The 54,479-nt window shown below is 66.2% G+C and carries 57 protein-coding genes (2 of these 57 running past the window's edge); 12 read left to right on the forward strand and 45 right to left on the reverse strand.

The annotated features are described in order from the left end of the window. The 8 genes from ACEVQ6_RS00725 to ACEVQ6_RS00760 form a co-directional block, all read right to left on the reverse strand. Positions 1–1,798, reverse strand: partial view of a cellulose biosynthesis cyclic di-GMP-binding regulatory protein BcsB gene (locus ACEVQ6_RS00725; protein ID WP_374886969.1) — the 5' portion only. 542 nt of this gene lie to the left of the window's left edge; 1,798 of the gene's 2,340 nt are visible here — the first part of the coding sequence; it begins with the start codon at positions 1,796–1,798; its stop codon lies beyond the left edge, outside the window. Continuing rightward, on the reverse strand, positions 1,795–3,963 hold the full coding sequence (bcsA, locus tag ACEVQ6_RS00730; RefSeq protein ID WP_374886970.1) for a UDP-forming cellulose synthase catalytic subunit: 2,169 nt from the start codon (positions 3,961–3,963) through the stop codon (positions 1,795–1,797). Before bcsA ends, ACEVQ6_RS00725 begins: the two co-directional genes overlap by 4 nt. A gap of 182 nt (positions 3,964–4,145) precedes the next feature. Then, positions 4,146–5,075, reverse strand: coding sequence for a cellulose biosynthesis protein BcsN (gene bcsN, locus ACEVQ6_RS00735; protein WP_374886971.1), 930 nt, complete (start codon positions 5,073–5,075; stop codon positions 4,146–4,148). Between the two features lie 133 nt (positions 5,076–5,208). Then, positions 5,209–6,366 carry a fumarylacetoacetate hydrolase family protein gene (locus ACEVQ6_RS00740; protein WP_374886972.1) on the reverse strand — a complete coding sequence of 386 codons (1,158 nt, stop codon included), beginning with the start codon at positions 6,364–6,366 and terminating at the stop codon, positions 5,209–5,211. 91 nt (positions 6,367–6,457) lie between these two features. Further along, the gene (locus tag ACEVQ6_RS00745) at positions 6,458–7,591 is read right to left on the reverse strand and encodes a 2OG-Fe(II) oxygenase family protein (protein ID WP_374886973.1); all 1,134 of its coding nucleotides are present in this window, start codon (positions 7,589–7,591) and stop codon (positions 6,458–6,460) included. 124 nt (positions 7,592–7,715) lie between these two features. Continuing rightward, a complete protein-coding gene (locus ACEVQ6_RS00750; RefSeq protein WP_374887347.1) occupies positions 7,716–8,969 on the reverse strand; it encodes an NAD(P)/FAD-dependent oxidoreductase in 1,254 nt (417 codons plus the stop codon). A gap of 4 nt (positions 8,970–8,973) precedes the next feature. Beyond that, complete coding sequence (locus ACEVQ6_RS00755) at positions 8,974–9,495, reverse strand: TIGR00645 family protein (protein WP_374886974.1); 522 nt, start codon at positions 9,493–9,495, stop codon at positions 8,974–8,976. A 156-nt stretch (positions 9,496–9,651) separates the two neighbouring features. Further along, positions 9,652–9,816, reverse strand: a complete 165-nt coding sequence (locus ACEVQ6_RS00760) for a DUF1328 domain-containing protein (protein WP_374886975.1) — start codon at positions 9,814–9,816, stop codon at positions 9,652–9,654. Positions 9,817–10,032: 216 nt separating this feature from the next. Between ACEVQ6_RS00760 and ACEVQ6_RS00765 the strand changes: the two genes are divergently transcribed. After that, positions 10,033–10,227, forward strand: a complete 195-nt coding sequence (locus tag ACEVQ6_RS00765; protein WP_374886976.1) for a hypothetical protein — start codon at positions 10,033–10,035, stop codon at positions 10,225–10,227. Positions 10,228–10,555: 328 nt separating this feature from the next. Here the strand turns inward: ACEVQ6_RS00765 and ACEVQ6_RS00770 are convergent, their stop codons facing one another. Together ACEVQ6_RS00770 and ACEVQ6_RS00775 are read right to left on the reverse strand one after the other, a co-directional pair. Next, positions 10,556–10,873 carry a hypothetical protein gene (locus ACEVQ6_RS00770; RefSeq protein ID WP_374886977.1) on the reverse strand — a complete coding sequence of 106 codons (318 nt, stop codon included), beginning with the start codon at positions 10,871–10,873 and terminating at the stop codon, positions 10,556–10,558. A 91-nt stretch (positions 10,874–10,964) separates the two neighbouring features. Then, positions 10,965–11,168 (reverse strand): NepR family anti-sigma factor, encoded by a 204-nt coding sequence (locus tag ACEVQ6_RS00775; protein WP_374886978.1) that lies wholly within the window; start codon positions 11,166–11,168, stop codon positions 10,965–10,967. 148 nt (positions 11,169–11,316) lie between these two features. On the opposite strand from ACEVQ6_RS00775, the gene ACEVQ6_RS00780 reads away from it, so the two are divergent. Continuing rightward, positions 11,317–12,105, forward strand: coding sequence for a response regulator (locus ACEVQ6_RS00780; protein ID WP_374886979.1), 789 nt, complete (start codon positions 11,317–11,319; stop codon positions 12,103–12,105). Positions 12,106–12,166: 61 nt separating this feature from the next. Here ACEVQ6_RS00780 and ACEVQ6_RS00785 read toward each other — a convergent pair whose 3' ends face one another. The 5 genes from ACEVQ6_RS00785 to ACEVQ6_RS00805 form a co-directional block, all read right to left on the reverse strand. Further along, positions 12,167–13,285 (reverse strand): AI-2E family transporter, encoded by a 1,119-nt coding sequence (locus tag ACEVQ6_RS00785; protein ID WP_374886980.1) that lies wholly within the window; start codon positions 13,283–13,285, stop codon positions 12,167–12,169. Positions 13,286–13,392: 107 nt separating this feature from the next. Further along, positions 13,393–13,827, reverse strand: a complete 435-nt coding sequence (locus tag ACEVQ6_RS00790; RefSeq protein WP_374886981.1) for a response regulator — start codon at positions 13,825–13,827, stop codon at positions 13,393–13,395. Continuing rightward, positions 13,827–14,270, reverse strand: a complete 444-nt coding sequence (locus tag ACEVQ6_RS00795) for a response regulator (RefSeq protein ID WP_374886982.1) — start codon at positions 14,268–14,270, stop codon at positions 13,827–13,829. The genes ACEVQ6_RS00790 and ACEVQ6_RS00795 overlap by 1 nt, the downstream gene beginning before the upstream one ends. Then, the gene (locus tag ACEVQ6_RS00800) at positions 14,227–15,777 is read right to left on the reverse strand and encodes a sensor histidine kinase (protein WP_374886983.1); all 1,551 of its coding nucleotides are present in this window, start codon (positions 15,775–15,777) and stop codon (positions 14,227–14,229) included. The genes ACEVQ6_RS00795 and ACEVQ6_RS00800 overlap by 44 nt, the downstream gene beginning before the upstream one ends. A gap of 158 nt (positions 15,778–15,935) precedes the next feature. Beyond that, positions 15,936–16,106: a hypothetical protein gene (locus tag ACEVQ6_RS00805; RefSeq protein WP_374886984.1), complete on the reverse strand. Its 171-nt coding sequence runs from the start codon at positions 16,104–16,106 to the stop codon at positions 15,936–15,938. A 194-nt stretch (positions 16,107–16,300) separates the two neighbouring features. Between ACEVQ6_RS00805 and ACEVQ6_RS00810 the strand changes: the two genes are divergently transcribed. Continuing rightward, positions 16,301–16,702 carry a hypothetical protein gene (locus ACEVQ6_RS00810; RefSeq protein ID WP_374886985.1) on the forward strand — a complete coding sequence of 134 codons (402 nt, stop codon included), beginning with the start codon at positions 16,301–16,303 and terminating at the stop codon, positions 16,700–16,702. Positions 16,703–16,766: 64 nt separating this feature from the next. Here the strand turns inward: ACEVQ6_RS00810 and ACEVQ6_RS00815 are convergent, their stop codons facing one another. From ACEVQ6_RS00815 to ACEVQ6_RS00840, 6 genes are all read right to left on the reverse strand, one after another. Then, positions 16,767–17,111, reverse strand: a complete 345-nt coding sequence (locus ACEVQ6_RS00815) for a RidA family protein (RefSeq protein WP_374886986.1) — start codon at positions 17,109–17,111, stop codon at positions 16,767–16,769. Positions 17,112–17,278: 167 nt separating this feature from the next. Beyond that, positions 17,279–18,247: a dipeptide ABC transporter ATP-binding protein gene (locus ACEVQ6_RS00820; protein ID WP_374886987.1), complete on the reverse strand. Its 969-nt coding sequence runs from the start codon at positions 18,245–18,247 to the stop codon at positions 17,279–17,281. Next, complete coding sequence (locus tag ACEVQ6_RS00825) at positions 18,244–19,251, reverse strand: ABC transporter ATP-binding protein (protein ID WP_374886988.1); 1,008 nt, start codon at positions 19,249–19,251, stop codon at positions 18,244–18,246. The genes ACEVQ6_RS00820 and ACEVQ6_RS00825 overlap by 4 nt, the downstream gene beginning before the upstream one ends. Next, positions 19,251–20,141, reverse strand: coding sequence for an ABC transporter permease subunit (locus ACEVQ6_RS00830; protein ID WP_374886989.1), 891 nt, complete (start codon positions 20,139–20,141; stop codon positions 19,251–19,253). The genes ACEVQ6_RS00825 and ACEVQ6_RS00830 overlap by 1 nt, the downstream gene beginning before the upstream one ends. Before the next feature lie 9 nt (positions 20,142–20,150). Beyond that, complete coding sequence (locus ACEVQ6_RS00835) at positions 20,151–21,155, reverse strand: ABC transporter permease subunit (protein WP_374886990.1); 1,005 nt, start codon at positions 21,153–21,155, stop codon at positions 20,151–20,153. Between the two features lie 66 nt (positions 21,156–21,221). Continuing rightward, positions 21,222–22,820 carry an ABC transporter substrate-binding protein gene (locus ACEVQ6_RS00840; RefSeq protein ID WP_374886991.1) on the reverse strand — a complete coding sequence of 533 codons (1,599 nt, stop codon included), beginning with the start codon at positions 22,818–22,820 and terminating at the stop codon, positions 21,222–21,224. 484 nt (positions 22,821–23,304) lie between these two features. Between ACEVQ6_RS00840 and ACEVQ6_RS00845 the strand changes: the two genes are divergently transcribed. Further along, a complete protein-coding gene (locus ACEVQ6_RS00845) occupies positions 23,305–24,015 on the forward strand; it encodes a helix-turn-helix domain-containing protein (RefSeq protein WP_374886992.1) in 711 nt (236 codons plus the stop codon). 220 nt (positions 24,016–24,235) lie between these two features. Further along, complete coding sequence (locus ACEVQ6_RS00850) at positions 24,236–24,631, forward strand: response regulator (protein WP_374886993.1); 396 nt, start codon at positions 24,236–24,238, stop codon at positions 24,629–24,631. A gap of 133 nt (positions 24,632–24,764) precedes the next feature. Here the strand turns inward: ACEVQ6_RS00850 and rirA are convergent, their stop codons facing one another. Then, entirely contained in the window at positions 24,765–25,220 is a 456-nt protein-coding gene (rirA, locus tag ACEVQ6_RS00855; RefSeq protein WP_374886994.1) for an iron-responsive transcriptional regulator RirA, read from the reverse strand. A 209-nt stretch (positions 25,221–25,429) separates the two neighbouring features. On the opposite strand from rirA, the gene ACEVQ6_RS00860 reads away from it, so the two are divergent. Beyond that, positions 25,430–26,476, forward strand: coding sequence for a Fe(3+) ABC transporter substrate-binding protein (locus tag ACEVQ6_RS00860; RefSeq protein WP_374886995.1), 1,047 nt, complete (start codon positions 25,430–25,432; stop codon positions 26,474–26,476). Between the two features lie 77 nt (positions 26,477–26,553). On the opposite strand, the gene ACEVQ6_RS00865 is transcribed toward ACEVQ6_RS00860, so the two are convergent. From ACEVQ6_RS00865 to ACEVQ6_RS00895, 7 genes are all read right to left on the reverse strand, one after another. Beyond that, positions 26,554–26,964 carry a hypothetical protein gene (locus ACEVQ6_RS00865; protein ID WP_374886996.1) on the reverse strand — a complete coding sequence of 137 codons (411 nt, stop codon included), beginning with the start codon at positions 26,962–26,964 and terminating at the stop codon, positions 26,554–26,556. 197 nt (positions 26,965–27,161) lie between these two features. Further along, positions 27,162–28,250, reverse strand: a complete 1,089-nt coding sequence (locus ACEVQ6_RS00870) for an ABC transporter ATP-binding protein (RefSeq protein WP_374886997.1) — start codon at positions 28,248–28,250, stop codon at positions 27,162–27,164. Between the two features lie 17 nt (positions 28,251–28,267). Continuing rightward, entirely contained in the window at positions 28,268–29,917 is a 1,650-nt protein-coding gene (gene bglA / locus ACEVQ6_RS00875; RefSeq protein WP_374886998.1) for a beta-galactosidase BglA, read from the reverse strand. Between the two features lie 39 nt (positions 29,918–29,956). Further along, complete coding sequence (locus ACEVQ6_RS00880; protein ID WP_374886999.1) at positions 29,957–31,102, reverse strand: carbohydrate ABC transporter permease; 1,146 nt, start codon at positions 31,100–31,102, stop codon at positions 29,957–29,959. Position 31,103: 1 nt separating this feature from the next. Next, positions 31,104–32,114, reverse strand: coding sequence for a carbohydrate ABC transporter permease (locus ACEVQ6_RS00885; protein ID WP_374887000.1), 1,011 nt, complete (start codon positions 32,112–32,114; stop codon positions 31,104–31,106). A gap of 148 nt (positions 32,115–32,262) precedes the next feature. After that, positions 32,263–33,603 carry an ABC transporter substrate-binding protein gene (locus ACEVQ6_RS00890; protein WP_374887348.1) on the reverse strand — a complete coding sequence of 447 codons (1,341 nt, stop codon included), beginning with the start codon at positions 33,601–33,603 and terminating at the stop codon, positions 32,263–32,265. Between the two features lie 156 nt (positions 33,604–33,759). Then, complete coding sequence (locus tag ACEVQ6_RS00895; RefSeq protein WP_374887001.1) at positions 33,760–33,906, reverse strand: hypothetical protein; 147 nt, start codon at positions 33,904–33,906, stop codon at positions 33,760–33,762. On the opposite strand from ACEVQ6_RS00895, the gene ACEVQ6_RS00900 reads away from it, so the two are divergent. After that, a complete protein-coding gene (locus tag ACEVQ6_RS00900) occupies positions 33,905–34,933 on the forward strand; it encodes a LacI family DNA-binding transcriptional regulator (protein WP_374887002.1) in 1,029 nt (342 codons plus the stop codon). The genes ACEVQ6_RS00895 and ACEVQ6_RS00900 overlap by 2 nt on opposite strands. 13 nt (positions 34,934–34,946) lie before the next feature. On the opposite strand, the gene ACEVQ6_RS00905 is transcribed toward ACEVQ6_RS00900, so the two are convergent. Further along, positions 34,947–35,936 carry a glycosyltransferase family 2 protein gene (locus ACEVQ6_RS00905; protein ID WP_374887003.1) on the reverse strand — a complete coding sequence of 330 codons (990 nt, stop codon included), beginning with the start codon at positions 35,934–35,936 and terminating at the stop codon, positions 34,947–34,949. A 158-nt stretch (positions 35,937–36,094) separates the two neighbouring features. On the opposite strand from ACEVQ6_RS00905, the gene ACEVQ6_RS00910 reads away from it, so the two are divergent. Genes ACEVQ6_RS00910 through ACEVQ6_RS00920 form a run of 3 tightly spaced genes read left to right on the forward strand, consistent with a single transcriptional unit; the run spans position 36,095 to position 39,048 of the window. Beyond that, complete coding sequence (locus ACEVQ6_RS00910; RefSeq protein ID WP_374887004.1) at positions 36,095–37,342, forward strand: glycosyltransferase; 1,248 nt, start codon at positions 36,095–36,097, stop codon at positions 37,340–37,342. After that, complete coding sequence (locus ACEVQ6_RS00915) at positions 37,339–38,154, forward strand: WecB/TagA/CpsF family glycosyltransferase (protein WP_374887005.1); 816 nt, start codon at positions 37,339–37,341, stop codon at positions 38,152–38,154. Before ACEVQ6_RS00910 ends, ACEVQ6_RS00915 begins: the two co-directional genes overlap by 4 nt. A 15-nt stretch (positions 38,155–38,169) precedes the next feature. Continuing rightward, positions 38,170–39,048, forward strand: a complete 879-nt coding sequence (locus tag ACEVQ6_RS00920; RefSeq protein WP_374887006.1) for a DUF6492 family protein — start codon at positions 38,170–38,172, stop codon at positions 39,046–39,048. Between the two features lie 155 nt (positions 39,049–39,203). Here ACEVQ6_RS00920 and ACEVQ6_RS00925 read toward each other — a convergent pair whose 3' ends face one another. Beyond that, a complete protein-coding gene (locus tag ACEVQ6_RS00925; protein WP_374887007.1) occupies positions 39,204–40,469 on the reverse strand; it encodes a lipopolysaccharide biosynthesis protein in 1,266 nt (421 codons plus the stop codon). A 247-nt stretch (positions 40,470–40,716) separates the two neighbouring features. On the opposite strand from ACEVQ6_RS00925, the gene ACEVQ6_RS00930 reads away from it, so the two are divergent. Beyond that, positions 40,717–42,711, forward strand: a complete 1,995-nt coding sequence (locus ACEVQ6_RS00930) for a GumC family protein (RefSeq protein WP_374887008.1) — start codon at positions 40,717–40,719, stop codon at positions 42,709–42,711. A 162-nt stretch (positions 42,712–42,873) separates the two neighbouring features. Next, the gene (gene folD, locus ACEVQ6_RS00935) at positions 42,874–43,773 is read left to right on the forward strand and encodes a bifunctional methylenetetrahydrofolate dehydrogenase/methenyltetrahydrofolate cyclohydrolase FolD (protein WP_374887009.1); all 900 of its coding nucleotides are present in this window, start codon (positions 42,874–42,876) and stop codon (positions 43,771–43,773) included. A gap of 56 nt (positions 43,774–43,829) precedes the next feature. Here folD and ACEVQ6_RS00940 read toward each other — a convergent pair whose 3' ends face one another. From ACEVQ6_RS00940 to ACEVQ6_RS01005, 14 genes are all read right to left on the reverse strand, one after another. Further along, positions 43,830–44,024 carry a hypothetical protein gene (locus tag ACEVQ6_RS00940; protein ID WP_374887010.1) on the reverse strand — a complete coding sequence of 65 codons (195 nt, stop codon included), beginning with the start codon at positions 44,022–44,024 and terminating at the stop codon, positions 43,830–43,832. Between the two features lie 61 nt (positions 44,025–44,085). Then, complete coding sequence (locus ACEVQ6_RS00945) at positions 44,086–44,649, reverse strand: hypothetical protein (protein ID WP_374887011.1); 564 nt, start codon at positions 44,647–44,649, stop codon at positions 44,086–44,088. Then, the gene (locus ACEVQ6_RS00950) at positions 44,649–45,017 is read right to left on the reverse strand and encodes a hypothetical protein (protein WP_374887012.1); all 369 of its coding nucleotides are present in this window, start codon (positions 45,015–45,017) and stop codon (positions 44,649–44,651) included. Before ACEVQ6_RS00950 ends, ACEVQ6_RS00945 begins: the two co-directional genes overlap by 1 nt. Before the next feature lie 190 nt (positions 45,018–45,207). After that, entirely contained in the window at positions 45,208–45,789 is a 582-nt protein-coding gene (locus ACEVQ6_RS00955) for a rod-binding protein (protein WP_374887013.1), read from the reverse strand. A gap of 122 nt (positions 45,790–45,911) precedes the next feature. Continuing rightward, positions 45,912–46,325 carry a hypothetical protein gene (locus ACEVQ6_RS00960; protein ID WP_374887014.1) on the reverse strand — a complete coding sequence of 138 codons (414 nt, stop codon included), beginning with the start codon at positions 46,323–46,325 and terminating at the stop codon, positions 45,912–45,914. A 3-nt stretch (positions 46,326–46,328) separates the two neighbouring features. Further along, positions 46,329–47,081 (reverse strand): flagellar biosynthetic protein FliR, encoded by a 753-nt coding sequence (gene fliR, locus ACEVQ6_RS00965; RefSeq protein WP_374887015.1) that lies wholly within the window; start codon positions 47,079–47,081, stop codon positions 46,329–46,331. Then, positions 47,078–49,168, reverse strand: a complete 2,091-nt coding sequence (gene flhA / locus ACEVQ6_RS00970; RefSeq protein ID WP_374887016.1) for a flagellar biosynthesis protein FlhA — start codon at positions 49,166–49,168, stop codon at positions 47,078–47,080. Before flhA ends, fliR begins: the two co-directional genes overlap by 4 nt. 149 nt (positions 49,169–49,317) lie before the next feature. Continuing rightward, positions 49,318–49,584, reverse strand: coding sequence for a flagellar biosynthesis protein FliQ (gene fliQ / locus ACEVQ6_RS00975; RefSeq protein WP_374887017.1), 267 nt, complete (start codon positions 49,582–49,584; stop codon positions 49,318–49,320). 49 nt (positions 49,585–49,633) lie between these two features. Then, entirely contained in the window at positions 49,634–50,038 is a 405-nt protein-coding gene (gene flgD / locus ACEVQ6_RS00980; protein ID WP_374887018.1) for a flagellar hook assembly protein FlgD, read from the reverse strand. Further along, a complete protein-coding gene (flbT, locus tag ACEVQ6_RS00985; protein WP_374887019.1) occupies positions 50,029–50,478 on the reverse strand; it encodes a flagellar biosynthesis repressor FlbT in 450 nt (149 codons plus the stop codon). The genes flgD and flbT overlap by 10 nt, the downstream gene beginning before the upstream one ends. Beyond that, on the reverse strand, positions 50,475–50,822 hold the full coding sequence (flaF, locus tag ACEVQ6_RS00990; RefSeq protein WP_374887020.1) for a flagellar biosynthesis regulator FlaF: 348 nt from the start codon (positions 50,820–50,822) through the stop codon (positions 50,475–50,477). The genes flbT and flaF overlap by 4 nt, the downstream gene beginning before the upstream one ends. A gap of 35 nt (positions 50,823–50,857) precedes the next feature. Beyond that, a complete protein-coding gene (locus ACEVQ6_RS00995; RefSeq protein WP_374887021.1) occupies positions 50,858–51,919 on the reverse strand; it encodes a flagellar hook-associated family protein in 1,062 nt (353 codons plus the stop codon). 8 nt (positions 51,920–51,927) lie between these two features. After that, entirely contained in the window at positions 51,928–53,343 is a 1,416-nt protein-coding gene (gene flgK, locus ACEVQ6_RS01000; RefSeq protein WP_374887022.1) for a flagellar hook-associated protein FlgK, read from the reverse strand. A gap of 22 nt (positions 53,344–53,365) precedes the next feature. Continuing rightward, positions 53,366–54,479: the 3' portion of a flagellar hook protein FlgE gene (locus ACEVQ6_RS01005; protein WP_374887023.1), read on the reverse strand. Its footprint extends 110 nt past the window's final position; 1,114 of the gene's 1,224 nt are visible here — the last part of the coding sequence; its start codon lies off the right edge, out of view — the gene reads right to left on this strand; it ends in the stop codon at positions 53,366–53,368.

The following is a 54,479-nucleotide window of genomic DNA, read 5'->3' on the forward strand; positions in this document are numbered from 1 at the left end:
TCGTCACCTGTGGGCTGCCCCAGCCCGTCGCGCTTTCCGCCGCGACATGCACCTGTTCCAGCACCGGTGCCGGGATCTGCGAGACGGCCCCGATCAGGATTGCCGGCTCCTCGCCGATCGAGAGCGCGGAGGCCTCCGGGCGCAGCGCCACGGGCCGCTGCCCGGCGAAGGCGAGCTTGCCGAGGAAGGTGGCGCCGGCCGAAAGCCGGTCCGGGTCGAGCCGGTCGAGATAGAGGGCCACCGGAGCCTGCTGGCGGGCATAGGGGAAGCCGCGCCCCGCGAGCGCGGCGAGATCGGGAAGCTGGCCGATGCGCGCGAAGCGCGGCATGCGGAACGCCGACGTGTCGAAAAGCGCGAAGCGTGCATCGTTGCGCGCCGGGGCGCCCGGGGCGCAGACGGCGTCGGCTTCCGTCATCAGCACCGCCTCGATGTCGATGCGGTTGGCCCCGGGGCGGAAATGGCGCATCGTCACGCGGATCGGCAGCTGGCGGAAAAGGCCGCCCTTGCGGGTGGTGATCGGTACGGTGGTGGCGATGTTGCCGTTGACATAGACGTCGATATGGCTGCCGGGCTGGACCTCGGCGGAATAGGCCGCGTCGAGCAAAAGCGTCGCCTCGCCATAGGCATCGGCATAGAAATCGGAGGGAATGCCGATGTCGAAGCCGGTGCGGAAACGGCGGCCGCCGAATTCGCCGGTGCTGACGCCGAGGCTGGAGAAGGACAGCGACGTCTGGTCGAGGAGCAGCGGAATGTCGACGACGCCGCCGCGCACCGTGGTCTGGGCGACGCCGGGCACGATCGGCCGTTCGAGCGGCGTCACCAGCCGTTCGACCGCCTCGTCGATCGCCGCCCAGCCCGGCCCGGTGACGACGAAGACGTGGCCGCCGCCGGCACGCGGAACGAAGCCGGTGAAGGCGGAGCCGCCGGCCGCGGCCGGCAGGCCCGGCAGCCGCTCGGCAAGATCGGCGGAGGTTCCGAGGACGGCGACGAAGGTGTTCGCCGCGACCTGCGACGGCAGGTCGCGCACGACCTCGAAGGACTGGTTCGGCATGTTGGCCGTCAGCGCCAGGGCCTGGGCAAGACGCAGGAGGGAGGCGGTGGAGGCACGCTGGTCGAGTTCGGGCGCGACGAGGACGAAGCGCGTCAGCCCGGCCGCATCGACGCCGATCGCGGCGAGATCGTCCAGCGTCGGCACCTCGTCGCCCGCATCGCCTTCGATGTCGAGATAGACATGGGCGGCATCGAGATCGGTCCAGAGATCGTAGGTCGACTGAATGGTGCAGTCGGTGCGGTGGCGCTGGCTCGTCGAGAACGTCACCTGGTTGGCGCCGGCGCGCAGGAGGCCCCTCGGCATGTCGAAGCGCACGTCCTCGACGCCGGCGGCCGAGCGGATCGGCAGCGACCCGACCGTGACGCCGTTGACCGTGACCGTCAGCGCCGAGGCTTCCGGCGCGATCACCACCGCGTTGGTGTAGCCGACATGGATGGCGCGGACGGCCTGTGCCTGACGTTCCGTCAGGAAGACCGGCAGGGTGCGGCTCGCCACCTCGCCGTCGAGCCGCAGCGTCGGCGCCGGCAGGATGAAGCGGCGCCCCTGATCGGCGGTCGCAGGGGCCGCCTCGGGCAAGGTGGCCGGGCGGGCGGGCTCGGCCTCGGCAGGCGGCGTCGCGACGCTCCCGCCGGCCGGGCGCTCGGGCGTCATGTCGAAGGGCCGCTCCTCGACCGGTTGCGCGGCGGCCGGGGAGAGGAGCGCGAGGACGAGCGCGGCGCATGCGGGGAGAAGACGCCGTCCCATCATGCCGTCTCCCGCCCGCGCGTGCCCGTGACGGTGCGCAGAAGATAGACCAGCCCGCGCGCCGTCTGGAACAGGGCGATGCCGAGGAACCAGAACGAGCCGCGCAGCAGACCCGGATTGAAGCGGCGCGACACCTGGAAATCGCTCCATTGCCGCGAATTGGCGAAGATCAGGTCGGCGACCAGCGTGTGGTGGCGCGCCTCGGCCGGCATGAAGCGGCAGCCGAGCGTGGCGAGGTTGCCCGCCTGCTCGACACTGCGGATCTCGACCGGCAGCCCCTCCTCCCGCTCGCCGCCATGCGGCGTGATCCGGAGGATGCCCTGCGTCGCCGGCTGCGGCTCAGGTCCTGGATTGAGCACCTGGATGCGGGCGCCGCCGGCGGAAACGTCCTCGACCGTCGCCGGATAGGTCATGTCGCCGATCGAGAAGCTGCAGCGGCGCGAGACGCGCACCCGGCGCGACGAGGCCTTCTCGCCGCGTTCGGAGACGACGCCGAGGGCGCAGCCGGCGATGATCAGGTTGAGCAGGTTCCACGCGCCGACGACGAGGGTGACATCCGCCTTGTAGGGTTCGGAATAGACCCGGTAGACCGTCATCAGAAGGGCGATGAACAGCACCCCGAAGATGATGAAGAAGGGCCGGCTGATCTCCGACAGGCGGCTGACGCGGATCGATTCGTCCTTGGCGGTGACCTTGAACACCGGCCGCCGCGGATTGAGCATCACCGAGACGACGGCCGGCAGCAGGTGCACCGTCTGCACATATTCGTAGAGTTCCGAGATCCATGGCCAGCGGAACGATCCGTAGAGATAGTTCTGCATCATCAGGTTCACCGCCATGTAGGCGAGCGTGTAGCCGAGGAACTCCCCGCCGGAGGCGGTGAAGATCTCGAGATCGAAGAAGAGGTAGCAGAGGGGCGCAAGCAGGAAGATCGTGCGCGGGAACGGAAACAGCCAGAACAGCGTCGAGGACATGTAGCAGAGCCGCTGCGGCAGGGAGAGGCCGCGCTTGAACAGCGGAAAGCGGAACCTCAGGATCTGCATCATACCCTGCGCCCAGCGGCTGCGCTGGCCGATGAAACTGGCGAAGGTGGCCGGCTGCAGTCCGGCGATCAAGGGCTTGTCAACATAGACGCTGTTCCAGCCGCCGGCATGCAGCGCCAGCGCCGTCTCGCAATCCTCCGTGATCGACAGGCCGGAAAAGCCGCCCGCCTCCTTCAGCGCCGCGCGCCGGAGCACGGCCGCCGAGCCGCAGAAGAAGGATGCGTTCCACTTGTCGAGGCCGCGCTGGATGATGCCGTAGAACATCTCGTTCTCGCTCGGCATCTTCTCGAAGGTCTTCAAATTGCGCTCGACCGGATCGGGATTGAGGAAGAAATGCGGCGTCTGCACGAGGAAGAGCTTCGGATCCTCGGAGAAATAGCCGACCGTCTCGCGCAGGAAATCGCGCGCCGGCGCATGGTCGGCGTCGAAGATGGCGATCAGGTCGCCGGTCGATTGCTCCATGCCGTTGTTGAGGTTGCCGGCCTTGGCATGTTCGTTGCGGGCGCGCGTCAGGTAGTTGACGCCGAGGTCGCGGCAGAGCGCCTGCAGGTCCTGATGTCGGGCGCGGGCGCCCTCCGCCGCGACGACACCGGTCGAATTGCGCTTCTGCTCGGTGCCGCCGTCGTCGAGCAGCCAGACGGTCATCTTCTCCGCCGGGTAGTCCATCGCCCGCGCGGCGGCGAGCGTGTTGGCGAGAAGCGCGGTGTCCTCGTTGTAGCTCGGCACGAAGACGTCGACGCTCGGCAGGCGACTCTCGTCCGGCTTGCGGGCGCTGCGCGAGGGCAGCGGCATCGAAACGACGAAGAGGCTGAGGCCGAGCATCATCACGCTGTACATTTCCGCCAGATAGACGAGGAGCGCGGGGATGAAATTCTCGATCTGGTTCAGCGGCGGCAGCGTGCTGGTCGTGCGCCAGTAGACGTAGCGCAGCACGATCGCCGTGCCGAAGGCGAGCGCCACCAGCCGCCAGGTTCCCTCGATGCGCAGGATCTTGATCACGGCCATCATCGTCACGACGGCGATGCTGGCGACGAGCTGCGTCTGCAGGCTGATCGGCAGGGTGATGAGAAGCAGGACCGCCAGCGACACGAGGGCCCAGATCAGGATTACGCTGAGGTGTTTCATCGATCGTCTCTCGCCCTTGCCGAATGCGGACATAGGGCACCGGCACCGAACCGGCGACCCCTGCCGCATGCGCGCGACGGGCTTTTGCCCGCTGCCTCGACCGGCCTTCGGGAAAGGCCGGCCAGGGGTTCAGCATAGACATCGTGACCTTAACAAATCCCTAGATGTCACTCTCTGGAATTTCACCTGCAGATTGTATCGCTTAACGGATCGGCAACACATCGGGGTGACGGAACCACCACATCCGGCGTTGCCTCGGCCGGCTGGGCGGTGCCGGTCGGCGAGGGAACGACGACTGCTCCGGCTGCGACCGGCGTCATGGACGCAGACCCGGCCTCGTCGATCGTCGCGGCGGAGGCGACGCGGCGCGGCGCCGGCCGGGCCATGACCGGCCGGACCTCGGCGGGGGCCATGGCGCGGGTATCGAAGGGCACGCGCAGCGGCACCTCGCCGCCGATGCGCCCGTCGACCGGCGCCGGAGTGCCGTAAGGGTTCCAGGTCGCGCCGGAAAAGCCGCCGACGATCGTGTAGCCGTACATCAGCTCGACCAGATCCGCCTCGCTCGCGCCCGCCCTGCAGACGCGCAGGCGCACCTGGATCATCCCCTGGCTGTTGGCGGCGCTGCGCTCGCTGGAATTCGAGCGGATCTGCTGCCAGCCATAAAGGCAGGCATCGCCGCCGGCGCCGCGCCCGAAGGCGTATCCGAACGGCCCGTAATGGTTGCGCACGAAATGGTCCGAGACCGCAAGTGCTGCACCCGGCAGGACGCTGCGCATTTCCGCCCGGACCATCGCGTGGGTCACCGGCCGGTAGGCGAGCGCCCCGCCCGGACGCGCGACCGGCTCGGCGGGCCCGTGGACCTGGATGCTGAGGAAATTCTGCCCCGGCGTCGCCGCCGACGTCGACAGCGCCACCTGCTGCTCGATCCCGTTGGTGTACTGGCGCTGGACGACGCTGACGATGGCGAGGGTCCCCGGCGCGGGCAGGATCAGCGCGCTTTCCGCCGGCACGGTCGAGGACAGGGTCGCCACGCCCGCGCCGGGACGGGCGGCACATCCGGCAAGGGCGACCGCTGAGGCGATCGCCAGGGTACGGAACATCGTCAAGACCATCGCGTCTCTGCAACCCATGGAGGCATCATGTTTCGAATCGGCACAACTGACCTTAGTCGGATTGCATCCGATTCGAAATGCCCGAAGCTGACCATGGCCGTCTTGACCGGCGGAGGCGGGGCGGCGCCTGACGTCAGATCAGGCCGCGCGCGGCGAGATTGCGCATCAGCGCCGCCACGCCGAAGGTCCAGGGCGGGCATTCGGTCGCAAGCCGCATCGTGTTGACGAGACTGCCGAGCTCGGCGTTGGAAATCGTCACGACGTCGCCGAGCTTGTGGGTAAAACCCTGTCCCGCCACGTCCCGGTCCTCGACGGGCGCGAAGAGCGTGCCCATGAACAGGAAGAAGCCGTCCGGATACTGGTGATGGGCGCCGATGGTCTGGGCGACCAGATCGAGCGGGTCGCGGCTGATCTCGCGCATGGTGCTGCGCCCCTCGAGGCGGAAGCCGTCCGTTCCCTCGACCGTCAGGGCGAGATCGGCGCGGCGGACGTCGTCGATGCCGTAGCCGTCGTCGAAAAGCCGCACGAAGGGGCCGATCGCGGCCGAGGCATTGTTGTCCTTGGCCTTGCCGAGGAGCAGCGCCGAGCGGCCCTCGACGTCGCGCAGGTTGACGTCGTTGCCGAGCGTCGCGCCCTTGACGCGGCCGCGGCTGTCGACGGCGAGGACGATCTCCGGCTCGGGATTGTTCCATCTGGAGATCGGGTGCAGGCCGGCCGGCGCCCCCCAGCCGACGGCGGAGAGGACCGGGGCCTTGGTGAAGACCTCCGCGTCCGGCCCGATGCCGACCTCCAGATATTGCGACCAGACGCCGGTCTCGATCAGCGCCGCCTTGACCTTCGCCGCCTCCGGCGACCCCGCCTTGAGGTCGCGGAGGCTGTTGCCGATGATCGCCGTCACCTTTTCGCGGATCGCCACCGCCAGCGCCGGATTGCCGGCGGCCTTCTCCTCGATGACGCGCTCGATCATCGATCGGGCGAAGGTGACGCCGCAGGCCTTGACCGCCTGCAGGTCGCACGGCGCGAGGAGATGCAGCCGCTCGGGATCGCCGGACGCTCCAAGGGATGCGGAAAAGACCGCCTCGATCGTGCCGAGCGGTTCGCCTTCGGCCGCGCGCGCATGGGCGACGGGATCGTCGAGCTCCAGGAGGTCGCGGAGCGTCGGCGTGGCGCGGCTGGTGATGTCGACGAGCATGCCGTCGCGCGGCGTGACGAGCGCCGGGCCGGCGACGTCCGGCCGCCAGACGCGGCCGACGAAGGTGCCGCCCTGCGAAAACACCGACAGGTCGTTCATGATGCTGTTCCTCCCGAGATCTGCCGGGGCTTTCTCGCAGGTCACGCGCCAGTCTGTAAAGCGACGATCGGCCCGGCCGGGCCGTCTTTTCTCAGCCCGCCTTGTAGCGGGCGGCGTCGCCTTCGAGGAATTTCGCGTTCTGCTCGCGCAGCCGCGCCGCCTCCTCGTCATAGACGAAGGGCAGGAAGGCGTAGCGGCGGCCGCGCGTCACCGGTGAGACGGCATGCAGGAGCGCGCCGGAGAAGACCACGGCACCGCCCGGCGGCGCCTTGTAGCGACGCGGCCCGTATTCGGGAAAGGAAAGTTCGCCGCCGTCGAAATCACCGTTGAGATTGATCGAGACGGCGAAGCGGCGATGGGCCGTGCCTTTCGTCGTGTTGTCGCGATGGGCGCGGAAATGCCCGCCGTCCTCGGCCGCATAGCAGGACACGATGTAGCGTTCCATCCGCGTCGCCTTGAAGGAATGCACCTTGGCGATCTCCGGGTTGACGCGCCGGACGATGCGGTTCTGGATGCGGCCGATCAGCTTCTGGTCGTCGATCGTGTGGTCGCGCCGCCGCTTGTGGGCATTGTCGTGCAAGAGCACCGTCTTGCCGTCCACTTCGCGCATGAAGCCCGATTCGCGCCCGCCGTTTTCCTCGTAGAGCGCGATCATCTCCTCGCAAAGTTCCGGCTCGAAGACGTTCGGCAGCACCAGGACGGGGGCGAAGATCTCGAAGCCGGCGAAACGGTCCGGCCGCGGCAGGTTGCCGATCAGCGAGAACAGGGCCGCGTTCGTCTCCTCGCCGAAGGGCATGACGGCGATGACCCGGAGCGTCGGGTCGAGCAGCACCCAGATCTGGCGCATCGGCACCTGGCCCGAATCGGCCTCCTTCGGCACCGCGCCGTAGAGGCGGCCGATCGTCGCGTCGAAATCCCAGAAATGGCGGATGCCGGGAATGCTCTCGCGCACGCGGCCCTCGGTTTCGTCTGAGGGGTCGACGCTGACGCCGAAGAAGCAGAGCGTCTCGTCGTCGAACATGCCACGATGGCGGGCGACGAGGTCGAGGGCCGCGCGCCCGCGCGGATCGGCGGCGGACCCGAAGAAGCCGATCAGGATGTAGCGTCCGGCGGCGGTATCGAAGGCATAGCGCGGATTGGCCGTCGAGCGCTGGTGGAACCAGGGCGCCGGATCCCCCGGAAGAAGGGCGGCATAGGCATGGGGCTGCGCGGATGGCTGCGTCATGAAATATCCTCTGCAGTATCGACGGCAGCCGGCACTCCGGCCCCGTCGCGCGCCCATGATGGAAGGCCGCACGGCGAAGTCAATCGCCTGACGCGGGCCGTTACCGTAAGCGAGGCCGCCGCCCTCAGGCGAGGAAGCGGCCGGGCCGGTAGGGCTTGATGTCGATGACGGTGCGTTCACCCGTCATCGCCTCGGCCAGCGCACGGCCGGTGACGGGTCCGAGCGTCATGCCGTGATGGGCGTGGCCGAAGGCGAACCACAGGCCCTCGTGGCGCGGCGCCTTGCCGATGATCGGCATCATGTCCGGCGTGCAGGGCCGGGCGCCCATCCACGGTTCCGGATCGCGCCGTTCGGCGAGCGGGAAGAAATCGCGCGCGACGCGCTCGGCCCGGTCGAGCTGCACCGGCGTCTTCGGCGCGTCACGGTGCGCGAATTCGGCGCCCGTCGTCAGGCGGATGCCGCGCATCATCGGCGCGAGGAAATAGCCCTTCTCGGCATCGAGCACCCAGTTGTTGAGCTCTGCGCCCTCGGCCGCGCCGTAATGCATGTGATAGCCGCGCTTGACGGCGAGCGGGAAGCGGTAACCGAGCTTGCGCGTCACCGTGTCCGCCCAGGGGCCGAGGGCGACGACGGCCTGGCCGGCCTCGAGCGGGCCTTCCGGGGTCGCGACCCGCCATCCCGCGCCTTCGAGCACATGCTCGATGGTCGCGGCGTCGCCGGCCATCAGGCGGCCGCCGAGCGACTGGAAATAGTTGAGATAGGAGGTGACGAGGCTGTGCGGATCGTAGATCGACCAGGGATCGCTCCAGCGCAGGCCGCCGGCCAGCTCGATGCGGATCGACGGCTCGATCGTCTTCAGCTCGCTCGACGAGAGCTTCTGGTGGCGGACGCCGAAGCCGGACGACAGGCGCTCGGCCTCGCGATAGGCCTCGTCGCGCGCCTTGTCGGTGCGGAACACCTTCATCCAGCCGTTCTTGCGGATCAGGTTGCCGGCGCCCGAGGCAAGGATCAGGTCCTCGTGCTCGCTGACCGAATGCTCGATCAGCGGCGCGTAGAGGCTCGCGATCGTCTGGTGCTGGGTGAAGCCGGAATTCCACCAGTAGCGCGCGAGGAACGGCACCAGCCCGGGCAGTGCGCGCAGGTGGTAGTGCGCGTCGATCGTGTTGTTCAGCGCATAGCGGAACAGCGCGCCGAAATCATGCGGGAAGCCGTAGGGAAAGACGCCCTCGCGCTGGATCAGGCCGGCATTGCCGTAGGAAGTCTCCTCCCCCGCGCCGCGCCGGTCGAGCAGGACGACGGAGCGCCCGCGCCGTGCCAGATGGATCGCCGTCGACAGGCCGACGATCCCAGCGCCCAGAACAACGACATCCGTCTTGATCACGTCACAGCCCCTTTTCGCCCGCGCCCTTCTTCATGCGGCTCATGATCTGCTCGAGGAAGCCGAGCAGCAGCGCGGACACCACGAAGGCGAGATGGATGAAGGTGAGCCACATCAGCTTGCCGTTGTCATACTGATGCACGTTCAGGAAGACCTGCAACAGGTGGATCGACGATATCGCCACGATCGAGGAGGCGACCTTGATCTTCAGGCTGCCGGCATCGAGCTTGCCGAGGAAGGACACCTCGCCGTTGCCCTCGTCGAAGCGGCTGACGAAATTCTCGTAGCCGGAGATCATCACCATGACGATCAGGCTCGCGACCAGCGCGGCGTCGATCAGGCCGAGCATGGCGAGGATCATCTCGGCCTCGTCGAAGACGAAGACCATCGTCGCGACCTTGTAGAATTTGTAGAGGAAGGAAAGACCGTAAAGCGCGAGGGCGGCGACGAGGCCGAGATAGAAGATCACGAGGATCCAGCGGCTCGACAGGATGATGCGTTCGACGAGGAGTTCCAGGGATTTCATCGGAGGGCCGTGGGCGTTCTTTTGCAGATGCGAAATGGCTCATGCATAGCCAAGCCGCAGGCCTTCGGCAAGGGATGTCGCGGAGGATGCGCGACACGCGAAAAAGGCGGCATCCGCAAATGCCGCCTTTAAAGGGCGTCTCCGGCGGGCGGGAGCCTATGCCCTCCGGATGAGGCCCGCAACCAGCGAAATGACGAGGAAGGCAAGGAAGAGGAAGAAGAGGATCTGCGCGATACCTGCAGAGGCGCCGGCAATACCGCCGAACCCGAGAACACCCGCGACAATCGCGACAACGAGGAAGACAAGAGCGTAGTAAAGCATCGGTTTTCTCCTTCGACTGAACGTCTGGCAAAGAAACGACGGATCGCGTGCTTTGTTCCCTGCTTTTCGCCACATTCCTTTCCGCTGGAAGAGCAACACGGGTAACGCTTGGCGCGCCCGTGCCTGCGCGAAACCGCATGGCAGCCATTCCCCAGGAACCATCATCAGCGAGAGGCGTTGTGCAGCAGACGCTGAAAGACATGAAGGCCTGAGATCATGACCAGGGAATCGCTGACCATCTTCAACTCCGCCGCGCGGATGCTCCGCGCGAGGGAGAAGGACACCCGCGACAACCTGCACATCGGCCAGACCTTGCGCGACCTCTATCGCGACGGCGCGGCCGGCGAGACGAGCACGGATTTCTCCTTCCTCCTCGACCGCCTGGATCGGGCCGAGCAGGGCCGGCAGTAAGGAGTGTCGCCGGAGTAGAACGTCCGTTTCACGGGGGGCCGCCCCCACGGCTTACTACGGTTGACCAAAGGCGGTGCTCGGGTGAAGCTGATCGACATTTGGCGCCTCACTCAGTGGTCGACAGAATAACGCTGCTATGGTCGAATACGCCGCTCCGAACGCGCTGACAGGCGATATGCGTGCGCTCGCGATCCGCCATCACGCGGGAGATCACAGACAAAAGCCGGATGAGAAAAGCCGACCGTCGCGGTCGGTGATGCGCGATGTGGGTCTCGATCCGGCGCGGCAAGATTTTTCAAACACCCATTCGTCGCAAGGGACGTGGTCGCTAGGGTCGGACGGCGCCGGTGGTCACGTGATCAATCGTGGCGATGGCGTAGGGCTGGTCGAAGGCAATGGTGATGTCGAGCTGATCGTCGGGGGTGATGCGCCAGCGGACCGACATGTCGGCGAATTCCAGCGCCGGATCGACGGAGGCGCATTTTCCGTAAGTGATGGAATAGTCGTCGCTTGCCTTCGACACTGCGGGCCGAAGCATCTCCTGGCAGTCCTGTGCGCTTTCGAAAGCATCGACCGGGGTCTGGACCTGCGCGCACTGGCCGTTTACGCAACCGACCAGCACCATGATGGCGGCAATATGTTCCATGACACGTCATCCCCCGTTTCCTTGCGAGATACGGTGACAACGGACGAAGGCGGAGCGCGGTTCCGCGCATAGATGAACTTATCGTTAAGACTTAACCTTGCTCGGGCGCGCCCGGAAAGCGATGGCCGTCTTCCACGGCGTCGAGCCGTTCGAGGAGATCGAGAAACAGGGACGGCAGCGGCTCCGCCTCGACGGAATCGTAGAGCGCTTTCAGCTGCCTTGCGACATCCTCGCCGATATCGGCCTGCGCGTCGGACGCGCGCTGCGCGCCTGTGTCTTCGGGTTGCCTAGCCATCCTGCGTGCCGAACCGGCACATCGATCGCCGGCTCCCTCCCCTCGTCAAAACTTCCATTGCGCCTGAAAACATGATCAAAGCATAAGGACAAGACTTTAATTCCGGCTTACGCAGGCCGGCGACCGATCATAGCGAAGGAATGCGCGCATGTCACTTTCCACGAGAATCGCGGCGCATCTGCCCTATCTCCGGCGCTTCTCCCGGGCGATCACCGGATCGCAGACCTCCGGCGATGCCTATGTCGCGGCGGTTCTCGAGGCGCTGATCGACGATCTTTCGCTGTTTCCACAGGAGACATCCGACCGGGTGGCGCTTTTCAAGCTCTTCTGCGGGCTGATCGACGGTCTCGACGTGCGGCTGCCGGAGACGTCCTCGCCTTTCGGCTGGGAACAGCGCGCCGCCGCCAACCTCGCCCTCGTCCGGCCGATGGCGCGGCGCGCCTTCCTGCTCGTCTCCGTCGAGGGTTTTACTGCAGCGGAGACCGCCCGCATCCTCGATCTCGACGCGGAAGTGATCGGCCGGCTGCTCGGCGAGGCGTCGAACACGATCTCGCGCGAGGTCGCGACCGACATCATGATCATCGAGGACGAACCGCTGATCGCCATGGACATCGAGGACATGGTCAAAAGCCTCGGCCATTGTGTCACCGGCATCGCGCGAACCCATGCGGAAGCAGTCGAGCTTTACCGTGCCACCCGGCCGAAGATGGTGCTCGCCGACATCCAGCTCGCCGACGGCAGTTCGGGGATCGACGCGGTCAACGAGATCCTCAAGGACGCGACCCTGCCGGTGATCTTCATCACCGCCTTCCCGGAGCGGCTGCTGACCGGCGAAAAGCCGGAGCCGGCCTTCCTGGTGACCAAGCCGTTCAGCCCGGACATGGTCAAGGCGCTGATCAGCCAGGCCCTGTTCTTCGACGAGAACGCGCGGGACTGACGCCGCGCCTGTCGAAGCAAGGCGAAGCGAAGCCGGCAGCGGCGCGACCGGCGGGGATCGCCTATCCCGGCAGCTGGCGCTCCGGCGGGTGCGTGCGCAATTCGTCGACCAGCGTCATGGCGATCAGCGAGAGCGGCAGCGCCAGCATGGCGCCGACCGCGCCCCACATCCATGTCCAGAAGATGATGGCGACGAAGATCAGGAACGGATTGACCTCGAGCCTGCGCCCAAGGATCGAGGGGGTGACGAGGTTCTCCATGACTAGGTGCAGGAGGAAGAAGCCGGTCGCCGGGGCGAGCGCCAGCACCAGCCCGTCATGGGTCAGAAGCCCGGCGGCGGCCAGGGCCAGCGTCATCAGGGTCACGCCGAGAAACGGCACGAAACTCGAGATGAAGGCAAAGAAGCCCCAGAGCGGCGCCATCGACAGGCCGCCGGCGAAGGCGATCACCATGGTGACGACGCCGAGGCAGAGATAGATCAGCGAGGCCATCGAGAAATAGAAGGCGAGGCTGTGCTCGATGGCGTTCATCACCCGGATCGCCGTCAGCCGTCTCTCCCGGATCGTGAACGCCATGATGATCGTCTTGCGCAGCTCGGCGCGGCCGACGAGGAACAGGCCGAGGGCGGCGATGAACACCGCCGTCTGGACCAGGGCGGGGGTGAGGCCGGCCGCGACGATGCCGAGCACGACGCCGCTGTTTTCCATGACCATGCCGCGGATCGCCTCGCCCTGGTCGCCATTGCCGGCGGAGACGCGCAGGAACTCGAAGCGCTCGAGGAAGGGCATGATGCGGGAGAGCACGTCCTCGATCATGCGCGGCGCGGCGGCGGCAAGCTGGGACAAGGGCTCGGCGAGCGTGTTGGCGAGCCAGAACAGGCCGGCGACGAAAATGGCCGCGACGATCAGCCCGCCGAGCATCGGCGGCACGCCGAGCTTGCCGAGCGTGTCGGCCGCCTCGCCGAGCACGATGCCGACGACGATCGCCAGCGTGATCGGCATGAGGATCGGCTCCATCAGCGACACCACCGCCGCGGCGGCGATGATGAACAGTCCGATGATGCTGACGGCGCAGACGAGGGTCAGCGGCTCGTAGACGCGGGGCGTGGCCGGCGTCGCCGGATCGGTCGCAGGCGGTTCCGTGCGTGCTCCCCGGGAGCGTGTCAGATTGATTTCCAGCAAGATGGCCCCCAAAGGCAGGGCGGGCGCGCGGTCTACTCCGGCGCAGGCGCCTGCGATCACGCTTAACGTACAAGCTGCGCTCCGGTTCCGCCCCGACCGGGGAGATCCTATCGCGCGTCCGATCCGCCGTCCGGCCGCAAACGGAAACGCGCGGTCGTCTCGCCGATCACGGCTGCCAGCGTGTCGAAGAATTCGATCGCCGCCGACTTTGTAACGAATTCCTCGGCGCCGCGACGCTTCGCCTCCTCGGCGATGGCGGGATCGGGCGCGCCGGTGACGTAGACGACCGGCGGATGGTGCGGCACCGCGATCAGCCTCGGCAGGATGTCGAGCCCGGTCTCCCCGATCAGATAATGGTCGAGCACGACGACGTCGAACCGTCCGCTTGCAAGACGCGCGAGCCCGCCCTCCCCGTCGCTGGCGCAGACGACGCCGATGCCGCGCCGCGCCAGGCTTTTGCGCAGCAGGAAGCAGAGCGCCTCGTCGTCGTCGATGTAGAGCACGGAGGTCTGGCCGCCGGGCGGACGCGCCGTCGCCTGCATCACCCGACCTCCGGCAGCGCCATGACCGACATGAACAGGCCGAGCTGGCGGATCGCCTCGACGAAACGGTCGTACTGCATCGGCTTCGGCACGTAGACATTGGCGCCGAGGGAGAAGCAGTGCTGCACCTCGCGGGGATCGTCGGTGGTCGTCAGGACGATGACCATCACCCGCGCGATGCACTTACTCGAACGGATGCGGCTCAGGATGTCGATGCCGGACATGTCCGGCAGGTTGAGATCGAGAAGCACGAGCAGCGTCCGGCCGTTCTGCACGGCGCCCGTGCCGTCCGGGCCGAGCAGATAGTCGAGCGCCGGCAGGCCGCCGGAAAACGCCATGATCTCGTTGGTCACGCCGGCGCGCCGGATGTTCTTCTCGATCAGGCGCGCATGTCCCTCGTCATCCTCGATCATCACGATCGTGACCGGCTTCGATCCCGACATCGCTCTCTCCCCTTTCGGCGACCGACCTCAGATCGGCCGCGATCGTCCATGTGAAGACCGATCCCTCTCCCTGCGTCGACCCGGCGACGACGTCGCCGCCCAAGCGGCGGCACAGGGTGCGCACATGGGCAAGCCCTATGCCTTCTCCCGGCCGCGTCTGCGGTCCCGAACGCCGGAACAGGTCGAAAACACGCTCGAGGTCGTGGGCGGCGATGCCACGGCCGGTGTCGGCGATCGAGACGGTCACCGTCTGGCCGCGCCTCTCGGCCGACACGCTGACGAACAGCGCGCGCTGAGGATCGGCGTATTTGAGGCAGTTGTCCAGAAGATTGGCGAAGATCTGCTGCAGCGCCAGCCGGTCGCTGACGACGGCGGGAAGCGAGGCCGGAATGGTGACCGTGGCTCCGGCCTCGTCGATCTGCCGCTGCACCGCGGAGGCGCAGGCCCGAAAGAGGTCCGAAAGCGAGACCTGTTCGGGCTGCAGCGGACGCGTGCCGGCCCGCGACAGGCGCAAGATCGCCGCGATGAGGTCGTCCATGCGCGTGATGGAACTGCGGATGAAGCGCAGCGCCTCCGGCACGTCCTCGCGCACGGCCTCGGAGGCGGCGCGGGCAAGCGGATCGTCCGGCGGCCCGCCGTCCTTCAGCCTCTGGTCCATGTAGCGGCCGATGACCTCGGCCGCCCGCTCCAGCTCGGAGGCGAAGCCGCTGATGTTGACCAGCGGCGCCTTCAGGTCGTGGCTGACGATATAGGCAAAGTTCTGGATCTCCTTGTTCGCGCGTTCGAGGAAGGCGGTGCGGGCGCGCACGCGCGCCTCAAGCACGTCGTTCTGCGCCGCAAGGGCGAGGCGAGCCCGTTCGATCTGGCGGAAGACGATGACGGCGAGCACCGTGCCGCCGCCGATCAAGAGGATGAGGAGGCCGGCGCCGCCGACGATCGAGAGGATCAGGTTGAAGGAAATGCTGCGCAGCGTCCTGATTTCTGTCAGTGCGGTGTTCTGCGACAGGGCTTCGAGCCGATCGAAGATCTGGCGCAGTTCGTCCATCAGCCGCAGCCCCCTGCCCTCGCGAATGAGGGCGATCGCCTGCGCTTCGCGGCCGCTGCGCTTGAGGTCGATCGTCTCGCGCAGTTCGTCGAGCTTCTGCATCACCAGTTCGTTCAGCCGCTCGATGGTCGGCTGGTCGGCGCCGATCGTGCCGAGATCGCGCCGCAACCGGCCGAGATGGGCGACGATCGACTGTTCGGCCGTGTCAAAGGGTGCGAGGTAGTGCGTGTCGGAGGTGATGAAATAGCCGCGCTGGCTGGTCTCGGCGTCCTGGATCAGCGCCAGGAGGCGAACGACGCGGCCGCTGATGCGCGAGGCCTCGAGAACCCGCCGTCCTTCTTCCTGCGCATCGCGGGCGAATTCGAGCGCGGCCAGGACGAGCGCGAGCAAAAGCAGCGAGCCTGCAAGCAGGATCGCCGCGATGCCGTCACGCAGGCTGCCGGATTTGCGTCTGATCAACATCTCTGGTGCCGCCCCACCACCAGAACTCCATAGTCGACATTTCACCCATCGTTCGCGCGCCATGCAACCGCGCGTCGGGGTAAAAATCAACCCGGAAGATATGGCCTTTCGCGAGGACGGCGGCCGCCGGCAGCCGGCTGGGCTTCACGAAGCGGTGATCAGAGTTCGCTCGGCGGAAAGATCTTCAGCGTGACGGACAGCAATGCCAGGCCGCAGACGACGACGATCAATGCCGCGGCCATCCCGGCCATCGTCAGCGGCGCCAGGATGCCGGAGGCCAGCACGAGGCCGAAGAGGGCGGCAGCGATCCGGGGAAGCCAGTACAGCATGTCATCTCTCCTCTTGCCCGGCCGCGACGGGTGTCGCGGCGGCGTGGTCCACGGGGCAGGAATGTTTCACGGGCATGTGCGTTCCCGCCGCCCGCAAAAAAATACCGCGGGACGCTGCAACCGCAGCCGATCCGCCCACGTTTTCGCAGCGTAGGAACGCGGGTTACCCACCGGCTATATGGCGAGGATCATGGATGATGCGGGAACGGTCGATCAGGAAAACGGGTCTGGTGCTTGCGGCCTGCGCCCTGCCCTACGTGGCGGTGGCCGACAATGGCCGGTTGACGGGCGAGGACATTCGCGAGGCCGTGGTCGGACGCACGGTCTATCTCGCCGCGCCGCTCGGGGGCGAGTTTCCGCTGAATTACCGGCCGTCCGGCGTGGTCGACGGCAATGGCACGGCGCTGGGCCTCGGAAAATTCATCCAGCCCACCGACAAGGGCAAATGGTGGATCGCCGGCGACCGGCTCTGCCAGCAGTTCAAGGTCTGGTACAAGGGATCGAAGATGTGCTTCACGCTGCAATCGGCCGGCCCGAACCGGGTGAAGTGGGTGCGGGACAATGGCGAGACGGGCGTGGCCCGCATCTCGGACTGATCGCACACCCAAGGGGGCGCGCATGGCCGTCCGGAAGACGGCCATGCGCGGGAAAGCGGGAAAGTCAGAGCGCCGCGACGACGATGACCTCGAAGAGGTATTCCGGCGAGGCGAGCTTCGATTCGCCGGTGGCGCGGGCAGGCGCATGGCCGGCGGGCACCCAGGCATCCCAGACTTCGTTCATCTTGGAAAAATCGGCGATGTCGGCGAGCCAGATCGTGGCCGAGAGAATCTTGGTCTTGTCGGAGCCTGCGAGCGCCAGCAGGCGATCGACCTCGGACAGCGCGTGGCGAGCCTGATCGGCGACGCTTTCTCCCGGCTTGCCGACCTGGCCTGCGAGATAGACGGTGCCGTTGTGGATGACGGCCTGGCTCATGCGCGGACCGGTCTCGAAGCGGGTGATGGACATGATGGTCTTCCCTGACACTCTTGCGGGCGGCGCGATGCCGGACGGCGGGATCGCGGCGCGTTTGGAAGGTATGCCGCCAGCCTTTCCCGCCCGGGAGAACCCGGTCCGAAGGGCATGGCGGCGTGCGGCAGCGTTATAGCCCGCCCGGCGGAAAATGCGAGCGCTTTTCAGGCCGCGGCGTCGGTGCCGAGCGGATGATGGCAGGCGAAGCGGTGGTCCGGCGCCCCGGTCAGCGCCGGTGCCTCGGCGCGGCAGACATCGGTGGCGCGCCAGCAGCGCGGATGGAAATGACAGCCGGACGGCGGTTTCAGCGGCGAGGGCAGTTCGCCCTGGAGCCGGATCCGCTGTCGCGCGCGGGCGGGATCGGCGACCGGCGTCGCCGACAGCAGCGCCGCCGTATAGGGATGCTGCGGAGCGGCGAAAACCGTGCGCGCCACCCCCGTTTCGACCGGCCGTCCGAGATACATCACCATCACCTCGTCGGCGATGTGGCGCACGACCGAGAGCCCGTGCGAGATGAAGAGATAGGCGAGACCCATCTCCTTCTGCAGGTCCATCAGCAGGTTCAGCACCTGCGCCTGGATCGACAGGTCCAGCGCCGAGACAGGCTCGTCCAGCACGAGGACCTTGGGTTTCAGCATCAGCGCGCGGGCAATCGCGATGCGCTGGCGCTGGCCGCCGGAGAACATGTGCGGATAGCGCCCGTAATGCTCCGGCCTCAGGCCGACGCGGGTCATCATGTCCTCGACCTTGCGCCGCCGCGTCGGCGCGTCGTCCCCGCTGTTGATCTTCAGCGGCTCCTCCAGCAGCGTGCCGACCTTCTGGCGCGGATTGAGCGAGCCGTAAGGGTTCTGGAAAACGATCTGCACGAGGCTTCTCAGCGACCGGTCGCCGACGCGGGCGGGCCTGCCGTCGATCGCAAGCGCGCCGCCGGTCGGCTCCTCGATCATCGTCGCCAGCCGCGCGAGCGTCGACTTGCCGCAGCCGCTTTCGCCGACGACCGCCAGCGTGCGGCCGGCATGAAGCTCGAAGGAGGCGCCGTTCAGCGCCCGGACGACGGCGTCCGGTTTGAAGAGGCCGCGCGAGACGGAGTAAAAGCGCTGCAGATCCGTCCCCTGCATCACCGGCGCGCTCATCGCACAGCCTCCGCCGCAGCCGCCGGATGCCCGGTCGGCACGCCGCCGGCAAGGGGATAGTTGCACAGGACCATGCCGTCCGGCATCGTCCGCGCCGCGACGCCGCGGCGACAGAGATCGGTGGCGAAATCGCAGCGCGGCGAGAACAGGCAGCCCTCCGGCCGGTCGAACGCCCCCGGCACCATGCCGGCGATCGACGGCAGCCGCCCGCCGACATGCGCGCGTTCGGGCAGCGAGGCGAGCAGCGCGGCGGAGTAGGGATGGCGCGGATCGGAGAAGAGTGCTGCGACCGGCCGCTCCTCCACCTTCTGCCCGGCATATTGCACCTGAACGCGCTCGGCCGTCTCGGCGACCACACCCATGTCATGGGTGATGAGGATCAGCGCCATGCCGTTCTCCTTTTGCAACCGCACCAGCAGGTCGAGGATCTGCGCCTGGATCGTCACGTCGAGGGCGGTCGTCGGTTCGTCGGCGATCAGGAGCTTCGGATTGCAGGCGAGCGCCATGGCGATCATCACCCGCTGGCTCATGCCGCCCGACATCTGGTGCGGAAAATTCGACAGGCGGTCCTCCGGCGACGGGATGCCGACGAGGCTCAACAGTTCGACCGAGCGCCTGCGCCGCGCCGCCCGGTCGAGCCCCATATGGAGGCGCAGCGTCTCGCCGAGCTGGAAGCCGACCGTGAAGCACGGATTGAGGCTCGACATCGGTTCCTGGAAGATCATCGCCATGTCGCGGCCGATGATCTTCCGGCGCTCGCGCGACGACATGGTCCGCAAATCCCTGCCGTCGAAGGACAGCCGGTCGGCAGTGATCTTCGCCGTCCAGGGCAGCAGCCCCATCAGCGCCAGCATGGAGACCGACTTGCCCGAGCCGGATTCGCCGACGATCGACAGGATCTCGCCCCGGTCGCAGTCAAGCGACACGCCGTCGACGGCGCGGAACGGACCGGTCGAGGTCTGGAATTCGACGGTGAGGTTGGCGATGTCGAGGAGCGGCGCCATCACGACCTCTTCAGCTTCGGATCGAGCGCGTCGCGCAGGCCGTCGCCCATCAGGTTGATCGCGAGCACGGTGATCAGGATGGCGAGGCCGGGGAAGGTGACCACCCACCAGGCGCGCTGGATGAATTCGCGCGCCTCGGCCAGCATCGTTCCCCATTCCGGCGTCGGCGGCTGGGCGCCCATGCCAAGAAAGCCGAGCGCCGCCGCATCGAGGATCGCGGCCGAGAAGGCGAGCGTCGCCTGCACGATCAGCGGCGCCAGACAGTTCGGCAGGATCGTCAGGAACATCAGCCTGAGCGTGCCGGCGCCCGCGACCTGCGATCCGATGACATAATCCTTGTTGCGCTCCGTCATGACCGAAGCGCGCGTCAGGCGGACGAAATGCGGCAGGTTGACCAGCGCGATGGCGATCATCGCGTTCATCAGTCCCGGCCCGAGCACGGCGACCAGCACCAGCGCGAGCAGCAGCGACGGGAAGGCGAGGATGATGTCCATCACCCGCATGATCGCCGTGTCGATCCGGCCGCGGAAATAGCCGGCGACGAGCCCGACGAGCACGCCGGAAACGACCGAGATGCTGACGACGATGACGCCGATGAAGAGGGAAAACCGGGCACCGAAGATCAGGCGGGAGAGGATGTCGCGACCGACGGCATCGGTGCCGAGCGGATGGCCCGCCATGCCGTTCTCCATCCAGGCGGGCGGCAACAGCAGGATCTGCCGGTTCTGGATGCTCGGATCATGCGGCGCGACCAGCGGCGCGAGGATCGCGACCACCAGAATGGCGGCAAAGACCGCGAGGCCGAGCACGGCGCCCTTGTTGCGCGAGAAGTAATACCAGAATTCCGAGAGCCCCGAGGGCGGCACGGTTCTCGTCTCGACGGCGGCCATCCCGGCCTCCTACTTGCGGATGCGCGGATTGATCAGCCCGTAGAGCAGATCGACCGCGAGGTTGACGAGCATGATGACGCCGGCGATCAGCATCAGGCCGCCCTGCACCACGGCGTAGTCGCGCTTGAACACCGAATCGACCATCCACTTGCCGATGCCCGGCCAGGAGAAGATCGTTTCCGTCAGGATCGCGCCGGCGAGCAGCACGCCGACCTGAAGGCCGATCGTGGTGACGACCGGGATCATGGCGTTGCGCAGCGCATGGATGCCGACGACGCGGAAGGCGGAGAGGCCCTTGGAACGCGCGGTGCGGACGTAGTCCTCGCCGAGCACCTCGAGCATGGCCGAGCGCGTCTGCCGGGCGATGACGGCGAGCGGGATGGTGGCGAGCACGATCGTCGGCAGGATCAGGTAGGTGACGGCGGAGCGGAACGCGCCCGCCTGGCCCGAGAGCAGGCTGTCGACCAGCATGAAGCCGGTGACCGAAGGGAAGAAATAGATCAGCGAGATGCGCCCCGACACCGGCGTCCATTGCAGGTAGCCGGAGAAGAAGATGATCAGCAGCAGGCCCCACCAGAAGATCGGCATCGAATAGCCGACGAGCGCCGTGCCCATGATCGTCTGGTCGAGCCAGGTGCCGCGCTTGACGGCCGCGAGCATGCCGGCCGGGATGCCGAGACAGACCGCGACGAGGATCGCGCAGAGCGACAGTTCGAGCGTCGCCGGAAAGAGATTGACGAAATCGTCGAGCACCGGCCGCTTGGTGACGATCGAACTGCCGAAATCGCCGGTGAGCAGCGAGCCGAGATAGTCGAGATACTGCACGTAGATCGGCCGGTCGAGGCCGAGCTGGTGCATGATCTCGGCGTGGCGCTCCGGCGCCATGACACGCTCTCCCGACATCAGCATGACCGGGTCTCCGGGCAGCAGCCGGATGAAGGAGAAGGCGATGATCGAGACGCCGATGAAGGTCGGCACCAGAATGGCGAGACGCCCGAGAATGAAGCGCAACATGACGCCGGTCCACCCCTCAGTTGAGACGGCGGCCCGGGAGTGCGGGCCGCCGCAGGACGGGTGGGGTTACTCGGAGATGTCGACGCCGTCGAAGCGGTGGTAGCCGAGCGGATCCATGACGAAGTTCGTCACCTTCTTGCTCATCGGGATGGAGACGATCGAATGGTCGAGGGTCGCCCAGGGCGCCTCCCGCTTGAAGACGAGCTGCGCCTCTTCATAGAGCTTGGTGCGCTCGGCGACATCGGCCGTCGCCTTCGCCTTGGTGACGAGATCGTCGAACTCCTTGTTGCACCATTGCGCGCGGTTGTTGCCGCCGACCGCGTCGCAGCCGAGCAGCGTGTCGAGGAAGTTGTCCGGGTCGCCGTTGTCGCCGGTCCAGCCGAGGATGACGGCGCCGTCGCGGTCCTTGGCCGAGGAGAGCTTCAGGTATTCGGCCCATTCGTGGCTGACGATCTCGGCCTCGACGCCGACGGCGGCAAGGTCGGCCTGCATCAGCTCGGCGGCGCGGCGCGCGTTCAGCATGTAGGGGCGCGACACCGGCATCGCCCAGATCTTCATCTTGAGGCCCGAGACGCCGGCATCGGCGAGCGCCTTCTTGGCGGCCTCGGGATCGTAGGCGTCATCCTCGACGGCGTTGTTGTAGGACCACATGGTCGGCGGGATCGGGTTCTTCGCGACCGTCGCCGCGCCCTGGAAGACGGCGTCGACGATCGCCTGCTTGTTGATCGCCGTGTTCAGCGCCTTGCGCACCTCGGCCTTGTCGAAGGGGGCGACGAGCGTGTTGTAGGCGAGGTAGGAGACGTTCAGCCCTTCCTGCTCGACGACCGTCAGGTTCGGATCGGTCTTGAGTTCGGCGACGTCGGCGGCGTTCGGATAGGGCATGATGTGGCATTCGCCGGCTTTGAGCTTCTGCGCGCGCACGGCGGCATCGGTCGTGATGGCAAAGACGAGGTCGTCGATCGGCTGCTTGCCGCCCCAGTAGTCGGGATGCGCCTTGTAGCGGATCGCGGCATCCGTCTGGTAGGCGACGAAGGCGAAGGGACCGGTGCCGAGCGGCTGCTGGTTCATCAGCTCCATCTTGCCGTCGGCGGCAAGCTTGTCGGCATATTCCTTCGACAGGATCGAGGCAAAATCCATGCCGAGATTGGCGAGGAAGGGCGCCTCGGGGCTCTTCAGCGTGAACTTGACCGTCAGGTCATCGACCTTCTCGATCGCGGTGATCAGCTCGGGGAAACCCATGCCGGCGAAATATTCCCAGGACGCCCCGGCGACGTATTTGTTCCAGGGATTGTCCTCCTTGTACTGGCGCTCGAAGGAGAAGATGACGTCGTCGGCGGTGAGGTCGCGCGTCGGCGTGAAGAACTCGGTCGTCTGGAACTTGACGCCCGGACGTAGCTTGAACGTGTAGGTCAGGCCATCGTCCGACACGGTCCAGCTTTCCGCCAGGCCCGGCTCCAGCTCCGTCGACCCGTGCTTGAACTCGACGAGGCGGTTATAGACCGTGCGCGAGGACGCATCGAAGGTGGTGCCGGCGGTGTAGAGCGCCGAATCGAAGCCCTCCGGCGAGCCTTCCGAACAGTAGACCAGCGTCTTCGACCAGGCGGAGCCGGCGAGGAGAACCGTGGCGAGCGCCGTCGCCGCGCAGAGCGTTCTGAACGTCTTCATCTGATATCTTCCCAGTTTTGTTCTTGTTCACCGATCTTCAACCGGGAGACTTTCGCTCCCGTCTGGCCGCGATGGAACGACATTTGCCGTACCAATGCAACAGAGCCCCGAAAAAATTTGTCCAGTTGGAAAAACATGGCAACACGGGAACCGCGCGCCCGCCGGCCGGGCAGCGTCACAGACACCTTACGAATCACGCAGCCGGAGCGCGCAATGTCAATCCCAAATTGCACCGATACCGCGATCGCAGCACCCGTGCGATAGGCGGTCCCGCGGGGGCAAGGAGGACTGTCGTGATGCCGGAATTCCGGGCGGGGACCTTTCCGGGGACACCATGACGACGGCCAGCCATGTTTGCGGACTTGCGGGAAGGCGTGCGGCGGCGCACCTTCCCGCAGGCGCAACCCTTGCGGGACCAAGAAGGCGGTTGCATCTTCGGCACCGCGCGCTACATTGGTCGACACGTCTTTCGCGAAGGCATGTGGTGGGGAAGCTCTTGGATATCCACAGGCGCTACGATCTTCAGCCCGAGCTGGAGAAAGCGCTCAATCGTGTCGATTTCTTCCGTCTGTTCCATACGCTTGCCCTGAAGTTCGGCCTCGACCATTTCGGCGTGCTGCAGATCGGCGTGGAGACGGTGCCCTGCATGCTGGCGAACCGGCTGATGCTGCACGATCTTCCCTCGGGTCTCGCGGAGGAATACGACAAGCGCCACCGCTTCGGCGATTCCGCCCTGTTCCGCAGCCTGCATCAGTCCGCCATCCCCTCGGTGTGGCGCGGCGACGAGACGGGCATCGAGAAGATCGACAATCTCGTCGCCCAGCTCGGCTTCGACCTCCTGGTCTGCGTGCCGACCCAAGCGCCGACGGGGATGCGCTATGCGGTTCTCTTCCTCGGCGACGAGGAGGATATCGGCAGGCCCGAGCACATGGAGCTCTGCTATGCCGCAACCTGCATCTTCGACTATTTCTACAGGCTCGTCCTGTCAAACAAGGTGGGCATGGGCCTGACGCCGCGGGAACGGGAAATCCTCAAATGGATTTCCCACGGCAAGACGGCGAGCGAAATCGCCCTCATCGTCTCGGTCTCGGAGCATACGATCAATTCCCATACGGCGACGATCCTGAAGAAGCTCGACGTGGTCAACCGAACGCAAATGGTCGCAAAGGCGATACGGGAGCAGATTATTCAATGAAGCGGAACACCTCGTCCCCGCGGGTCCGGAGAGCAACGGGCGGGATGACGGCATCGCCTGAAGCGTGTCGCGATCTTTCAGATTCGCTCGTACGTTTTCGGTCTTTGTTTTTACGCGTATCTTTTCGCAAAACCGCCGCACGCCTTTGCGAGACACGCTTCAAGGCCGCCTGCGCGCCGCCGCGGCTGCCGGAAGACGACACGCGATCCGGAGGCGGCCCATGGTGACCGGCATGCGCGACAAGATCCACATCCTGCTCGTCGATGACGATCCGGCGGAAAACCTGATCCTGCGGCGGCTGATCCGCAAGGTGGCCAGCACGGAGATCGAACTGCATTACGCCGAGACGATCGAGGCGGCGCTGGCGCTCCTGCAGTCCGGCGCGCCGATCAACATGATCCTGATGGACAACCGGCTGCAGCCGCAATGCGATTTCCGCGAGACGGTGCCGGCCATGCGCCAGCAGGGCTTCATCGGCCCGATCGGCGTCATCTCGTCGTCGCTCGCCGATCCCTACTTCCAGTCGTTCGAGGAATACGGCGCCGATTTCCGCATCGACAAGGCCGAGCTCGATCCGACGGCGATCGAGTTCATCCTGCGGGAATACCTGTCCTGAGCCAAAGCGTGTCGCGATCCTTCGGGTTCGCTCGCAGGCTTGAGGCTTTTGCTTTCAGGCATGTCTCGTCGCAGAACCGCTGCACATTTTTGCGAGACAGGCTTCAAGGTACCGGCGACCGGCCGGAGACGCGTCAGGCGGCCGGCTTTTCGACGGTTTCGAGGCCGAGCAGGAAGTTGATCTGCGGCCGCGCCTTGACGAGGTCGTCGATCGAATACTCCGCCAGCACTTCGAAGAAGGCATTGAGCGCCTTGCGCAGCGCCGCGTTCAGTCCGCAGCTGTCGACGAGCGGACAGTCGATCTCGCCGGCCTCGAAGCACTCGGCCATGGCGAAACTGTCTTCCGTCACCTTCACCACCTGGAACAGGCTGATCTCGGCCGCCGGCCGCGGCAGGCGAACACCGCCGTTGCGCCCGCGCACCGTCTCCACCAGGCCGGCCTTGGTCAGCGGCTGGAGGATCTTGAAGAGGAACAGTTCGGAGACGCCATAGGCCCGGGCGATCTCCGGGATGCGGCTGAGATGGCCGTCATTGGCGGCGCAGTACATCAGCATGCGAATGGCGTAATTTGTCTGCTTGGTCAGCCGCATTCCGGTGCTCCACGATTCCGCAGTCCTCTACCCAGCATATAGGATGGATCAAAGATTGGAACAATTCCAAAATAACGAAAACGTTATCGTCCGGCCGCTTCGATCACCGCGAACTAAAACTTGACCGGCGCGCACCACTCCTCCAAAACATGACCATTCCGGTTAACTTATCAAAGCCGGGAGATCCGAATTTAAGAGGGAGACATCCGATGACCATCAAGACGCATGCCCTGCGCGCATTCCTGCTCGCGGGCGCGGCTTCCGCCCTTGTGGCGGGTGCCGCCCGGGCCGACGGAGAGGTCAACATCTATTCCTACCGCCAGCCGGACCTGATCGCCCCGCTGCTCGACGAATTTACCAAGGAAACGGGGATTTCCACCAACGTCCTGTTCCTCGACAAGGGCCTGGTCGAGCGCATCACCGCCGAGGGCGCGAATTCGCCTGCCGACGTGATCCTGACCGTCGACATCAGCCGCCTGACGGAAGCGAAGGACGGCGGCGTGACCCAGGCCGTGACCGACGAGACGGTCAACAAGGAAATTCCCGCCCAGTACCGCGACCCGGACGGCAACTGGTTCGGGCTGACCACGCGCGGCCGAGTCGTCTATGCCTCGAAAGAGCGCGTCAGCGACACCGACATCACCTATGAGGAACTCGCCGACCCGAAGTGGAAGGGCAAGATCTGCATCCGCGACGGCCAGCATTCCTACAATATCGGCCTCTTCGCCTCGATGATCGCGCATCACGGCGCGGACTATACCGAGACATGGCTGAAGGGCCTGAAGAACAACCTCGCCAAGAAGCCCGACGGCGGCGACCGCGACCAGGCCAAGGCGATTCTTGCCGGCGAATGCGACATCGCGCTCGGCAACAGCTACTATGTCGGCCTGATGATGACCAACGAGAAGGAACCGGAGCAGAAGGAGTGGGCGGCGGCGATCAAGGTGCTGTTCCCGAACGCCAAGGATCGCGGCACCCATGTCAACATCTCCGGCATGGCGCTCGCCAAGAACGCGCCGAACAGGGACAATGCCCTGAAGCTGATGCAGTTCCTCGGTTCGGCGGACGCGCAGAAGATCTATGCGGAAAAGGTCTATGAATATCCGGTGGCCCCCGGCGCGGAACCCTCCGACGTGGTCAAGGGCTTCGGCGCGCTGAAGGCCGACCCCCTGCCCCTCGCCGACATCGCCGCCAACCGCAAGACCGCATCCGAACTCGTCGACAAGGTCGGCCTCAACGAAGGTCCGGAGATGTAAGCAGCGCAAACAGGGCGCAACACATGAGGGCCCTCGCGCCGCCGCGCGGGGGCTTTTTTATTCGCGACCGCGGCGGATCAGCCGTAGATGTCGAGCGTCCGGTTGCGATGGTTCGGATGGGTGGAATAGACGAAGATGCGGTTGATGTCGCGCTCCGACATCAGCCTCAGAAAGCGCGCCTCGAGCATGTTGTTGGCATGGATGCGCTTGACGACGCAGCCGACCATGCCGATGCGGGCGCTCGGCACGTCGAGATAGAAATTCGGCGGCAGCTTGAACTGTGTCGGGATCGCCAGCACCGCACTGCTGCGCGAGATCTTGATCAGTTCGCATCGACGGGAGGACAGGTTCTGCACACCGTTTTCGGTGTATTCGATGCGGGCGTCGTTGCGGGTATCCTCCATCGGGAAATTCGCTTCCCGGTCGTACATGAAGGATTCTTCCTTGCTCAGATAGTTCGGTCTGGAACCGGCCGCACCCGTGCTCATCACTCGCACACCCCGTAAACCACCACGTTGCCGCAATGCTGCCACAGGATCTTTAACAGGGCGTGAGCAAGACCGGCCAGATCATCGGGTGATCGCCGTCTTCCGGCGATGTTTCGGACGCGAGTGGCGGGAAACGACGTCGAGGCGTGCCGTTCCGGCACGCCTCGCAAGAGGGGCAGAACCTGTGCCCCGCGCCGTCAGGTGCGGTAGCTGCGGCCGTTCTCGTCGAAGAGGTGCAGTTTCGCCGCGTCCGCGGTGAAGCGGATCCTCTCGCCGCGCGCCACCGGCAGGATGCCGGGCAGCTTGGCGATGATCGGCTCGTCGGCGACGAGCCCGTCGATATAGAGCAGCGTGACCTCGCCCAGCGCCTCGACGATCGAGACGGTGCCCTCGAACAGGAAATCCTCGCCGGTGGCAACCACCAGGTCCTCCGGGCGCACGCCGAAGCTCGCCGCCTTGCCGACCGCGCCGGCATCGCTGGGGACCGCAAGCGTCACCGACTTGCCGCCGGCGAGCCGGACCGTCGTCTGCGGCCCCGCCGCCGTCACCGTCGCGGGGATGATGTTCATCGCCGGCGAGCCGATGAAGCGGGCGACGAACAGGTTGTCGGGGCGCTCGTAGAGGGCAAGCGGCGCGCCGACCTGCTCGATGTGGCCCCCCGACAGCACGACGATCCGGTCGGCGAGCGTCATCGCCTCGACCTGGTCATGGGTGACGTAGATCATCGTCGTGTCGGCCATCGCCTCGTTGAGCTTGGCGATCTCGATGCGGGTGGCGACGCGCAGCGCCGCGTCGAGGTTCGACAGGGGCTCGTCGAAGAGGAACACCTTGGGATTGCGGCAGATCGCCCGGCCGATCGCCACGCGCTGGCGCTGGCCGCCCGACAGCGCCTTCGGCAACCGGTCGAGATACTTGGTCAGTTGCAGGATCTCGGCGGCGTTGCGCACCCGCCGGTCGATCTCCTCCTTCGATTCCTTGGCGATGCGCATGCCGAAGGCCATGTTGTCGTAGACGGTCATATGCGGGTAGAGCGCATAGGACTGGAAGACCATGGCGATGCCGCGCTTCGAGGGCGGCACCTCGTTGACGAGCTCGTTGTCGATATACATCTGACCGCCGGAAATCTCCTCGAGGCCGGCGATCATGCGCAGCAGCGTCGACTTTCCGCAGCCCGAAGGGCCGACGAAGACGATGAACTCGCCCTGCTTGATGTCGAGATCGATGCCATGGATGACGTCGACCGCGCCATAGGACTTGCGGATTTGCTTCAGTTGCAGGCCAGCCATCGTTGTCTCCCCCTCGGTCAGTTCTGTCGGGCAAAAAACCCGCTCCATGCCGGCAATTCGACCCCGGTCGCCGTCAGCGCCGAGCCGAAGCCATGGCCTTCGAGCACCTCAAGCGACCCCTCCGGCCGCGGCGCCGTGATCGGCCGCTCGCCCATGTTGAACAGGCAGACGATCGTCTCGTTGCCATGGACGCGGGCAAAGCTCAGCAGTGGCGCGAGGCCGCTTTCCTCGAAGACGATCTCGCCCTTGGCAAAGGCGGGATGCTCGCGGCGAAAGGCCAGGAAGCGGCGGTAATGGGCAAGCACGGACCTGTCGTCGGCCGCCTGGACGGAGACCGCGCGGTCGAGATGGGCGCCCGGCACCGGCAGCCAGGGCCGCGCGGCGGAGAAGCCGCCATTGACCATGTTGCGGTCCCAGACCATCGGCGTGCGGCAGCCGTCGCGGCCCTTGTAGTCGGGCCAGAACTGGATGCCATAGGGGTCCTGAAGGTCGGCGAAGGCGATGTCGGCCTCCGGCAGCGCCAGTTCCTCGCCCTCGTAGAGGCAGACGGAACCGCGCAGCGTCAGCAGGATGCTCGCCATCATCTTGGCATAGGCGTCGGTGTCTGCGACCGCCTGCCCCCAGCGGCTGATGTGGCGCGTGACGTCGTGATTGGAGAAGGCCCAGCAGACCCAGCCGTCGGGCGCGGCGGCGGCGAAGGCGGCGAGCGTGCGCTCGACGGAGGCCGGGTCCGGCACGTCGGGGGCGAGGAACTCGAAGGCGTAGCACATATGCATCTTGTCGCCGCCGGACGTGTACTCGCCGACGATCTCCAGCCCGCGCTGGCTGTCGCCGACCTCGCCGACGGCGGCGATCGCCGGATAGACGTCCATGACCGCGCGGAAACGCTTGAGGAATTCCAGGTTTTCCGGCTGGTTCTTGTCGTAGAGATGTTCCTGGTAGTTGTACGGGTTGACGGCCGGCGCCGTCTGGGCGTTGCGGCGCGCCGGCGGCAGCGGCGGGTTGTCGCGCAGCAGCCGGTCGTGGAAATAGAAGTTGATCGTATCGAGGCGGAAACCGTCGACGCCGCGGTCGAGCCAGAAGCGCTCGACGGCGAGAAGCGCGTCCTGGACGTCCGGATTGTGCAGGTTCAGGTCCGGCTGCGAGGTCAGGAAGTTGTGCAGGTAGTACTGCAGGCGTCCGGCGTCCCAGGCCCAGGCGGAGCCGCCGAAGATCGACAGCCAGTTGTTCGGCGGCGTGCCGTCCGGCTTCGGATCGGACCAGACATACCAGTCCGCCTTCGGATTGTCGTGGCTCGACCGGCTTTCGGCGAACCAGGGATGCTGGTCGGAGGTGTGCGACAGGACGAGGTCGATCATCACCTTGAGGTTCAGCCGGTGCGCCTCGGCGATCAGCGCGTCGAAATCGGCAAGCGTGCCGAAGATCGGGTCGACATCGGTGTAGTTCGACACGTCATAGCCGAAATCCTTCATCGGCGAGGTGAAGAAGGGCGAGATCCAGATGCCGTCCACGCCGAGGGAGGCGACGTAGGACAGGCGATCGGTGATCCCCTTCAGGTCGCCGATGCCGTCGTCGTTGCTGTCCTGGAAGGAGCGCGGATAGATCTGGTAGATCACCGCGCCCCGCCACCAGTCGCGGTCGGCCGCACTTACGCTTGACTCGTTCATGTCATTCAGGTTCCGGAAACGTCAGGGTCTTGTTTCGTGTCAGCCGCCCTTGACCGAGCCCGCCAGCAGGCCGCGCACGAGGTAGCGCTGCAGGCTGAAGAACACGATCAGGGGCACGATGATGGTGATGAAGGCCGAGGCCGTCAGGATCTCCCAGTTGCCGCCGCGCGAGCCGAGCAGGTTGACGAGCCGCCCCGTCAGCACCAGCTCGTCATTGCCGGTGCCGAGGAAAACCATGGCGACGAGCAGGTCGTTCCAGGTCCAAAGGAACTGGAAGATGGCGAAGGAGGCGAGCGCCGGAAACGAGAGCGGCAGGATGATCTTGACGAAGATGTCGAAGTCGCTGGCGCCGTCGACACGGGCCGATTCCATGATCTCGCGCGGCAGGCCGGCCATGTAGTTGCGCAGCAGGTAGATGGCGAGCGGCAGGCCGAAGCCCATATGGGCGAGCCAGATGCCGAGATAGGTCTTGGCCGGGACGCCGAAGAAGGCGCCGACGCCGTTGTAGAGCTTCAGAAGCGGGATCAGCGACATCTGCAGCGGTACGACGAGCAGGCCGACGACGACGGCGACGAGGATGGCGCGGCCGGGAAATTTCATCCAGGCCAGCGCATAGGCGGCAAAGGCCGCGACGAGGATCGGGATGATCGTCGCCGGGATCGCCACCGTCAGCGAGTTGATGAAGGAGGCGCCGATGCCTTCGGCCGCCAGCACCTCGCGGTAGTTGTCGAAGGTGAAGCGCGGCGGCGAGGCGGCGGTGAAGAAGATGCGCTGGCCGCGCGACCCCTCCATCTTCACATCGGAAACGATCTCGAAGCTGCCATCGGCTTGGACCGTCAGCTTTTCGCCGTCGCCGAGGTCGGCGCTGTCGCCGGGCAGGTAGGCGGCGGGCTCGCGGCTGTTGAAGCCGAAGGCCTGCACCTCGCCGTCCCCGCCCGACAGGACATTGCCGGAGATGACGAATGTCCCGTCGCGCTCGACCTGCTGGTCGGCGCCCGGCGCACGGAAGACGCTGTTCTGCGTCGAGGTGGAGAGCGCGGTCCACCAGCCGGAGACGGCGAGCTGGTCCTTGTCGCGCAAAGACGAGATCAGCAGGCCGAGCGTCGGCGTCGTCCAGAGCAGCACGAGCAGGATGACGGAGAGATGGACGGCCCAGACGAGCGGCGAACGTTTCGAGGCGATCATCTCAATGTCCTTCCATCTCGCGGGCGGCGTTGCGGATGTTCCAGATCATGATCGGCACGACCAGAATCATGATGACGACCGCGATCGCGGCACCCCGGCCGAAATCGCCGCCGCCGCGGAACATCCAGTCGAACATCAGGTTGGCGAGCACCTGGCTCTGCCACTGGCCGTTGGTCATGGCGAGCACGATGTCGAAGACTTTCAATACGAGGATGGTGATCGTCGTCCAGACGACGGCGATCGTGCCCCAGATCTGCGGCACCATAATCTTGAAGAAGATCTGCAACCCGTTGGCGCCGTCGATGACGGCGGCCTCGATCGTCTCCTCGGAAATGCCGCGCAGCGCCGCCGAGAGGATGACCATGGCAAAGCCGGTCTGGATCCAGACGAGGATCGCCATCAGGAAGAAATTGTTCCAGAAGGGCAGCGTGATCCAGGCCTCGGGCGAGCCGCCGAAGGCGGTGACGATGGCGTTCAGGAGGCCGATCTGCTCCTGCCCCTCGGCGCGGTAGTCGTAGATGAACTTCCAGATGACGGCGGCGCCGACGAAAGAGATCGCCATCGGCATGAAGATCAGCGTCTTGGCGATGTTGCCCCACCAGATGCGGTCAGTGAGCGCGGCGATGATCAGGCCGAAGAAGGTGGCAAGCGCCGGCACGACGAGCAGCCAGAGGAAATTGTTGAACATCGACTGGCGGAATTCGCCGTCATTGACCATCCAGACATAGTTGCTGAAGCCGACGAAATTCGTCCCCGACTTGTCGTGGAAGGAGAGCCAGACGGACGAGAGGACCGGATAGATCAGGTAGACGGTCAGCGCGAAGAGCGCCGGCCCGAGGAACAGCCAGGGCCGGATGGCATTGCTGGTGCGCAGGTTCTGCGAGGCCTTGGCGCCGCTCAGGCCCTTCGACGGAAAGATCCGGTCGAGGATCCAGTTGGTTCCGAAAAAATAGGCACAGCAGGCGAGAACGCCCGCAGCCATCGTCACGATGGCAGCCAGTAATTGCTGCATGACGCGTTCCCCCCACGAGACGGCATTCTTGATTATGGCAGCGAGATCGGCCCCGGCCGCGCGGCGCGATCGAAAGAACGCCGGCCGGAGCGTGCGGCGCGCGCGCAGCATCGTTTGCGCGCGCGCCCCTTATTGGTTTTCGACGGCGTTACTTGAGGCCGTCCCAGGCGGCCTGGATGCCCGCCGTCACGTCCGCCGCAGACTTGCCACCGACATAGTCGACCATCGCCGTCCAGAAGGCGCCTGCGCCGATCTTGCCCGGCATCAGGTCGGAGCCATCGAAACGGAAGGTGGTGGCGTTGAGCAGGATCTCGCCCTGCTTCTTCATCGGGCCGTTGGCATAGGCATCCTGGTTGACGCCCTTGTACGGCGTCAGGAAGCTCGACTGCGCCATCCAGACCTCGTGCGCGATCGGCGTCTTCAGGAACTCGATGAAGGCGCGCGAGGCGGGCGTATCCCGGGTGATCATCGCCAGCGTGCCGGCGCCGAGCACCGGATTGCCGAGATCCGGCTTTGCGGCATAGGGCGGCATGTAGAAGAAGTCCGCATCCTCGCCGACCACCGTCCCTTCCGGGAAGAAGGAAGGCACGAAGGAGGCCTGATGGTGCAGATAGCACTTCGGCGGCGAGGAGAAGAGGCCCTTCGGGCTGTCGCGGAAGTCGGTGGAGGCGACGGCCGCCGCACCACCGTCGACGAACTTGTCGTTCTTGGCGAACCAGCCAAACTCGTCGATCGCGCCGATGACGGCCGGATCGTTGAACTTCACCTCGTTCGTCACCCATTTGTCATAGACGTCGGCGGGCTGCGTGCGCAGCATCAGGTCCTCGACCCAGTCGGTCGCCGGCCAGCCGGTGGCGCCGCCGGAGCCGAGACCGATGCACCAGGGCGTGCCGCCGTCGGCGACGATCTTCTCGGTCAGGCTCTTCAATTCCTCCATCGTCTTCGGGACCTCGTAGCCGGCGTCCTCGAAGTTCTCGGGCACGTACCAGACCAGCGACTTCACGTCGATCTTGTAGGGGAAGGCGTAGAGGGCGGCCGTGCCGTCCTTGCCCTTGTAGGTGGAGAGGTCCACCCAGGACTGCCCGGCGGCGTAGTTGTCGAGCAGCCACTTCTGCGTCTCGTCGCCGAGCGGGGTGAGGTAGCCCTTGGAGGCGAGATCGGCGATCAGGCCCGGCTGCGGCAGCACGGCGACGTCCGGCGGGCTGCCGGCCTGCGTGTCGATGACGATCTGCTGCTCGTAGTTTTCCGACGAGGAATACTTCACCGTCGCGCCGGTCGCCTCGCGGAAATAGTCGAGCACGGACTCGACCAGCGTCTGGTCCTCGCCGCGCCAGGGGCCGAAGATCGTCAGCGTCTGGCCGCTGAGGTCGTGCCCCTTCTTGAAGTCGTCGTAGCTCGCCCAGTTGAACTTCGAATCCTCGCCCGGAGCGAACTTCAGTTCGGCGGCCCCTGCCCCGCCGGCAAACAGCGCCAGCAGCGCCACGCCCATCATCAGTCTGGTTCTCACGTGCATCCTCCCCATGCTTCCGGCACCCGCCGGGACAAGTCTTCACCGCAGCTTTCAAAGCGCTTTGAGATAACGATAGAAATCACCGGCCGCAGGCAGAAGTCAAGCACCCTCTGAAAAATTGCGCGAAGCTGAAATTTATTGCCGCGCAAGATAAATTTGCACCGCAACATCCGGCATTTTTCCTTCATGCGGCACGGTGCCGGTGCTAAAGGGACGGGAGCGCCAGAGGCAACCGGCAAAGGATTGACGGAAAAGCCAAAGCGCTTTGAGGAGCATGCCCATGGCGATCAACCTGAAGCAGCTTTCGGAACTGCTCGGCCTGTCGCAGACGACCGTCAGCCGGGCGCTGAACGGCTATCCGGAGGTGAATGCGGAAACGCGCAAGCGCGTGCTGACCGCCGTCAGGGAAACGGGGTACCGGCCGAACCGGGCGGCGCAGCGGCTGGCCACGGGGCGGGCCGGGTCGATCGGCCTCGTCATGCCGATCGCCGCCGGCATCGAGAGCGACGTGCATTTCGGCGAGTTCCTCGCCGGGCTCGCCGAGGAGGCCGTGCGCCACGATTTCCATCTCGTCATCAATCCGAGCGCGCCCCAGGACGAGGAGCAGACGTTTCGCCGGCTGGTTGCCAGCGGCAATGTCGACGCGCTGTTCCTCGCCTATATGCGCGACCGCGACCAGCGCATCGAGATGCTCCGCTCGCTGTCGATCCCCTTCGTCGTGCACGGCCGGGCGATCGGGGTCGAGACCGACTATCCCTTCGTCGACGTCGACAATACCGGCGCCTTCTACGATGCGGCGCGACTTCTGGTGCATCTCGGCCATCGCCGCATCGCCCTCATCAACGGGCCGGCCTATCTCACCTTTTCGATGCGGCGGAAAAAGGGAACGATCCGGGCGCTCGCCGAACACGGGCTGACGCTCGACGAGACGCTGGTCGACCATGCCTTCATGACCGACGAGCACGGCTTTCGCAGCATGGAACGCTTCCTCGCCAGCGCCGATCCGCCGACCGCCGTCCTTTGTTCCAGCACGGTGCTGGCGCTCGGCGCCGTGCGGGCGATCAACCAGGCGGGGCTGAGGCTCGGCAGCGACATCTCCCTGATCGCCCATGACGACGTGCTGCCGATGCTGAAGCCCGAAAATTTCTCCGTGCCGCTGACGACGACGCGCTCCTCACTACGGGCGGCCGGCGCGCGCGTCGCCGGACGGCTGATCGGCCGCGTCGTGCGCGGCGAGGATCTGAGCCAGCAGGAATTGTGGCGCGCGGAGCTGATCGTGCGCGCCTCGACCGGTCCGGCGCCCGGCTGAGCGGAAGGTGCCCTCAGTTCTTCTCGGGATTGCGGTACTGTTCGTTGACGCGGCCGATCTCCGCCATCAGCCGGCCGAGGGCGACATAGAAATGATAGGGGGCGGCGGCGGCAAGGCCGGTCCTGCGCCAGAGCGCCAGTCCGCGCAGCGGCGAGGCCGCCAGCAGCGCGACCGATTTGCCAAGCGTCTTCAGCCGGCCGGCGGCGCTCGGATCGGCCTTGTGCTGCAGCATCGCGGAAATCGAACCGTTGCGCAGGCTGCGTGCGCGGATCCAGGACGGCTCGGTGCGCCGCGCCGGGACCGTTTCCGCCACCCAGGCCTCGGCCGCCCAGGCAAAGGTGAAGCCGCGCTCCCGCGCCCGGCGGTAGAAATCGCTGTCGCCGCCGCCGATGAAATTGAAGGCCACGTCGAGAAACGGCCGCGGCATCGCGTCGAGCACGCGCCGCGTGATCAGCACGTTTCCGGACGAATAGAGGATCGGAACGGGCCCGGTCGTGCCGTAATGGGGCATGAACACGGGATGGGCCTTCCATTTTTCCCGGGAGGGGTCGTCGAGGACGGGCAGCTGCGGCCCGCCGACCATGTCCGCGCCGGTCCGTTCCTGTACCAGAACGAGACTTTCGAGCCAGGCCGGCGCCGCGATCTCGTCGTCGTCGATCACGGCGATCGCCTGCAGGGCGGGATAGGTGGCGAGCGCTGCGGTGAAGCCGGCATTGTAGGCGTGGCAGTTGCCGCGGTTGTGGGCGATGATGACCAACGCATCCCTGCCGTGCTCGGCGAGAAAGGCGCGGGCGGCCCGCGCACCTTCCCGCGCCTCGTCGTCATTCTCCATGACGAGGATGGCAAAGGGCAGGCCCGGCGCCTGGGACACCAGCGTTTTCAGGGTCTTCACCAGATGGTCGGGACGGCGGAAGGTCGGCAGCGTCACCACGAGCCGCACCTCGCCGGCGCGCTCCTCGCCGATCTGGAAGTCCACGGAAATGGTCTCGCCGCCTGAGGTCATCGAAAGCCCTGTCCGCCCCTTTTGCCGCCCGTCACTAGACCAAATCTTCCTAAACAGATGCTGAACAGGTGAAATCGCTTTTGAATGAAGAGGTTAAACGGGCTTTCACGCCGCCTTGATACTGTCGCCTTCAAGAAACGCTGAAGCGCGGTGGTCGCATGCATCTCGTCATGGTCTCATCCCTGGTCCCGGTCGACACTCCCGCCTCGGGGTTCGACATCGCCAACCGTGCGGTCCTCGACGGCCTGACGGCGCTCGGCCACCGCGTCACCGTCGTCGGCTATCTCCAGCCCGGCCAGCGCCCGGCGCCCGGCGCCGACATGCGCCTGCTCGGCGAACGGGAGGTGACGAATGCCCGTGTCGGCGCCGCAACCAAGCTCGCCTGGCTCGCCCGCGCCTTTGCCCGTCGCACGACGCTGTCCTCCGCCAAGCTGATCGACCTGCCGGCCGCGCGCATTGCGGCGATCCTCGACAGTCTCGCTCCCTTCGACGGGCTGGTCCTCAACTCGATCCAGCTGCCCGCCGCCTATCAGGAGGTGTTCCGGCGCTACCCTTCCGTCTATGTGGCCCACAATATCGAGGCGCGCTCCGCCCTCGAAAACGCGGCGCGGGCCGAAAATCCGCTGACGCGCGCCCTCTTCCGCCGCGAAGCCCGCCATCTCGACCGTCTCGAACGGCTGATATCCGGCGAGGCGCGGCATGTCTTCACCTTCGCCGAGGACGACCGGCAGGGTTTCGGCAAGACGGTGGCGCGCCGCGCCTCGGTGCTGCCGCTCGTCACCCGCTGGACGCCGCCGGCGGAAAACCCCGCGACCGCCCCCGCCCGTGACCTCGGACTGATCGGCACCTGGAGCTGGGAGCCGAACCGCATCGGGCTCGACTGGTTCGTCGAAAAGGTCGTGCCGCTCCTTCCCGCCGACATGACGATCGCGGTCGCCGGCGGCCTCTCCGCGCCGCCCGCGACCGCCCATCCGGGCCTGCGCTTCGTTGGCCGCGTCGCCGATGCCCGCGCCTTCATCGCGCAAAGCGCCGTCGTGCCGCTCGTCGCGCGCGGCGGCACCGGCGTGCAGTTGAAGAGCATCGAGGCCTTCGAGATGGGCATGCCCTGCGTCGCCACCCGCCCGTCGCTGCGCGGCATCGCGGCGGTGCCGGCCGACTGCCGCATCGTCGACGATCCGGAAGGCTTCGCCGCCGCCCTCGTCGAGAGCGTGGCGACGGCCCGCGGCACCGGCTTCCGGCGCGACAGCGGCGCCGCCTTCCATGCGGCGCAGAAGGCGGAACTGCTCGCGGCGCTGGAGGCCGGCATCGCGCCGCTCGGGCGCAGCGTCCCGGCCGCCGCACGCCGCGCCGGCGACAGGCCGCGGCTTGCCGCCGCACGCCTTTCCGGGGAAGGAGCCGGCCGATGAACGGACTGACGAGCGAGGCCGCCCCGGCGGCGCGGCGCGACATCCTCGGCGTCGACGTCTGCCATTTCGGCTGGGCCGACGCGCTTGCCTATGCCGAGGACGCCCTGGCCCGCCCGGACGGCGGCCAGACCGTGATCGCCTTCCTCAACGCCAACAACGCCAACCTGATGATGCGCGACACGGTCTATCGCGACATTCTCCGGCGCCAGACGGTGCTGCCCGACGGCCACGGCGTCGACATCGCCTCCCTCGTCTTCCACGGCACCATGTTTCCGGCCAACCTCAACGGCACCGACTTCGTGCCGGCGCTGATGACCTATCTCGCCAGGCCGCGGCGGATCGCGATGATCGGCGCGCGCCCGGAGGTTCTCTTCCGCGCCGCCGCGGGCTTTCGCCGCCACGCCCCCTGGCACGAGTTCGTTCCGGTTGCCGACGGTTTCTTCCAGCAGGGACGCGCCGACACGGTGATGGAGGAGGTGCGGCAGCTTCATCCGGACATCCTGCTGATCGCCATGGGCAGTCCGCGCCAGGAAAAATGGATCGACCGCCATGTCGGCCCCGGCCATGGGCGCCTCGTCATCAGCGTCGGCGCGCTCTTCGACTTCATGGCGGGGGAAGTGCCCCGCGCGCCGCGACTGGTGCGCCGGCTGCGCTTCGAATGGCTGTTCCGGCTGATGATCGAGCCCGGGCGGCTGTGGCGGCGTTATATCTTGGGAAATCCTCTGTTCCTATACTACGTCCTGCGGCACAGGCTGGCGGGGGGCGAAAAGGTCCGGCCGGCCGCCGGCCGCGCCGGCTCGAGACCCGTTTGAGACAGGACGTCCTCCATGCGCACCGCCGTCATCACCGCTTCCTACGACAAGGATTTCAGCCGGTGCCGCCTTTTGTGCGAAACCATGGACGAGCGGCTGAAGGGCGACTGGATGCATTACATCCTGGTCGCCTCCCATGACGTCGCCCTGTTCCGCACGCTCCAGGGGCCGCGCCGGCAGGTGGTCGACGAGCGCGACCTTCTGCCCGTCTGGCTCCGGCCGATCCCGGACCTGATGTCCTGCGGCCGGCGCAAGATGTGGATCAGTCCCTACAGCCTGCCGCTGCGCGGCTGGCACATCCAGCAGCTGCGCCGGTTCGGCATCGCCCGGCAGCTCTCCGAGGCGGCGATGTTCGCGATCGACAGCGACGTGGTGCTGCTCAAGGATTTCGACGTCGCCCGGCTCTGGCACGGCGACCGGCTGCGCTTCTACCGGCGCGACCGGGAAATCGGCAACAACCCGCTGTCGAACCACCTTGCCTGGCTCGCCCATTCCGACCGCCTGCTCGGCATCGGCCCCTACCGGCTGCCGGCGCATGACTACATCAACACGCTGATCGCCTGGCGAACCGACACGACGCGGGCGCTGCTCGACCATGTCGAGGAGTTGCATGCGCGTCACTGGGTGCGGGCGATCATCCGTACCTCCGCCTTCTCCGAATGCCTGATCTACGGCCGCTACGCCGACGAGGTCGAGATGGGACGGGGGCACTACGCCTCGCCCGATCCGCTCTGCCAGACGCTCTGGTTCGAGGATCACGAAATCCAGGGCGCCGATGGGCTCCGACGCTTCATCGACCGGATGCAGCCCTACCAGATCGGCATCGGCCTCCAGTCCTTCATCGGCCACGATGTCGCCGACATCCGCAAGGTGGTGCTCAGCGCCGCGGCCTGAGAGGGCGACAGCGCCGGTCATTCGAGCCGGCACGAGTATCCCGCATCCCGCCAAAAACACCTCTTTGGTGATACGCAACCGCCGGCAAGCGCATCCGTATCGCTTTTCACCACGTCGTCCGGCATCAAGGCGCCTCCGCTCCGGCCGGAAGTGCCTCAGATCACCCTTTGGGTGACGCCGCGGGCCAGCACGCGATAGGTCAGCGCGAAGGAGAGCGCGTAGACGGCGGCGTAGACGCCGTTCAGCCACGGGGCCCAGAAGCCGGGGGCAAGGCTGAGGACGAGCAGCAGGGCGAGCAGGGAGACCTTCGTCACGCCGGCGATCGCAAGGTTGACGACGCGGCGCACGGTATTGCCGGTCGCGTAGAGAAGCTCCGAGTGATATTCGACGAGATTGCGGAAGCTCGGCACCAGCAGCACCAGCATGAGATAGGGGGAAGCGGCCGCGACATTGTGGCCGAGGCCGCCCGGCAGCACATGCAGATAGACCGCCATCGCCGCGATCGCCGCGAGGGAGACGGCGGCGACCGCGCCCTCGATGGCAAGCCGCGTGCGCCAGGCGGCGATCGTCGCCGGGCTGCGCATGATCCGCTGGACCAGCAGCGTGTTGAACGAGCGCACCGGCAGCGCCGTCAGGTCGGCAAGCCGCATGATGATGGCGTAGAGGCCGGAGACCTCCGGGCCGCCGATCGCCAGCACCGCGATCTTGTCGAATTCCGACTGGACGTAGAACAGGATCTCCGCGCCGGCGACCGAGATCGAATCCACCCACCGGCGCAGATAGAGCCCGAGCCGCCAGCGCAGGCGCACGCGCGGGTAGAAGACGAGGACGGCGAGCGCGAGCGCGACCGCATTGGCCGCGAGATAGAACCCCGCCCAGACCGGGAGCGAGGCGGCGGTCAACGTCGCGAAGGCGACGGCGGCGAGCGTGCGGATGCCCGTGCCGAGGATGACCAGCAGCGCGGCCCGCCCGAAGCGCCCGAGCCCGTTCAGGACGATGACCACCACTTCGAGGCCGCGCCAGCAGACGATCTCGGCCGCCATGAAGCCGGCAAAGGCGAGCCCCGCCATGTCGCCGGCAAAAACCGTCGCGTAGATGGCAAAGCACAGAAGCAGGATCAGCGGCAGCGAGAGGAGCGCGGCGGCCAGAAAGCCGGCCGTGTAGGTGCCGACGAGCCGCGGCTTCACCGTCGCGATGCGGTAGAGCGGCGACATGAAGCCGAAGGCGAGCGCCCGGGAGATCATGATGCCGGCGGCGGAGGCGGTGGCGAAAAGGCCGAAATCGCCGATGGACAGGCTGTTGGCGACGGAGATGAAATAGACGAGCGACAGGACGAGGCGGCCGGCGGACCCGCTCGTCATCGAGGCATAGGCGCGCACGACGTCGCGGTGACGTTGGTAGAGATCCCTTATCAGTCGCATCGCGCAGCCGGCCCCCGAGCCTGTCGCGGCAGCGGCCGGCGGGAAAGAGGCAACAACGCTCCCGACCGTTTCCGGACATCTGCGGCGACCTTAGGATCAAAATCTTAACGATGGATGTAGCGATGGAAATACTCGTTTTACGTGCATTTCCAGCCAGGCCGCATTAACCAATTGTTTGCCATGAAAAGCTAGGCTGCGTTCATATTCTCCGCATCCTGCCGTTCGTTCGGCGTTGATTGGACGACCGATGTTTGACACCGAGGACAACAACCGGCCGAAGCGCCCGCGCTCCCTGCTCGACGTCCCGGCCGATGTCGGGCGCCGGCCGTCCGCCCGTTCGTCCGCGGATGGCGAGAAGGCGGCCGCGCGGCCGCGCGCGGCCCGGGTTGCCGAACCGCATGCGAGCGTTGCGGAAACCGTCGTGCCGCGTCCGCCCGAGGCCGCCCAGACGGAGCGTCCGCTCTTCGACCTCGCGCTGATCCTGCGTTCCGTCTGGCAGGTGCGCTACCTCGTCATCGGCCTCACCGTCGCCGGCGCGATCGGCGGGGCGACGCTCGCGGTGATGACGCCGAGCAGCTATGTGGCGGAAAGCAAGCTCTATGTCGATCCGCGCGAGGTCCGCCTGACCGATTCCGACCTGTCGAAGCAGAGCCTTGCGACCGAGGGCATCCTGGCGCTCGTCGACAGCCAGATCGAGGTGCTGCGTTCGCGCGACGTGCTGGAGCGGGTGGTGCGCACGCTCGGGCTCGAGCGCGACGCGGAATTCGGCACGGCCGTTACGGCCGCGCCCGGCGGGTTCGGCCGCGGCATCGCCGTCATGAAGGAGATCGTCTTCGGCAAGGCGGAGACGAAGGCTGCGACACCGGACCAGGTCGATGCCAGGACGATGGAAAACCTCGCCAAGGCCGTGACCGTCGCCCGCGACCCGAAGACCTTCATCGTCTCCGTGTCGGTCAAATCCCGCGATCCCTCGAAATCGGCGCGGATCGTCAACCAGCTCGTCTCGACCTTCCTCGACGCCGAATCGGCGGCGCAGGCGGATTTCTTCCAGCGCACCACCGAGGCGCTCGACGGCCGTATCGCGCAGTTGCGCAAGGAACTCGACATCGCGGAAAAGGCGGTCGAAACCTACAAGGCGGAAAACGACATCGTCGGCGCCGCCGGCGAGCTGATCTCCGACAAGCAGCTCCTCAGCCTCAACGACCAGGTCGGCGGCGCGCGCACGCGCATGGCCGATGCCCGCGCCAAGGCGGAACTCGCCGCCAAGATCCAGCTTAACGACGTGCTCAGCGGCGCCTTCCCCGAGGAACTTGCCTCGCCGACGCTCGCCGAACTGCGCAAGCAATATGCCGAGGCCCGCGCCCGGCTCGGCGCGCTCGATGCCAGCCTCGGCCCGCGCCATCCGCAGCGGCTCGCGGCCGAGCAGTCGCTGGACGTATCGCGCTCCGAGATCGGCAACGAGCTGCGCCGCATCGCCGCGACGGCGCAGACCGAATACCAGCGCGCCCAGGCGGCCGAGGCCGACCTGATGCAGCAGCTGAACGTACAGAAGTCCAGGCAGGTGAACGCCTCGAACGGCTTCGTCGAACTGCGCGAGCTGGAGCGCAAGGCCGCGGCGACGCAGGTGATTTACGAAAACTTCCTGAAGCGCGTGCGCGAGACGGGCGAGGAAGAAAAGCTCACCTCGAAGAACATCCGCGTCATCTCGGCGGCTGAACCGCCGCTGCAGCCGGTCGGCCCGTCGCGCAAGCTGATCGCGATCGGCGGCATGCTGGCCGGGTTCGCCGCCGGGATCGGCGTCGGCGTCGCGCTCGGCATGATCCGCAGCCTGAGGGCGCTGTTCAACGGCGGCGCGGAACCCTCCCCCGTCCGGCCGCAGGCAGCGATGCCCCGCCCGCTCGCCGACCCGGTCGCCGGGCGGCGCGATCCGGCCGCGACGCCCCGGCCACGGTCGCAGCCGCTCCCGGACGAGGACCTCGACGAGGAAGCGGTGGAGATCGCGGCTCCGGCCGCGCCGGCGCGATCACGCGGCGAGGACCGTCGCGCGGGCGCGCAACCGGAAAGCGTCCGTGCGTTTCGCGCCTCCGACCATTCGCTGGCAGCCCTCAATGCGGCGCGCGGCGCTGCGCGGCCAACCGTGGAGGCGACGCCGCCGGAGATCGCCGAGGTGCGCGACACGCTGCGGGCGCTGCGTTCCCGCGTCGAGACCTATGCGCGCCAGCAATCGGCGCGGCGTGGCTGACGGATCAGGACGCACGCCTCCCATCTGAGGCCTTCTGTCGCCACGGGCGCTCTCGCCCTTGCAATTCGGCGATTTGGACAGCATAGGGCGCAGTGAGGCGATCCCGCCGCGTCGGCGGCTCTAGACTGGCCTCAACGAGAAAGAACGCCAGGGAGAGATGCTGTGACGACTGTAATCGATGGCCGCCGGGTTGCGGCCTCCGTCATCGAGGCGGTGACCGCCGCCTCGGCCGCGCTCCAGTCCGACACCGGCATCCGCACAGGGCTGGCTGTGGTCATCGTCGGCAACGATCCGGCAAGCCATGCCTATGTCTCGGCGAAGAGCCGCATGGCCAAGCAGTGCGGCTTCCACTCGGTCCAGCACACGCTGCCGGAGGCGACGACGCAGGAGGAGCTTCAGGCGCTCGTCGCCGACCTCAACGCCGATCCCGCGATCCACGGCATCCTCGTGCAACTGCCGCTGCCCAGGCACCTGAAGGCGGAGCCGGTGATCCAGTCGATCCTGCCGGATAAGGACGTCGACGGGCTGCACGTCGTCAATGCCGGAAAGCTCGCGACCGGCGATCTCGAGGGCGGCCTCGTCTCCTGCACGCCGGCCGGCGCGATGGTCTTCGTCCGCGACACCCACGGCGCCGACCTCTCCGGCCTCAACGCCGTCGTCATCGGCCGGTCCAATCTCTTCGGCAAGCCGATGTCGGCGCTGCTGCTCGCCGCCAACGCCACCGTGACGACGGCGCATTCGCGCACCAAGGATCTTGCCGCCGTCTGCCGCAACGCCGACATCCTCGTCGCCGCGGTCGGACGCGCGGAAATGGTGAAGGCAGACTGGGTGAAGCCCGGTGCAACGGTGATCGACGTCGGCATCAACCGGATCGACGCGCCGGAAAAGGGCGAAGGCAAGTCGCGGCTCGTCGGCGACGTCGCCTTCGAGGACTGCGCCAAGGTCGCCGGCGTCATCACCCCCGTCCCCGGCGGCGTCGGTCCGATGACCATCGCCATGCTGATGGCCAATACCGTGATCGCCGCCCACCGCAAGGCGGGCAGGAAGGCGCCGCGATTTTGAGGCAGGGTGCGGGCGCAACGGCCTCGACAGGGTCGCAACCGTGGCGCGCCCGTGCCTCAAGGGTTTGGCGGAAGCGGATTGCGCGGCAGCCTCTGCACCTTCCAGGACTCCGGCCACAGGCCGGCATATTCCAGGCCGACAAGGATGGCGGCGGCGATCACCACGATCGCGGCGATCCACAGCCATTGCCGGGACGGCGGGCGGCGCAGCCAGAGCGCCATGCGCACGAGAAGATGGGCGAACTGATCCATCGCCGATCTATAGACCGGAAGGACGGCCGAGGGAAACGGCTTTGGTGCCGACCGGCGGGCGTCAGTGGCCGCCGGTCGACCCGCCGGCCTTGCCGGGCGGATGGTCGTTGGCCACCGTCCCGTTCCTGTCGACGAGCGGCACCGGCTTCTCGCGCGTGTCGGTGCTGTTGGCGATGCGGGTGACGTCGTCCTTGGTCAGGAATTCGAGCTGCTCGACATAGACCTCCCAGATGACCTCGCCGTGCAGGTTGCGGTTGATGCCGTCCTTCACCATGTCCTTGAAGGCCTGCAGCTCGAAGCTCTTCTGCTGGGTGACGTCGATGATGCGCTCGCCGACGAGCGTGTCATAGAGCGCGTCGGTCAACGCGTTCTTCAGCGGCACGTCGAGGGTCTTCAGCTTGTCCTTGCGCGCCGAGAAGGAAAGCTTCGTCAGGAAATAGCCGCGCACGCCGCCATCGCCGATCGCCGGGATGGTGATCAGGTCGCCGGGGACGTATTCCTCGTTGGCGCGGCGCTCCGCATCGGCCTCGCTCACCGGCGGCGCCGAGGCATGCTGCACCGAAAAATAGACGGCGCCGAGCGTGACCGAGCAGACCCAGACGCCGGTGATCAGGAGCTTCAGCATCAGACGTCGCTGTAGCGGAACTGCTGCTCGGAATAGATGCCGTCCGCGTCAGCCTCCTTCACGGCCGTCTTCAGGATGTCGACGACCGAGCGGATCGCATCCATATGGGCTTCGACCTTGAGGGAATTGGCCTCGAGCTTGCGGCGGATGTGCCGGGTCTGGGCGACGAAGGTCGCCGGAATCTCGATCTCGCCGCCATTGCGCTGCAACATGGTCAGTTCGTAGAGGCAGCGGCTCTTGTGGGCGTTGGAGACCTTCAGGTCGAAGGTCGGATCGACGCCGATCCGGTTGTTCTCGTTGTCGATGATCATTTCCAGTCGGCCCAGCACGTTCTGGATCCGCACATGGCTCGGCGTTGCAACGTCCATTCTTCCGCTCCCGCTTGATCGCGTCCTTGCGTCCGGGCCCCTCGGGTCGAGGGACGGCCGGCGCGCCGGTTAGAACATTTCTGGTGATCTCGGGATCACCTTCAACGCTCTATGCTCTTGTTTTTAGCGCATTGTCCGACGCCGAAGCGATCACGCTTCGGCTGGAAATGCTCTGGTGTCGTCGTTTCGCTCAGACCGCGCCGGAGACCGCCGCGGGCCCCGCCTCGTCGTCCGTCAGGCTGGAGACGGCCTTGCGCTCGTACTCCTGGACCATGCTGGCGGCGACGTTGACATTGTTGCCGCCCGTCTCGGCGTTCACCCGGTCGGTCGCGCTGTCGGCAAAGACGCTGCTGCCGCCGGAAAGCCGGGCGGCGATGCCGATGCCGTCGCCTTCGGCGAGCGCCGCGCCGAGCTGGTCGGCCATCATGCTCTTCCACATGTCGCCGGCCGTGCCCTTGCCGTAGATGCCCTCGCTGTCGGAGGGCAGCATCGACTTGACGAAATTCTGCAGCACCATCGCCTCGAACTTGCGGTAGACCTCGGGGATCTTCGGCGCCTCGGTGCGATTGCTGATGTCGCTGAGGCTCGCCGTGCCCTTGTTGCCGCCGAGAAGCGAGACGGCGCTGGCAAAGCCGTTGCCGGCGTCGGCAAGGCTCGTCGCCTCGAAGGCGGCCTTGTTGGCCTTGAGCTTCGCCTGCGCTTCCTGCACCTGCGTCGGGTCGGCCGCGCGCACGACGTCGAGCACGAGGTCGCTCGGGGGGGAGATCGCCATCTTCGTCCTTCCTTGGCGGCAGACGGCCATGCGCGTTCGCGCCCCTGGCCGGGAGACACCCTATCCATCCATGCGTTGAAGCATCGTGCCGCGCCGCCTCATGGGCGCGTCCCTTGGAAGCACTATCGCGGCTCAACCTTACCGGAAGCTGGCGCGGCCCGCAGCACATGCTGGTCGACGAGGTCGTAGATGGCGTTGTCCGCCTCCTCCCGGTCCTCGGCGGTGCGGGCGTCGAGCATGTGCTCCTCCAGCCGGTCGGCCTTGGCCCGCTCGCGCAGCACCCGGTTCTCGTGCACCTGCTGCAATTCGGCGAGCATCTGGTCCTTGCCGGCGAGCCTGCCGAGCTGCGAGGCGTAGTGGCCGGAAAACATCCGGTGCAGCGGATGGACGGACCCCATCGCGTCGGCGACGACGTCGATCGTCACGGCGAGTTCGCGCCGCTGGCGCGCCGTCTCGGCGAGATCGTTTTCGGCCATCTGCTCGAGATGCCGCTGCACGGCGACGAGGCGTTTCAGCTTTTCCGAACGGGTCTTCATGGATCACAATCCCTGCATGACGGTGACGAAGCCGTCGGCGAAGAGCTTCAGCATCGCGGCGATGCCGAGATAGACGAGGAACAGCCCGCCCATCATAAGGTAGGGCGCCGAGATGAAGGAAATCGGAATCTGCGGCGCCAGCTTGTTGACGAGGCCGATCGACATGTTGAAGAGCAGGCCGTAGATGATGTAGGGGCTCGCCAGCCGCAGCATGATCATGAAGATCTGGCCGAGAGAATCGGTCAATGTCACCAGCACGGCCTGGGCGTCGAAGGCTGCCCCCGGCGGCATCACGCGATAGGATTGCGCGATCGCCTCGAAGATCACATGGTGGAAATCCAGCATGAAGAGCACGAGAAGCCCGGCGAAGGAGATCATGTTGGTGAGCTGGTTCTCGGCCGTGTCCTCCAGCACGTCGTTCATCGGCGGCGCGTTGAAGCCGATCATCATGGTGATGACCGTGCCGGTGAACTGCAGGCCGAGCACGTAGTAGCGGGCGACGAGGCCGATGACGACGCCGACGATCACCTCGATGCCGACGAGGCGGACATAGGCGAGGTCCTGGCCGCCGACCTTCGGATAGATGTCGTCCCACATGATCGGCAGGATCGCCATCGAGACGGCGACGGCGATCATCAGCCGCAGCATCATCGGCACGCGGGCGGTGGAGAATCCGGGCATCACCATGATGGCGCCGCCGATGCGGCAGAAGGCCGCGAACAGCGCCAGGATGGTGCCTTCCGGATCGGTGATCACGAGATCGAGCCGATGATCTTGATCTCCAGCCCCTTGGCGAGCTCGACATGGGAGAGAACCGGCAAGGTGGCGAAGAGGCGCTCGATGATCATGCGCACATAGGAGCGGGATTCGGGCGAACTTACCAGAACAAACGGCATGCCGCGGTCGAGATGCTCGCGGATGACCTTGGTCGCCTGCTCGCTGAACTCCTCCAGGTGCCGCGGGTCGATGTCGAACTCGACGACCTCGCCCTTGGCGTCGCGCTTCAGCGCCTGGTGGAAGACCATGTCCCACTTGTTGCCGAGACGCAGCACGCGCAGCACGCCATTGTCGGCGAGGTCGCCGCAGAGCTGCTGCGACATGCGCACCCGCACATGCTCGACGATCTGCTCGGTCTTCCTCACATGCGGCGCGAGCTCGGCGACGGCTTCGAGGATCAGATGCAGGTTGCGGATCGAGACGCGCTCGGCGAGCAGCAGCTTCAGCACCGCCTGCAGGCCGGAATAGGACATGTGCGAGGTGCAGATCTCGTCGGCGAGCTTGCGGTATTCCGGATCGAGCCGCTCGATCAGGATCTTGACATCCTTGTAGGAGAGAAGCTGCGGCAGGTTGTTGCGGATCACCTCCGACAGATGGGTCAGCACGACCGAGACGTTGTCGATCGGGTGGAATCCCTCGCGCTTCAGGTCCTCGGTGAACGTTTCGAGGATCGAGACGGCGGGCATGCCGAAGGCGGGCTCGCGGATCTCGTCGCCGGGCACGCTCGGCCGGCGGCCGCCGCCGGTGACGACCAGCACCTCGCCGACGCGCACCGTGTTGGAGGCGATCGTCGTGCCGTGGATCTTGATGTGGTAGGCCTTGTCCGGAATGGTGATGTCGTCCGACACCTTGATCTCGGGCACGACCAGACCGTATTGCGCGGCGAACTTGCGGCGCATCTTGCCGACGCGGAAGGCGAGTTCCTGATGCGAGCCGAGCAGGCGGGTGGAGACCTGCTTGCCGAGCAGCAGCTCGATCTCCGGCGTCTTCAGCACCGACTTGACCGAATCCTTGTCGGACGCCTCCTTGACCTCCTGCTGGGCCTGCGCCTCGATCGCCCGGCGCTTCTCGGCCTCCGCCTCCATGCGGCGCGGGATGACGAAGCCGAGGAAGGCCATGCCGCCGCCGAGGATGGCGAAGGGCATGAACGGAAGGCCGGGCATGAAGGCGAGCAGCAGCAGCAGGCCGGAGGAGACCATCAGCGCCTTCGGATAGCGGCCGAGCTGGCCGATGACCGCCTGGTCGGTCGAGCCGGTGGCGCCGCCGCGCGAGACGATGAGGCCGGCGGCGAGCGAGACGATGAGGGCGGGGATCTGCGAGACGATGCCGTCGCCGACGGAGAGCTTGACGAAGACGTCGGCCGCCTCGCCGATCGGCATGCCGTGGCGGACATAACCGATGATGATGCCGCCGAAGACGTTGATCGCGGTGATGATCAGGCCGGCGACCGCATCGCCGCGTACGAATTTCGACGCACCGTCCATCGCGCCGAAGAAGGAGCTTTCCTCCTCCAGTTCGGCGCGCCGGCGCTGGGCCTCCTTCTCGTCGATGAGGCCCGAGGAGAGATCGGCGTCGATCGCCATCTGCTTGCCGGGGATCGCATCGAGGGTGAAGCGGGCGCCGACTTCCGCGATGCGGGTGGCGCCCTTGGTGATGACGATGAAGTTGACCGTGATCAGGATCAGGAAGACGATCAGACCGATGACGAAGTCGCCCGACATCACGAGGCTGGCGAAGCCGGCGATGACGCCGCCCGCCGCATCGTGCCCCTGATGGCCGTGGGAGAGGATGACGCGGGTCGTGGCGATGTTGAGCGACAGGCGCACCATCGTCGAGATCAGCAGGATCGTCGGGAAGGACGAGAAGTCGAGCGGCTTCTGGATCCACAGCGCGACCATCAGGATGAGGATCGAGAACGAGATCGAGAAGGCGAGCCCGATGTCGATCATCAGCGGCGGGATCGGCAGGAACAGGATCGCCAGGATCGCGATGATGCCGATGGCGAAACCGATGTCGCGCCCTTTCGGGGCGACCTTGGGGATGATCAGAGCAGCCTGTTGCGCCATGATGTCTTCCGTCTCTTCATGAGAAGGGAGGCGGCAGGACCGCCCGATGCGACCACAGGCCTAAAGGACGAAGCTTGCGCGGGGGATGCGGCACCGGCCCAGGGCTCGCCCTCCCTGCGTCACGCGTTCGACGGGGGAGACGGCCTGTCTCAGAAGCCGGACTGGATGCGCGAGAAGACGAGATTGGTGAAGATCGAGATCTGCGAGCCGACGAAGGGCGCGGAGACGGCGACCGTGATCATCACGGCGAGGATCTTCGGCACGAAGGTGAGGGTCATTTCCTGCACCTGGGTCAGCGCCTGGATGAGCGCGATGACGACGCCGACCACCATGGCGGCGAGAACGGCGGGGCCCGACGCCACGACGACGGTCCAGATCGCGGCCTGGACGATATCGAGGGCGTCGGCTTCATTCATGGGAACGTCCCGGTCTTGCCCTCACCGGGCCTTGCGTGGTCTGTCGGGCCTACTTGACCGTCACGCCGGGAACGATGGCGAGCTTCTTGCCGTCCTCGAGGGTCGCGACGATTCCGTCGGAATATAGCGTCACTTCCTTGACCACGCCAGTGATCTCGCCGTCCTGGCTGGTGACGGTGCGGCCGATCACGGCGTTCGCCTCGCTGAGCGAGGTGCGCTGCAGCAGGTTCTCGAGATTGGTGTTGGTCTTGATCGTCTGCTCGACCTGCGAAAAGGTGGCGAGCTGGGCGATCTGCTGGGTCGAATCCATCGGATCGGTCGGATCCTGGTTCTTCATCTGCGCCACGAGCAGCTTGAGGAAGCTCTCGTAGTTGAGGTTGGCCGAGACGGCCGCCTGCGAGGACGGCGACTGGCTGCCGGTGGCGGTGACGCCCGAGACGCCGCTTACCGCCACGGTGCGATCTCCTTGCGGATCTGCTCGATCATCGCCGGCGCGATCTCCTGGGCGTTGAGGATCTTGTCCTCGATCGTGTAGAGGCCGCGGATCGCCTTCAGCGCCTCGAAGGCGCGGCCCTGGACGACGAGGCCGTCGATGCGCTTCAGTTCGGCGAGAACGTCGTCGTTCTTGAAGCAGTTGAGCAGCATGACGACCGACTTGCGGAACATCGCCGTCGACTGCTCGGCGCCGTCCGGATTGATCAGGATCATCTGCGCGATGAAATAGAGCTGGCGCAGCGGCGTGTTGGCGTCCTCCGGCTGGAGGACGTGGTTCTCGAGCAGGAAGGTCACATCGTTCAGGAACTCGAGGGCGACCTTGCGGTCGACGCGCAGCACCGCACCGTTGACGAAGATCCGTTCACCGGACTTGAGCGAGATTCGCAGTGTGCTCTTCATTTAAGGCCATCCCTGATGATGGTTGTGATGTCGATGATGCCCTGGAAGTTGGACGATTCCCGTTTCCGGATCTTTTCCGTCTCGTTCAGTATCCAGATGGCGATGGAAATGAGATTGGCGCGCAGTTGGTCGTCGAGCTGGTTGTCGGCCGCGCGCAGGTCCTCGATGAACCGGATCCAGACGCGGCGCGTGTAGTAGATCGCCTCGATCGCCTCGCGCTTGTAGCCCGGCTGCTGCTTGGCGGCGTTCAGAAGCGCGATCGAGCGGTCGAGAACCTGGCGCTCCCGGTCCTTGGAGTCGGCAACCCCGTCCTCCATGACCTCGGCGTATGAAAACTGGTACATTCAGACATCCTTCATGTTTGTCCTGTTGTGCCGCCTCAGAGGTAGTTGATCAGGCTCAACTGCTGCAGCCGTGCCGTCAACGTGTAGGATGTCTCGATCTGCGTCTTCAGCGCCGTCAGGCGCACCGAGGCGTCGTAGGTGTCGATACCCTCGAGATCCAGCTTGTTGTTGGTGATGATCTTGATCTGGGCCTCGAGCGATGTGGTGGCCTTCTCGACACGCGATTCCGACACGCCGAGCGCGCTGCGCTCCGCGTTGAGACCGGTGATCGCCTCGGAGACATAGCCCATCGCCATGTCGCTGACGGACGCGCGGACGACGGAGGGGATGTCGGTGTCGAGCAGCTCGCCGGCGATCACATTGGCAAGCGCGAACTTGCGCACCGCGTCGCTGTTGACGTTGGTCGAGCTCTGGATCACCTCGGTCGTCGAGATGCGGCTCGTCATGTTCTGGCTCGAGGCGTTCGACCAGTCGGCATCCCACTGCGCCCCGCCGAGGAACATCGGCTCCAGCGTGTTGGTGATGAAGTCCTTCATCTGGTCGCCGGTGAAGTCCTTCATCGCGGTCAGCGGCGGCACCTGCGCCGCCATGAAGCCGGAAAGGGCCGCCTGGTAGGTCGCCTTGGCCGCCGAACCGGCGGGATCGTTGTAGTCGGCCAGCGGGCGGACGTCGGTGTTGATGCCGGCGAAGAGGTATTCGCCGTTGAGCGAGGTGTTGGCGGCGGCGGTGAACAGCGTCATCGCGCTCTGGATGTCGGCCTTCTGGATCGACAGCTTGTCGACCGCATCGTTGCCGCGGAAGGAGACGAGCGTGTCGCGCACCTTTTCGGCCGCCTCGACCATGGTGGCGAGGGCGTCCTGCGAGCCGGACAGGCGCTGGGTCACGATCGAGTTCGTGTCCTTCAGCGTCTGCATGCGGCTCAGTTCGCGCTGCAGATTGATCGAGCGCGTGGCGCCGGCCCCGAGCGAGATGCCGAGATCGGCATGGCGCCCGGTCGTGATCTCCTCCTGCAGGCGGACCATCTCTGACTGACCCTGCTGGATCGTCAGCCGCATGGCCGTCTGCACGGCGAGACTGGATACGAAAGATGTCTTCATGACCACCCTCAGACGGCATCCATCAACGCGCGGAACATCGCGTCGACGGTCGTCACCAGTTTTGCGGACGCCTTGTAGGACTGTTCGAGGTCGAGCAGCAGCGACAATTCCTCGTCGATGCTGACACCGGTCTCGTTGGAAAGCGCCTGCTGCGTCCGCGAAAGCAGCGCGCTCTTCGTGTCGTTGGCCGCCGAGGCGGTGCTGCGAAGCTGTTCGATCCAGCCGAGCGAGGCGCCGGCGAAATCGGTGATGCTGCCGGTCGTCTGCAGCTCGGTGATGCCGTCGAAGGTCATCGGCGCGTCGAGTGCGGCGACGAAGCTGTCGAGCAGCGCCGAATAGCCGGAATTGGCCCCGGTGTTGGAGACGACGCCATTGAAGCCGCCGTCGCGCAGGAGCTGCGGGTTCGATTCTGCAAGCGGGTTGACCGAGAGCGTTTCCGCCATGCCGGACACCAGCGTGCCGGGCGCAGGGATGGTGCCGCCCGCCCAGACGAAGAGGCCGGGCGCGCCGCCCTCCTGGAACAGGGTGACGAGGCCGCGCGCCAGTTCGTCGAGCTGGGTCTGGAAGGTGGGCGCGATGTCGTCGCGCACCTGGAGCAGGCTCTGCAGGCGCCCCTGCGCCGAGGTGTTGCCGCCCGTCCCGCTCGAAAGCTCGACCCCGTCAACATAGACGGCACCACCGGTCGTCGCCGCGTTGAAGGCGACGGTCGGCGAAAAACTCACCTGGCGAGGCGTCGTCTCGAAAAGCACGATCCCGTCGGAGGTGTAGATCACCGTGTCGTTGTTGGCGCGGCCGACCGTCGAGATGCCGACGATCTCGGACATCTGCTTCAGGAGCTTCTCGCGGTCGTCCATCGCGTCGCTCGTATCGGCGCCGCTGACCGTCATGCCCTTGATGCGGTTGTTGACCTTCTCGAACTCGGAGAGGAGGCGGTTGAGCTCGGCGACGTCGTTGCCGATGTCCTTGTCGGCCTGCAGGCGCACGTCCTGCACGGCGGCCGAGGTCTTGCTGATCGAGAGCGCCAGGTCGCGGGCCTCGGCGACGACCGAGGCCGCCACCGTCGTGCTCGCCGGCGTCGCGGCATAGGTCTGCAGCGTGTCGCGAAACGAGGAGAGATAGGTCGCCGGCGACGTTTCGTAGTCGTTGTCGCCGAGCGAGGTCTTGATCGCCTGGAGGCCGGATAAGAGCCGGTCCTGGGCGGAGGCCTGCGAGATGCTCGCAAGCGTCTGCTTCATCAGCGCGTCGCTCTGCGCCCGCTGGATGCTCACGACCGTGGCGCCGTTGGCGCTGGAGCCAAGCAGGGCGAGGCGGCGGGAATAGTCCGCATTGCCCGAATTGGCGATGTTCTTCGACACGAGCGTCGTCTGGATGCTCGTATTGTTGAAGATCTGCTGCGCGGTCGTGATGGCGGATGAGAGCGACATGACGCTGACCCTGAACCTTCCGTTAACGCTTCAGGTTGACCAGCGTTTCGAGCAGTTCCGAGCCGGTCATGAAGACCTTGGAATTGGCCGTGTAGCTGCGCTGGGATTCGATCATCTGCGTGAGCTCGGTCGCGACATCGACGTTCGAGCTCTCGAGCGAGTTCGAGTTGACGTCGGCGAACTGGCCGGTACCGGGCAGGCCGACCTGGTAGTCGCCCGAATTGATGCTCTTGGCATAGACGTTGCCCGACATCGGCACGAGATTGTCCGGGCTCTCGACATTGCCGAGCGCGATGCGGTACTTCGCCGTCAGGTCGCCATTGGCGTATTTGACGTAGACGGTGCCGTCCTTGGTGATCTGGTAGCCGTCGACCGGGCTCGGCGCGTTGCCGTTGGCATCGCCGCCGTCGGTGCTGAAGGTGTTGCCGAGCTGCGTCGTCTTCGAGAAGTCGATGGTCAGCGGAGCGAGCGTCGCGCCCGAGATCGGCACGGTCAGCGCGCTGGTCGTCAGGTTGGCCGGCGTGGTGGTCAGCTGGCCGGTTGCGCTGAAGTTCAGCGTGCCGGACCCGAGCACGCCCGTCGTCGTTCCCGCGACATAGGTGGTGCGGTCGCGGATCTCGAGCGTCCAGGTGTTTTCCGCCGTCTTCGAATAGACGAAGTCGAGGAGACGGGCCGAACCCTGGCTGTCATAGACGCTGAGCGAGGTGGTCTGGCTGGAGCCGATCGCGGCGCTGCCCGGCAGGTTCGCGCCCATCGAGGCCTGGGTGGAGCCGCTGGCGGACAGGCCCTGGGCGGCGAGGCTGATCTTCGTCAGGCCGGTGAAGCCGTTGACGACCGGGGTCGGGTTCTCGCCATCGGTGATCTCGTAGCCGAGCAGGGAGAAGCCGGCGGAATTGACGAGATTGCCCTGGTCGTCCTCGGTGAAGGCACCGGCGCGCGTCAGGTACTGGTTGCCGTCGGAGCCCTGGACGATGAAGAAGCCGGCACCGTCGAGCGCGAGGTCGGTCGAGGAGGTGGTGCTGACCGCGGCGCCCTGGTCGGACACCGCGTAGCGGACCTTGGTGTCGACGCCGCCGGAATTGTAGTTGCCGCTGCTCGTGGGGAGGATCAGCGAGGAGAATTCCGTGGACGCCCGC

Source organism: Ensifer soli, assembly GCF_041928815.1.
Classification (GTDB): domain Bacteria; phylum Pseudomonadota; class Alphaproteobacteria; order Rhizobiales; family Rhizobiaceae; genus JBHFEI01.

Coding starts and splice junctions, on each gene's coding strand:
- ACEVQ6_RS00895 (WP_374887001.1), bottom strand. CDS start 33,906: ATGGGCATGCTCCTCAAAGCGCTTTGGCTTTTCCGTCAATCCTTTGCC.
- ACEVQ6_RS00795 (WP_374886982.1), bottom strand. CDS start 14,270: ATGTCGGGATCGAAGCCGGTCACGATCGTGATGATCGAGGATGACGAG.
- ACEVQ6_RS00930 (WP_374887008.1), top strand. CDS start 40,717: ATGTTTGACACCGAGGACAACAACCGGCCGAAGCGCCCGCGCTCCCTG.
- ACEVQ6_RS00960 (WP_374887014.1), bottom strand. CDS start 46,325: ATGAAGACCCGTTCGGAAAAGCTGAAACGCCTCGTCGCCGTGCAGCGG.
- ACEVQ6_RS00800 (WP_374886983.1), bottom strand. CDS start 15,777: ATGTTGATCAGACGCAAATCCGGCAGCCTGCGTGACGGCATCGCGGCG.
- ACEVQ6_RS00870 (WP_374886997.1), bottom strand. CDS start 28,250: ATGGCTGGCCTGCAACTGAAGCAAATCCGCAAGTCCTATGGCGCGGTC.
- ACEVQ6_RS00925 (WP_374887007.1), bottom strand. CDS start 40,469: ATGCGACTGATAAGGGATCTCTACCAACGTCACCGCGACGTCGTGCGC.
- ACEVQ6_RS00905 (WP_374887003.1), bottom strand. CDS start 35,936: ATGACCTCAGGCGGCGAGACCATTTCCGTGGACTTCCAGATCGGCGAG.
- ACEVQ6_RS00955 (WP_374887013.1), bottom strand. CDS start 45,789: ATGGCGATCTCCCCCCCGAGCGACCTCGTGCTCGACGTCGTGCGCGCG.
- ACEVQ6_RS00915 (WP_374887005.1), top strand. CDS start 37,339: ATGAACGGACTGACGAGCGAGGCCGCCCCGGCGGCGCGGCGCGACATC.
- ACEVQ6_RS00740 (WP_374886972.1), bottom strand. CDS start 6,366: ATGAACGACCTGTCGGTGTTTTCGCAGGGCGGCACCTTCGTCGGCCGC.
- ACEVQ6_RS00920 (WP_374887006.1), top strand. CDS start 38,170: ATGCGCACCGCCGTCATCACCGCTTCCTACGACAAGGATTTCAGCCGG.
- fliQ (WP_374887017.1), bottom strand. CDS start 49,584: ATGAATGAAGCCGACGCCCTCGATATCGTCCAGGCCGCGATCTGGACC.
- ACEVQ6_RS00900 (WP_374887002.1), top strand. CDS start 33,905: ATGGCGATCAACCTGAAGCAGCTTTCGGAACTGCTCGGCCTGTCGCAG.
- ACEVQ6_RS00810 (WP_374886985.1), top strand. CDS start 16,301: ATGATGCGGGAACGGTCGATCAGGAAAACGGGTCTGGTGCTTGCGGCC.
- ACEVQ6_RS00790 (WP_374886981.1), bottom strand. CDS start 13,827: ATGCAGGCGACGGCGCGTCCGCCCGGCGGCCAGACCTCCGTGCTCTAC.
- ACEVQ6_RS00765 (WP_374886976.1), top strand. CDS start 10,033: ATGACCAGGGAATCGCTGACCATCTTCAACTCCGCCGCGCGGATGCTC.
- ACEVQ6_RS00755 (WP_374886974.1), bottom strand. CDS start 9,495: ATGAAATCCCTGGAACTCCTCGTCGAACGCATCATCCTGTCGAGCCGC.
- ACEVQ6_RS00940 (WP_374887010.1), bottom strand. CDS start 44,024: ATGGATCAGTTCGCCCATCTTCTCGTGCGCATGGCGCTCTGGCTGCGC.
- ACEVQ6_RS00840 (WP_374886991.1), bottom strand. CDS start 22,820: ATGAAGACGTTCAGAACGCTCTGCGCGGCGACGGCGCTCGCCACGGTT.
- bcsN (WP_374886971.1), bottom strand. CDS start 5,075: ATGGTCTTGACGATGTTCCGTACCCTGGCGATCGCCTCAGCGGTCGCC.
- flbT (WP_374887019.1), bottom strand. CDS start 50,478: ATGAAGAGCACACTGCGAATCTCGCTCAAGTCCGGTGAACGGATCTTC.
- ACEVQ6_RS00995 (WP_374887021.1), bottom strand. CDS start 51,919: ATGAAGACATCTTTCGTATCCAGTCTCGCCGTGCAGACGGCCATGCGG.
- flgK (WP_374887022.1), bottom strand. CDS start 53,343: ATGTCGCTCTCATCCGCCATCACGACCGCGCAGCAGATCTTCAACAAT.
- flhA (WP_374887016.1), bottom strand. CDS start 49,168: ATGGCGCAACAGGCTGCTCTGATCATCCCCAAGGTCGCCCCGAAAGGG.
- ACEVQ6_RS00770 (WP_374886977.1), bottom strand. CDS start 10,873: ATGGAACATATTGCCGCCATCATGGTGCTGGTCGGTTGCGTAAACGGC.
- ACEVQ6_RS00850 (WP_374886993.1), top strand. CDS start 24,236: ATGGTGACCGGCATGCGCGACAAGATCCACATCCTGCTCGTCGATGAC.
- ACEVQ6_RS00885 (WP_374887000.1), bottom strand. CDS start 32,114: ATGCAGCAATTACTGGCTGCCATCGTGACGATGGCTGCGGGCGTTCTC.
- ACEVQ6_RS00775 (WP_374886978.1), bottom strand. CDS start 11,168: ATGGCTAGGCAACCCGAAGACACAGGCGCGCAGCGCGCGTCCGACGCG.
- ACEVQ6_RS00910 (WP_374887004.1), top strand. CDS start 36,095: ATGCATCTCGTCATGGTCTCATCCCTGGTCCCGGTCGACACTCCCGCC.
- flaF (WP_374887020.1), bottom strand. CDS start 50,822: ATGTACCAGTTTTCATACGCCGAGGTCATGGAGGACGGGGTTGCCGAC.
- ACEVQ6_RS00760 (WP_374886975.1), bottom strand. CDS start 9,816: ATGCTTTACTACGCTCTTGTCTTCCTCGTTGTCGCGATTGTCGCGGGT.
- ACEVQ6_RS00860 (WP_374886995.1), top strand. CDS start 25,430: ATGACCATCAAGACGCATGCCCTGCGCGCATTCCTGCTCGCGGGCGCG.
- ACEVQ6_RS00805 (WP_374886984.1), bottom strand. CDS start 16,106: ATGCTGTACTGGCTTCCCCGGATCGCTGCCGCCCTCTTCGGCCTCGTG.
- bcsA (WP_374886970.1), bottom strand. CDS start 3,963: ATGAAACACCTCAGCGTAATCCTGATCTGGGCCCTCGTGTCGCTGGCG.
- ACEVQ6_RS00890 (WP_374887348.1), bottom strand. CDS start 33,603: ATGGGCGTGGCGCTGCTGGCGCTGTTTGCCGGCGGGGCAGGGGCCGCC.
- ACEVQ6_RS00825 (WP_374886988.1), bottom strand. CDS start 19,251: ATGGCGCCGCTCCTCGACATCGCCAACCTCACCGTCGAATTCCAGACC.
- rirA (WP_374886994.1), bottom strand. CDS start 25,220: ATGCGGCTGACCAAGCAGACAAATTACGCCATTCGCATGCTGATGTAC.
- ACEVQ6_RS00865 (WP_374886996.1), bottom strand. CDS start 26,964: ATGAGCACGGGTGCGGCCGGTTCCAGACCGAACTATCTGAGCAAGGAA.
- bglA (WP_374886998.1), bottom strand. CDS start 29,917: ATGAACGAGTCAAGCGTAAGTGCGGCCGACCGCGACTGGTGGCGGGGC.
- ACEVQ6_RS00820 (WP_374886987.1), bottom strand. CDS start 18,247: ATGAGCGCGCCGGTGATGCAGGGGACGGATCTGCAGCGCTTTTACTCC.
- ACEVQ6_RS00815 (WP_374886986.1), bottom strand. CDS start 17,111: ATGTCCATCACCCGCTTCGAGACCGGTCCGCGCATGAGCCAGGCCGTC.
- ACEVQ6_RS00780 (WP_374886979.1), top strand. CDS start 11,317: ATGTCACTTTCCACGAGAATCGCGGCGCATCTGCCCTATCTCCGGCGC.
- ACEVQ6_RS00950 (WP_374887012.1), bottom strand. CDS start 45,017: ATGGACGTTGCAACGCCGAGCCATGTGCGGATCCAGAACGTGCTGGGC.
- ACEVQ6_RS00835 (WP_374886990.1), bottom strand. CDS start 21,155: ATGTTGCGCTTCATTCTCGGGCGTCTCGCCATTCTGGTGCCGACCTTC.
- ACEVQ6_RS00945 (WP_374887011.1), bottom strand. CDS start 44,649: ATGCTGAAGCTCCTGATCACCGGCGTCTGGGTCTGCTCGGTCACGCTC.
- ACEVQ6_RS00745 (WP_374886973.1), bottom strand. CDS start 7,591: ATGACGCAGCCATCCGCGCAGCCCCATGCCTATGCCGCCCTTCTTCCG.
- ACEVQ6_RS00830 (WP_374886989.1), bottom strand. CDS start 20,141: ATGGCCGCCGTCGAGACGAGAACCGTGCCGCCCTCGGGGCTCTCGGAA.
- ACEVQ6_RS00880 (WP_374886999.1), bottom strand. CDS start 31,102: ATGATCGCCTCGAAACGTTCGCCGCTCGTCTGGGCCGTCCATCTCTCC.